We start from the raw sequence: 55701 nt of genomic DNA on the forward strand, positions 1-55701 counted from the left end.
ACCAGAGAGGTTCTGTGCTGCGAAGACCGCTATTCTACACACAATTTTGAGCACCACGCAAGTTCCGCGAAAAAACTTGCAGAAAGACTGCCAAGCCCTCTTCCAAGATCGCATAACAACAAAAAAGCGCCTGGACCGCAGTCCAGGCGCTTTTTTGTCACAACCAACCGCAGGGGCCGATCAAATCTTCCACTTCTCCATCAGACTGGCAGGGCGCAGAGTGTCGTAGCCTTCGAACGGCTGGTGGATCCAGGGGTTGGTGGCCAGGAACTCCACCGAATAGTCGGGGGTGAACTTGGAGATGCCCTTGGTCCACAGCACAGCACTGCGCAACTCGGTGATAGGTGCGTAGTTGGACTTGAGCATCTGGATGACGGCGTTCAAGGTATGACCGGAGTCAGCCAGGTCGTCCACCAGCAGCACGCGGCCTGCGATTTCGCCCTTTGGGGTGGTGATGAAACGAGCGATATCGAGATGCCCCTGCTGGGTACCAGCTTCCGCGCGGTAGGAGCTGGTGGACATGATGGCAAGCGGCTTGTCGAAGATGCGGCTCAGGATATCGCCGGGACGCATCCCTCCACGAGCCAGGCATAGGATGGTGTCGAACTCCCAGCCGGACTGGTGGATCTTGATCGCCAGTTTTTCGATCAGGCCATGGTATTCGTCGTAGCTTACGTACAGGTGCTTGCCGTCTTCAGTCAGCATAAAAAGGTCCTTCTTTCAGCAGAAAGGGTTCAAGGTGTCTATCGATCAAGCCTGGTAGGGATCCTGCATCAGGATCGTGTGATCCCGATCCGGGCTGGTCGAGATGATCGCCACCGGAACACCAGTGACTTCTGCGATACGCTCCAGATAGTTGCGTGCAGCCTGCGGCAGCTTGGCGTAGTCCACCACACCCACCGTGGAGTCGGTCCAGCCGGGCATGCTTTCATAGATGGGCGTGCAGCGGGCGATCTCGTCGGCCCCCATGGGCAACAAATCGATCGTCTCGCCATCAAGCTCATAACCGATGCACAGCTTGAGTTCCTGCAAGCCGTCCAGCACATCCAGCTTGGTGATGCACAGGCCGGATAGGCCATTGACCTGCGCAGAACGCTTGAGCAAGGCGGCATCGAACCAGCCACAACGGCGGCTGCGACCGGTGGTCACGCCCTTCTCGGCTCCCACGGTACTCATGTGGTAGCCAGGCGTACCCTCCTTCTCCCAATCCAGTTCGGTGGGGAACGGACCGCCACCCACACGGGTGCAATACGCCTTGGTGATGCCCAGGACGTAGTGCAGCATGCCGGGGCCCACGCCAGAGCCGGCAGCCGCATTGCCTGCGACACAGTTACTGGAGGTCACATAGGGATAGGTGCCATGGTCCACGTCCAGCAAAGTGCCTTGCGCGCCTTCGAACAGAAGATTGTCGCCAGCGGCATGCAGCTCATTCAGCTCCTTGGAGACATCGGCCATCATGGGCTTCAGCAGCTCCGCGTGGCGCATGGCCTCTTCATAGACCGGATCGAACTGCACTTCACCGTTCTTGATATAGGGATCGAGTGCCGCACCGAAAGCCAGCTTGTCCGATCCCAGGAAGGTCTTGAGCACATGATTGTGCAGGGCCAGCAGCTCGCGCAGCTTGGTGGCAAAGCGCTGGGGATCCTTCAGATCCTGCACGCGCAGGGCGCGACGGGCGATCTTGTCCTCGTAGGCGGGGCCGATGCCACGGCCCGTGGTGCCGATCTTCTCGACACCGCTGTTCTCGCGCGCGGCTTCGCGTGCCAGATCCAGCGCCGCATGGAAAGGCAGGATCAGCGGGCAGGCTTCGCTCACGCGCAGGCGCGAACGGACTTCGACGCCGGCCTTTTCCAGCCCCTGGATCTCCTCGAACAGCTTGGCCGCCGACAGCACCACGCCGTTGCCGATGAAGCACTTGACGCCAGCACGCATGATGCCGCTGGGAATCAGGTGCAGCGCGGTCTTGACGCCATTGATCACCAAGGTATGGCCGGCATTGTGGCCGCCCTGGAAGCGCACCACGCCTTGGGCGCGCTCGGTCAGCCAGTCCACCAGCTTGCCCTTGCCTTCGTCACCCCACTGGGTACCCACGACGACAACATTGCGACCTTTGGTAGCTTTCATCTCAATCCCAATCCAAGTACTAATTACCGTTAAATGGCTTGCACGACCCACTGGCCCGCCACTTCGGCAAGCTCACGATCACAGCTGAATTCATCGACTTCATCATCATGGCCCGGCAGTGCGCAGACCACGGTTTCGCCCGACTGGCGCAGGCCTGCGATGGCCAGGCGCAGATCGTCACGATCGAGCCAGGGCGCTCGTATGGCAGCCTTGAGCGGGCGCGGCTGTACCACCGGGACCAGTTGCTTCAGGTCCAGGCTGAAGCCCACCGCCGGACGACTGCGCCCGAACGAGGCTCCGACTTCGTCGTAGCGCCCGCCGCGCACCAGGGCGTCGGTCACGCCTTCGGCATAGACGGCAAAGCGCATGCCGCTGTAGTACGAATAGCCCCGCAAATCAGCCAGATCGAAAGTAATGGCCGAGGCATCGATGGATTGCGCCAGACGGCGCAAATCCGCGATCACCGGCGCCATGCCGGCAATGCCGGAGAAGCGCTTCTCGGCCTCGTCCAGCACGGCGATGTCGCCGTACAGATCCAGCAAGGCCAGCAAGCCATCGCGAGCAGCCGCCGGGAATCCCTGGGTCACGGCATTCAGCTCTGCCGAGTCCTTGACGGCCAGCGCCGCATGGACGCGCCGCAGCACGGGCAGATCCACCGGCACGCCGGCCAGCAGATGGCGCACGATGCGCACATCAGCAAGATCCACGCTGAAGTCTCCCAAACGCGCCACACGCAGGCATTCGGTGGCCAGCATGATGGACTCGATCTCTGCGTCGATGCCGCTATGGCCGTAGATTTCGGCGCCGAATTGCAGCTGCTCGCGCGTCGCATGCGGCCTGTCAGGGCGGGCATGCAGCACCGGGCCGCAGTAGCACAGGCGGGTGACTCCACGGCGATTGAGCAGGTGGGCGTCTATGCGCGCGACCTGCTGCGTGGTGTCGGGACGGATACCCAGGGTACGGCCGGAGAGCTGGTCCACCAGCTTGAAGGTGAGCAGGTCCAGCGCCTCACCAGAGCCGGAAAGCAGGGAGTCGAGATGCTCCACCAGGGGTGGCATGACGAGCTCGTAGCCGTAACTACATGCTGCATCCAGCAATCCTCGCCGCAATTCTTCGATGTGGCGCGCTTCGGACGGCAGCACATCGGCAATGTGATCCGGAAGGATCCAGGCAGACATGTGAAGGAATGTGAGGCTGTTAAAAACGCGATTCTACAAGCAGAGCTTGCCCCCGGCTCCCACTCGACCAAAAGCCAAGGCTGGGACACCCGTAAAAAAGCCGCATGGCTTGCACCATGCGGCCCCAGGCAAATCCTTACCTATCAAGGCTTGGAGCCCGACCCCCTATAGGCCTTGAAGAATTCGGAGGATGCGGGATCCACCACCATGATGTCGCTCTTCTTGTGGAAGCTGGCCTTGTAGGCCTCCAGGCTGCGGTAGAACTGCGCGAACTGCGGGTCCTTGCCAAAAGCCTCGGCATAGACGCGTGCCGCTTCCGCATCGCCCTGACCCTTGAGGGCCTGCGCATCGCGGTACGCATTGGCGACCGTGACTTCGCGCTGGCGGTCGGCATCGGCGCGGATCTTCTCGCCCACGGCGGCGCCCGTGGAACGCAGCTCGTTCGCAACGCGTTTGCGTTCGGCTTCCATGCGGCGGTAGACCGATTCCGTGATGGCTTCCACATAGTCGACCCGCGTGATGCGCACGTCGACGATATCGATGCCCCAGGGCTTGCTGCCCTTTACCGAATCCAGCACTTCGCGCTTCACATCGGCCATCAGCTGCTCGCGCTTGACAGAGATGAGGTCCTGCACCGTGCGGCGGTTCACCTCTTCCTGGAAGGCATTGCGCACCACGCGGTTGAGCTGGGTGGCGCCAGCGCTTTCGCTCACGCCCACGTTGCGGATGTATTCCGACGGATCGGTGATGCGCCAGCGCACATACCAGTCGATCACCACACGCTGCTTCTCGGCCGTGAGCATGGACTCGGTGTCGGTGCTGTCCAGCGTGAGCAGGCGCTTGTCGATGTACGAAACGTTCTGCAGCGGCGGCGGCAGCTTGAAGTTCAGCCCCGGCTCGGTGATGACGTCCTTGATCTGCCCCATGGCATAGACCACGCCGAACTGGCGCTGGTCCACCACGAACAGCATGGAACTCGCCAACGCCAGCAACACCAGAACGGTGGATGCGATAAAACCCAATCGATTCACAAGCAACTCCTAGCGAGACTCACGGTCACGGGAACGGGCCGTATCCCGGGCCCGGGATTCATACGAGGGTGCGGGCGCAGTGGCTGCAGCCGCCCCGTTGCCGGCGCTGGACGGGGCAGCATCGCTCCCCGCCGGGGCAGCAGTATTCCCCGACTGCTGCATGATCTTGTCCAGCGGCAGGTACAGCAGATTCGATCCCTGCTTGGAGTCCACCATGACCTTGGTGACGCTGCTGTAGACCTGCTGCATGGTCTCGATGTACATGCGATCCCGCGTGACCGTGGGTGCCTTCTGGTATTCAGCATAGACCGACGAGAAGCGCTGCGCATCACCCTGCGCCTGTGCAACGATGCGCTCCTTGTAGGCAGAGGCTTCCTCCATCAGGCGAGAAGCCGTGCCCTTGGCGCGGGGAATCACCTCGTTGGCATAGGCCTCGGCATCGTTCTTTGCTTTCTCGCGCTCCTGGCCGGCCTTGAGCACGTCGTCGAACGAAGCCTGCACTTGCTCGGGCGGACGCACGCCGCCCTGCTGCAGATTGACGCCGACGATCTCCACACCGATCTTGTAGCGGTCGAGGATGGTCTGCATCAGGGTACGCACTCGGGGCGCAATCTGGTCGCGCTCGTCGGCCAGCGCTGCATCCATCTTCATCTTGCCGACGACTTCGCGCACCGCGGTCTCGGCCACCTGGATCACTGTGTCCTCAGGACGCTTGCTCTCGAACAGCCAGGCCCGCGCGTCGCTCAGGCGGTACTGCACCGCGAGCTTGATCTCCACGATGTTTTCATCTTCGGTAAGCATGGCCGACTCGCGCAAACCAGTGCTCTTGACGATGCTGTCGCGGCCGACATCGGCAGAACGTATCTGCGACACATACACCAATTCATGGCGCTGGATCGGATACGGCAGCCGCCAGTTGATGCCCGCACCCACGGTCTTGTTGTACTTGCCGAACTGCGTGATCACCGCCTGCTGGCCTTCCTGCACGATGAACAGGCCGGTACCCAGCCAGATCAGCACCGCTACGCCGGCCACCATGGCCACGCCCAGGCCTGCGCCCTTGAAGTCCGGCGGCTGGCCACCACCCGACGGGGAGCGGCCGCCTCCGCCGCCAAACAGGCCGCCGAGCTTCTTGTTGAAGTCCTGCCACAGCTCATCCAGGTCTGGCGTATTGGCACCGCCCGGGCGGCGGGGACGCTGGTCTGCCGGAGTGGGCGACGGGGATGGCGGGCGCGGAGACTCCGCGCCAGGGCCTTGTTGCCCCTGGCCATCGTTTTTCCCTTCGTCGCCACGCCCCCAGCGCGGATCGTTCAGATTGAACATCCCGCGCATGCCTTGCCCCAGCGGAGCCCATCGAGGAAAACGAAGCTGAAATTTCATTACTGGTGTCTCAATCTACTGAGAGAAAGAAGTGATCGGTATCAAGCAGGCTATTTTGGCAAACTACAGCTGAAGACCGCGTAATTCATCCTCACCCTGAGGGGGCATGGCACGCTCGTTGGACTGCAGCACGACCTGGGTCAGGTGCGCACGCACGGCGTCCAGCCCCAGGCCCTTGCCCGCGCTGACGTAGAACCGCGGTATCTGCACCCCATCCATCTCGAAAGTATCCGCCAACAGCAGCGGCTGCCGCTCTGCTTCAATTGCATCCAGCTTGTTGAATATCAAGACCTGGTCGATGCCATCGGCGCCGATTTCGCGCAGCACCTTCTGCACCTGCTGGATCTGCTCGCGCCAGCCTTCGTTCGATGCGTCCACCACATGCAGCAGCAGATCGGCATCCACGGCCTCCTGCAGGGTCGCCTCGAAGGCGCTGACCAGGCCGTGCGGCAAGTCGCGGATGAAGCCCACGGTATCCGACAGCGAGACCGATGCGCCCGCGCCCTCCAGGTACATCTGGCGGGTGGTCGTATCGAGCGTGGCGAAGAGTTGGTCGGCCGCATAGGCCCGCGCCTTGACCAGCGCGTTGAACAGCGTGGACTTGCCGGCGTTGGTATAGCCCACGAGCGAGACATTGAAGGTGTCGCGCCGCTCGCGTTGGCGCCGCTGGGTGGCGCGCTGCTTCTTGACCTTGGACAGCCGGTCCTTGGTGCGCTTGATCGCATCGTTGATCATGCGCCGGTCCAGCTCGATCTGCGTCTCGCCCGGACCGCCACGCGTGCCGATGCCGCCGCGCTGGCGCTCCAAATGTGACCAGCGGCGCACCAGGCGCGTGCTCAGGTATTGCAGGCGCGCCAGCTCGACCTGCAGCTTGCCCTCGTGGCTGCGCGCGCGCTGGCCGAAGATTTCCAGGATGAGCAGCGTGCGATCGTTGACCGGCATCTGCAGGTGGCGCTCCAGGTTGCGCTGCTGCGCCGGGCTCAGCGCCTGGTCGAACAGCACCTCCTGGGCGCCGAAGGTCTGGGCCAGCAGGCGGATTTCATCGGCCTTGCCGCTGCCTACGAACAGCGCCGCATCGGGCACCTTGCGCTTGCAGGTGAGCCGGGCCACAGGCCGCAAACCGGCCGTTTCAGCCAGCATGCCCAGCTCTTCCAGCTCGGAATCGAAGTGCGGAAAACCAAAATCCACCCCAATCAGGATGACCGGGGTGGATTTCTTGTCGTTGTTTACTTGTTGAAGCGTCAATTTATTGCGATCCAGAGGTGCGATGCACGTCTGTTCGCACGTCTGAGCTTAGTAGGTTCAGGCCGACGCGTCGGCGTCGGAATTGTCAGCGGTGGAGAAGTTCACCGCACGTCCTGGGACGATGGTCGAGATCGCGTGCTTGTAGACCATTTGCGTCACGGTGTTGCGCAGCAGCACCACGTACTGGTCAAACGACTCGATCTGGCCTTGCAGCTTGATGCCATTGACCAAGTAAATGGACACCGGCACATGCTCGCGGCGCAGCGCGTTCAGGAAGGGATCTTGCAAAAGTTGGCCTTTGTTGCTCACGATATTTTCTCCGTGTTCTAGAGGTAGTTGTTGTAAATCGTCACCTTACCACAGGCAACTGCCATCGGATTTCCAAAGGGCTTTAATCCGGTAAATTTCTGGTGACAGGCCTGTGCCACGCAGGCCATCAGCTATCGTCTTTGTCGGCGTACGGGTTGTGCGAGGTCTTGAACTCGATGCGCAGCGGCGTGCCCACCAGGTTGAATTCCTTGCGGAAGCGCCCTTCCAGGAAGCGCTTGTACGCATCGGTCACATGCTCCAGTGAGTTGCCGTGGACCACGATGACCGGCGGGTTCATGCCGCCCTGGTGCGCATAGCGCAGCTTGGGGCGGTAGGCGCCGACCTTCTTCGGCGTCTGGTACTGCACTGCTTCGAGCAGCAGGCGCGTGAGCACCGGCGTGGGCATCTTGCAGGTGGCCGCCTTGTGGGCCTGCACGATGGAGTTCCACAGCGGGCCCAGGCCCTGGCGCTTCTTGGCGGAGATGAAGTGCAGCGGCGCGAACTTCAGGAACGACAGCCTCAGCTCGATCGAGCGCTCCAGCATCTGGCGGCCGTAGTCGTCCAGCGCATCCCACTTGTTGATGCCGATGACCACCGCGCGGCCGCTTTCCAGGATGAAGCCCGCGATGTGCGCGTCCTGGTCGGTCACGCCCTGGGTCGCATCCAGCAGCAGCACGACCACGTTCGCGGACTCGATGGCCTGCAGGGTCTTGACCACCGAGAATTTCTCGATCGCCTCGAACACCTTGCCCTTGCGCCGCAGACCGGCCGTGTCGATCAGTTCGAAGCGCTCGCCGTTCTTCTCGAACGGCACCGAGATCGCATCGCGCGTGGTGCCAGCCAGGTCGAAGGCGATCAGGCGCTCTTCGCCCAACCAGGTGTTGATCATCGTGGACTTGCCGACGTTCGGCCGCCCGGCCACCGCCAGGCGGATCGCACCGGTTTCGACCTCGGGTTCGTCGTCTTCCTCGGGGGGCGGGGGCAGCAGGCCCAGCGCCATGTCCACGATGCCGCGAACGCCCTGCCCGTGCGCCGCGGACACCGGCTGCACCTCGCCCAGGCCCAGCTCGTAGAACTCGGCCAGTTGCGCTCCGTCCTTCATGCCCTCGGCCTTGTTGGCGATGAGCAGGCAGGGCTTGCCCAGGCGGCGCAGATAGTTGGCGATGTCGTGGTCCTGGGCGGACAGGCCCAGGCGCGCATCGACGACGAACACGACCACATCGGCCTCGGCCACGGCCTGCTGCGTCTGCTTGGCCATCTCCTTGAAGATGCCGCTGCCCGCATCGGGCTCGAAGCCGCCGGTGTCGATCACGATGTACTCGCGCCGCCCTTGCCGGCCCTGGCCATAGTGGCGGTCACGCGTCAGCCCGGCATAGTCGGCCACGATCGCATCGCGCGACTTGGTCAGGCGGTTGAAGAGCGTGGATTTGCCCACGTTGGGCCGCCCCACCAGGGCAATCACAGGTTTCATCACGGGTCAGTCCTATCTATGGACTATCAAAAAATATAGCTGCTCGCGCTTGATACATAAGCGCTAGCAGCCAATTTCATTCAAAAATCTCTATTCCGGCTTGAAGCCGTATACCGCGCCGTTGTTGGTCTGTACCACCAGCGTGTTGCCGGCGACCACCGGCGCGACGGAGATGCCGGAGCTGTCGGTGCCGAAGCGGTTGAGCGGCGAGCCGTCCTTCACGGCCAGCATGTGGACCGTGCCGGTCTCGTCGCCGAAGACCACCGATCGGCCCAGCACCAGCGGCTGGCTCAGCTTGCGGTAGCGCAGCCGGTTGCTGGTCCACTGCACGCTGCCGGTATCGCGGCGCCAGGCGGTGATCACGCCGTTGGCGTCGGCACCCACCACCACGTCCGCGTTGCCGCCGATGCCGTGGATGCCTTCGGACTTGACGGTCCACTGCAGGCGCGCCGAGTCCATGTCCACGCAGCCGACAGCCATCTGGTAGGCGCGCGAGCAGAAGCTGCTGCCCACGCGCGACACGCCGCCGACCAGCTCCACCAGGCGCTCCACGTCGTTGGTGCCGCGGGCGCTGGCGATTGGCACTTCCCAGCGCACGCTGCCGCTGTTCGGGTCCACCGCCATGAAGCGGCCGGACACGCCGGCGACCAGGGTGTCCTGGTAGGCGGTCAGCACGCCGCTCTCGCGCAGCACCAGCGCATCGCCGGTCTTGGCTTGCGCCCACAGCGGCTCGCCGGAGGCGGCGTCGTAGGCGGAGATCGAGCGGTCGGCAGACAGCACGAAGACGCGCTTGCCGGCCACCAGCGGCGCGGTGTAGACACGGCTGGCCAGGCGCTTGCGCCAGGCTTCGCGGCCGCCCTTCAGCGCCACCAGGTAGCCACCGTCGGTGACCACGGCGGCCCATTCGCCGTCGCTGCCCACGCCCGCGGCCAGGCGCTGGCCCACGCTCGCGCGCCACAGCTCGGCGCCGGTGTCGGCATTGAACGCGGCGAGCTGCCCGTCGGCCGAGCCGGCGGTGACGGTGTTGCCCGTCACGTTCAGCACCAGCGTGGGGTTGGCCTTGGCCACCGGGCGCTGCCAGGCCTGCTTGACATCCAGCAGCGCCACATTGGGTTCGAGCTGCGCCGGCTTGCGGGTGTCGGACGAAAACAGCGAGCAGCCGGCCAATGCCGCCACGAGACTCGCCATGGCAGCGGCCGTCATGGTCCGCCTGAAGGCTGCCGCCGTGCGGGAAGCCTGGATTGATGTGCTGTCCATCATGTGCTCGCGCCTTTTCACTTCACGTCTTCACCCAATGCGTTCAGCTTCACACTGACCACATTGCGGTATTCCTGGCCCGGCTCCGCCTTCTGGTAGGCGGTGCGGTAGGACTCGATGGCCTTCTGCGGCTCGTTCTTCAGCAGGTAGATGTCGCCCTTGCGGTCGGCCACCAGCGCATCGAACTCGGTGGGCATCTTCTGCTCGAGCTGCTTGAGTGCCTCGTCATAGGCCTTGCCGTCCATCAGCAGCGCCGCCAGGCGCAGCCGCGCCACGGCCTTCAGGCCATCGTCGGAGGCATTCTCGGCCACCCAGGTCAGCGCGCTCTTGGCGTCGTCGGCATTGCCCTTGTCGCTGGCGGCCTTGGCGACCAGCAGGCCGGCCTGCGCGGCCTGGATGGTGCCGCCGTAGTTGCCGCGCAGGTCGGAGAAGGCCTGGTCGATGCGGGCCTTGTCGCCGGCGTTGACCGCCGACTCGACCGCCGTGACCAGCGCCGAGGACTGCCCCGCCTGGCGGTTCTGCCAGTACTGGTAGCCGTTCCACACCGCAAAGCCGCCGAGCACGATCACCAGCACCGAGGTGATCAGGTTGCCCCACTTGTTCCAGAAATGCTTGAGCTGGTCTAGCTGTTCCTGTTCTTCCAAATCGAGATGACTGGCCATAGCTTGATTTCTTCTAAGGTATTAAACGATCACGACTGCAGCTCGGCTGCCCATTGCGCCACCGCGTCGAGCGCACGCTCGGACTGCGCGCCTGCGCCGTCGCGCAGCTGCTTGACGGTGACGGCGTTGCGCGCCAGCTCGTCGGCGCCAAACACCAGAGCATACCTTGCGCCGCTGGCGTCGGCCTTTTTGAATTGTGACTTCATGCTGCCCGCACCCTCGGCGCCGCCCGCATGCTGCACCACGCGCAGCCCCCGGGCGCGCAGCGCCTCCAGCAAGGTGATGACGGGCGCCAGCGGCGTGCCCGGCGGCACCACGGCGTAGGCATCGGGTTCGGCCGACGGCATGGGCAGCTCCAGCTCCTGCGCCAGCAGCAGCAGGCGCTCGATGCCCAGGCCGAAGCCCACGGCCGGCGCGCTCTTGCCGCCGAGCTGCTCGATCAGGCCGTCGTAGCGGCCGCCGCCGCAGACCGTGCCCTGCGAGCCGAGCTGGTCCGTGACCCACTCGAACACCGTGAGGTTGTAGTAGTCCATGCCGCGCACCAGGCGCGGGTTGATGCGGTAGGCCAGGCCCACGGCGTCCAGCACCGAGCGCACCGCATCGAAGTGCGCGCGCGATTCTGCGCCGAGGAAGTCCATCAGCTGCGGCGCCTGCTCGATCAGCGCCTGCATGGCGGGGTTCTTGCTGTCGAGGATGCGCAGCGGGTTGCTGTGCAGGCGGCGGCGGGCGTCTTCGTCGAGCTGGTCGGCGTGCTGCTCGAAGTAGCGGATCAGCGCCTCGCGGTGCTCGCGGCGCTCGGCCGGCTGGCCCAGGCTGTTGAGCTCGAGCCGCACATGCTGGCCCTCGACCAGGCCCAGCTCGCGCCACAGCGCGCGCGCCACGAGGATCATCTCGGCGTCCACGTCGGGGCCGGCAAAGCCCAGCGCTTCCACGTCGAGCTGGTGGAACTGGCGGTAGCGGCCCTTCTGCGGGCGCTCGTGGCGGAACATCGGGCCGTGCGTCCACACCCGCAGCGGGCCGTTGTAGAGCGCGTTGTGCTCGACCATGGCGCGCACGATGCCGGCAGTGGCCTCGGGCCGCAGCGTGAGCCGGTCGCCGTTCATCGAGTCGGTGAAGGAGTACATCTCCTTCTCGACGATGTCGGTCACCTCGCCCAGGCCGCGCACGAACAGCGCCGTCGGCTCGACGATGGGCGTGAGCAGGTACTGGTAGCCGTAGCTGGCCAGCACCTTGCGCACCGCCGCCTCGAACCACTGCCAGCGCGCCGCGGTGGGCAGCTTCTCGGTGCGCGGCACCGATGCCGGGAGGATGTCGTTCATGCCCTTGACGGCAGTGAGCTTGGCGGGTTTGGCCGCGGAAGTCGGAGAACTGGTCACAATAGTTTTTTGAATCAAATCAGCCTCCAGCGCTTACTACACAAGCGCCAGCAGCTATGGTTTTTATCAGATCTGCTTGCCGCCGAAACGGCGCTCCACATAGTTTTCCACGATCTGGTGGAATTCCTGGGCGATGTGCTCGCCGCGCAGCGTCAGGGCCTTCTCGCCGTCGATGAACACCGGCGCCGCCGGGGATTCACCGGTGCCCGGCAGGCTGATGCCGATGTCGGCATGCTTGCTCTCGCCGGGGCCATTGACGATGCAGCCCATCACCGCGACCTTCATGCGCTCCACGCCGGGGTACTTCACGCGCCACACCGGCATCTGCGAACGCAGGTGGTCGTCGATCTGCTTGGCCAGTTCCTGGAAAGTGGTGCTGGTGGTGCGGCCGCAGCCGGGGCAGGCGGTGACACTGGGCACGAACGAGCGCATGCCCAGGGCCTGCAGGATTTCGCTGGCCACCACGACCTCTTGCGTGCGCGCCTCGCCGGGCTGCGGCGTGAGCGATACGCGGATGGTGTCGCCAATGCCCTCCTGCAGCAGCACGGCCAGCGCGGCGGCCGACGCCACCGTGCCCTTGGTGGCCATGCCGGCCTCGGTCAGCCCCAGGTGCAGCGCATAGTCGCAGCGCGCGGCCAGGCCGCGGTAGACCGAGATCAGGTCCTGCACGCCGCTGACCTTGCACGACAGGATGATCTGGTTGCCCGACAGCCCCATCTCCTCGGCACGCTGCGCAGACGACACGGCCGACGCGATCAGCGCCTCGTACATCACCTGGCGCGGGTCCCAGGGCGCGGCGCGGCGCGTGTTCTCGTCCATCAGCGCGGCCAGCAGTTCTTGGTCCAAACTGCCCCAGTTCACGCCGATGCGCACGGCCTTGTCCCAGCGGATGGCGGCCTCGATCATCTGGCCGAACTGCTTGTCCTTCTTGTCGCCCTTGCCCACGTTGCCGGGGTTGATGCGGTACTTGGACAGCGCCTGCGCGCAGTCGGGAAACTCGGTCAGCAGGCGGTGGCCGTTGTAGTGAAAGTCGCCCACCAGCGGCACGTTCTCGCCCATGCGGTCGAGCTGCTCACGGATGTAGGGCACGGCCTGCGCGGCCTCGGGCGTGTTGACGGTGATGCGCACCATCTCCGAGCCCGCCTGGGCCAGCTCCCGCACCTGGATCGCCGTCTCGATGGCATCGACGGTGTCGGTGTTGGTCATCGACTGGATGCGCACCGGCGCATCGCCGCCCACCGTGACGACGCGGTCGCCCCAGACCACCCGCGCCTGGCGGGTCGTGTGCGGCGCGGGGGCGGCCATCGCCACCGGAGCCTGATTGCTGCTTGCTTGCTGCACTGCTACTTCACCTCGAAACGTGCAATGGTGCCCTTGCCGACGATGGCAGCCAGATCCAGCGGCTCGCCATGCACCTGCACCTCGACACCACCCTTGGCATTGCCGATCACAACGCGCCAGGGCGGCGTACCAGTGATTTCCTGCTCCTGCCCGGCCTTCAGGGTCTTCTCGAAGACCACCTTGCCCTTGATTTCCTTGACCTGCACCCAGGTGTCCTGCGTGACGCGAACCTTGAGCGGGGCCGCCGCCGGCGCCGGGGCCAGCGCCGTGGTCAGCGCCAGATCCTGGGGCGCTGCGGTAGCAGCGGGCGTGGCCGCGCCATCGGCCGGCACGACCGCCACCGGGGCAGGCGCCACAGGCGCCGTAGCCTCGGGCGCTACCGGCTCGGATGCAGCCGCTACGGTGTGCGCGCTCCACCAATCCTGCAACTGGGGATAGAAAAGCGCCAGCACGGCAGCCAGCAACAGCACGCCGACCAGACCCAGCCAGTACCAGGTGGGCCGCGATGCCGAGGTATCGAGCCGGGCCACACGAGACTGCGGCATCTTGGCCTGCAGCGGCTGCTTGGCCGCCATCAGCGACTGGACCCGGCTTTGTGGCAGCTTGGCCAGGATGGGCGCGGCCTCGAGTCCCAGTGCGCGGCAGGCGGCAGACGCCAGGCCGCGGGCGAACACGATATCGGGCAAGGCCGCCCAGTCGTCGCGCTCCAGCGCCTCCAGCTTGGCAGGAGCCACTTTCAGGCTCGCAGCCAGCGCCGCGAGCTGCACGCCGTAGGCCTCGCGCGCCGCGCGCAGCATGGCGCCCGCCGAACTGCCCTGGTCCACCGCTGCCTCGGCAGCATCGCTGCCGGCATTTTCAACGCCATCGGGTTGAATCAAGTCTCGCCTCCGTTTGCATACCGTGCCCACTCCTTGGAGTCGGGAAAGCGCTTCTGCAGCTGGCCGGCCAGCTGGCGCATGGCCATCCGGTCGCCCAGCGCGCGTTCCACCTGGATGCCCAGGTACAGGGACTCCGAGTTGGCCAATTCGCTGTTATTAAGGCGCCGAATGTAGAACTGCGCCCGTTTTTGATCGCCGCGCTGGTGCAGCAGCTTGGCCAGGTTGTACGACACGACCGGATTGCCCGCGTCGTATTCGTAGGATTTGAACAAGGCCGTCTCGGCCTGCTGCGGCTTGCCCGCCGCCGCATAGCACAGGCCCTGGGCCATCAGGGTCTTGCCCTGCTGGTAGTAATGCCGTTGCACCAAGGCCTGGCCGAACTGCTGGTCGGCCGCATCGAACTTCTTTTCCTGGCACAGCAGCCAGCCGTAGTTGTGCATGACGTTGGCGTCGGCGGGCTTGAGCGCCAGTGCCCGGCGGAAGCTCTCGTCGGCGCTGTCGGCATCGCCCAGCTGCATGTAGATCAGCCCGCGCATATTGTGCGCATCGCCGTTCGACGGATCGATGAGCAGCACCTGCTTGATCTCATCGAGCGCAATGGTGGGCTTGCCGGACTGGAAATAGCTCGCGGCCAGTTCCAGGCGGATGCGTGCGCGGCGGTGCAGATCGGTTTCGTCGGCAGAGACCCCCGCGGTCTCGGCATCGTCCCGCCTGGCAGGTGCGGCGCAGCCGGCGAGCTGGGTGGCCAGCACGGCGGCCAATGCCACGGCATATGCCATGCCGCGCCCCGCTCGCGAGTATGTGCCCGATACCCGTGCCATGCTGCCTCCCCTCATCGGTGTGTGGACCCGCGCCGTCAGGGCAACTGGGCCAGGGGGATCACGCGCGCACGCGCCATCCGCTCGGCGACGCGGGTGCGATCCTTGACATCGCCCGCCAGTTGCCCGCATGCCGCATCGATGTCATCGCCGCGCGTCTTGCGCACGGTCGTGACGATGCCCGCGTCGGACAAGATGCGCGCGAACTCCGTCACGCGCGCCGCGGGGGATCGTAACAGACCGGAGGCCGGGAAAGGGTTGAACGGAATCAGGTTGAACTTGCACCAGGCGCCGTCGCGGCCTGCGTGCGCGCGCACCAGCGCTATCAATTCCTGGGCATGCGCGGGCTGGTCGTTCACGCCGTCGAGCATGCAGTACTCGAAGGTGATGAAGTCGCGCGGCGCAAATTCCAGGTAGCGCTTGCAGGCCTGCATCAGCTCATCGAGCGGGTATTTCTTGTTCAGCGGCACCAGGCCGTCGCGCAGGGCATCGTTGGGCGCATGCAGCGACACCGCCAGCGCCACGGGGCTGTCCTGCGACAGGCGGTCCATCATCGGCACCACGCCGGAGGTGGACACCGTGAGCCGGCGCCGCGACAGGCCGTAGCCATGGTCGTCCAGCATGGTGCGCAGCGCGGGCACCAGGGCCGAGTAGTTCTGCAGCGGCTCGCCCATGCCCATCATCACCACGTTGGTGATCACGCGCTGGTCGGTGCCGAGGCGCTTGCGCAGCGCATGCTCGGCATACCAGAGCTGGGCGATGATCTCGCCGGTGGACAGGTTGCGGCTGAAACCCTGGTGGCCGGTGGAGCAGAAACGGCAGCCCACCGCGCAGCCCGCCTGGGACGACACGCACAGCGTGCCCCGGTCGGACTCGGGAATGAATACGGTTTCGACGGCATTGCCGTCACCCACGTCGAACAGCCATTTGACGGTGCCGTCGGAAGACACATGCTCCGAGACCACCGGCAGGGCCGTGACATGGCAATCGTGTTTGAGTTTTTCGCGCAGCGACTTGGCCAGATCGCTCATCTGGTCGAAGTCCGAAGCGCCGCGCTGGTGGATCCAGCGGAAAAGCTGTGTGGCCCGGAAACGCTTCTCCCCCAGCCGCTCGCAGAAAGCGGTCAAACCAGCCAAGTCCAGGTCGAGCAAGTTGGTGGTCATGGGAGTCGTCGGGCCTTTGAAACAGGTTCCCCACGGCACGCGCCGCGGGGAACGGAGGGGATTAACGCGAGTAGACGTTCATGCCGGGGAAGAAGAAAGCCACTTCCACAGCTGCGGTTTCAGCGGCGTCGGAGCCGTGCACGGCGTTGGCGTCGATGCTGTCGGCGAAGTCGGCGCGGATGGTGCCCTTGTCAGCCTTCTTCGGGTCGGTGGCGCCCATCAGTTCGCGGTTCTTCAGAATGGCGTTCTCGCCTTCCAGGGCCTGGATCATCACGGGGCCGGAGATCATGAAGTCCACCAGGTCCTTGAAGAAGGGGCGGGCAGCGTGCACAGCGTAGAACTGCTCGGCTTCCAGGCGCGACAGGTGGGCCATCTTGGCAGCCACGACCTTCAGGCCGGCAGCTTCAAAACGGGCGTAGATCTGGCCGATCACATTCTTGGCGACTGCGTCGGGCTTGATGATGGAGAGGGTGCGTTCGATAGCCATTTTTGATTTCCTTTTCAGTGAATTTTGCGAATCAAGCAAACCTTTGATTGTACTTTGCCTGGGTGACCCCGGCGTGAAGCCGGGACTTAGCGGCTGCCGAGGTTAACGGCCACCGCGGCGAAAGCCACCGCCTCCGCCACCACCCTTGCGCTGCCCTTGGCGTTGCGCCTGGCGCTGGCGCGTCAGGCTGTCCTGGCCGATGTAGCCCAGCGAGGTCTTCATCGGATCGGGCTGGCTGCTGCCCGGCTCGGCGCGCGAACGCCCGCCGGATGCGCCACGGCCCTTGCCGCCGCCACCGGCATTGCCGCCCATGTTGCGCGCCGGCCGGCCAAAGTTGTTGCCCCCGCCACCGCCGCGGCGGTCCTGCGGACCACGCGGCTGGCGCGGATTCATGCCGGCGGCCGCCGACAGCGCCTCGATGTCGCGCTGGTCCAGCTCCAGCCAGGCTCCGCGCTTGAGGCCGCGCGGCAGCACCATGGCGCCATAGCGGATGCGGATCAATCGGCTCACGGCATGGCCCACCGACTCGAACATGCGGCGCACTTCGCGGTTGCGGCCTTCCGAGATGGTGACGCGGTACCAGCAGTTGGCGCCTTCGCCACCGCCATCGTCGATGGAGCCGAAGCTCGCCACGCCGTCCTCGAGGTTGACGCCGGACAGCAGCAATTGCTTTTCCTCGGTGCTCAGCGCGCCCAGCACGCGCACCGCATATTCGCGCTCCAGACCGAAGCGCGGGTGCATCAGGTTGTTGGCCAGCTCGCCCGAGCTGGTGAACAGCAGCAGGCCTTCGGTGTTCAGGTCCAGGCGGCCGATGGACTGCCACTTGCCATGGGCCAGGCGCGGCAGCTTGCGGAACACCGTGGGCCGGTTCTGCGGATCGTCGTGCGTCACCACTTCGCCCACGGGCTTGTGGTAGGCAATGACGCGCGCCGGCGGCGGATCGATGCGGAAATGGATGGGCTTGCCATTGACGCGGATCTTGTCGCCGTACTGGATGCGCTGGCCGATGTGCGCGGGCTCGTTGTTGACCGAGATGCGCCCTTCCAGGATCAGCTGCTCCATCTCCAGGCGCGAGCCCATGCCGGCCTGCGCCAGCACCTTGTGCAGCTTGGGCGTCTCCACCTGCGGCAGCAGCACGCGCTTCTTCGGCAGGGCCAGGTCCTGCTCTTCGGCCGCATCGAGCACGCCGGATACCACATCCTCGAAGCCGTAGCCATCCTGGTCGTCGGCGCGACGGCGTCCGCCACGCTCGCGCTGGGGCTCCTGCCCCGGTGCAGCGGCAGCCTCCCCATCCATACCCTCGGCATCGCGCGGGCGGGCCGGATCGCGGTCGCGGAAGCGCCGGGCACGCGCCGGGTAGCGGCTCACGCGCTGCTCGCCATCGCGGCGGGGGCGTGCGGGCTGCTCGGCAGTCTCGCCTGCCTCACTTGCTTCGAATTCGGAAACCGCGGGCATGGCCTCGGACTGCGCAGCCTCGACCTCGGGCGCTGGCATCGGCTCGGCCGGTGCCGCATCGCCCTCGGGCGGCTGCGTTTCGGCGCGCACGCGCTTGCGGGCAGGCGCACGCTTGGCGGGCTTCTTGGCGGCCGGCGCATCGGCGGGGCTGGCGGCGTTCGCAACGCCTTCTGGCGAGGCCTCTTGCATGTCTTGGTCGTTCATGTTGGATCTGTGGTGTTTTCTGTCTCGGCCAGGTCGGACGCCTCTGCGCCGCCCTGCTCCAGCGGGAGGGCCAGCGGCCCCCCTTCGTTCATGTCATTTTGGCCTTCAGCGCTTACTGCATCAGCGCCAGCAGCTATGTTTTTTGCATCCTCTGGCGCAGCGCCATCGAGTTGCAGCGTTTCGAAGATATCGGACTGCTGCGCGTCGCCGCCCATCTCGGGCAACTGGTCCAGCGACTGCAGGCCCAGGTCATCCAGGAACTGGCGCGTGGTGGCCAGCAGCGCCGGACGCCCCACCGTCTCGCGGTAGCCGATCACCTCGACCCAGCCCCGGTCCTCCAGCTGCTTGATGGTCAGGCTGTTGACCGTGACGCCACGGATATCCTCGATGTCCCCCCGCGTCACCGGCTGGCGGTAGGCGATGATGGCCAGCGTCTCCAGCGTTGCCCGCGTGTACTTGGGCGGCTTCTCGGGGTGCAGGCGGTCGAGGAACTCGCGCATCTCCGGCCGGCTCTGAAAGCGCCAGCCCGAGGCCACCTGCACCAGCTCCACGCCCCGGTGCGTCCACTCCAGCTGCAGCTCCTGCAACAGAACCTTCACGGTATCCGAGCCCAACTCGTCCGCGAACAGCGTGCGCAACTCACGCACCGTCACGGGCTGCGACGCACAGATCAATGCGGTTTCCAAAACCCTTTTGGCTTCTATCGTCTGCATGGTTCAAATCCCACCGAGCCCCTGTCCGCAAAAGGCGCAGGAGCTGCAGTGCAAGGATTTCAGTCTAGTGGGCAGCCGCTATCGGGCTTGCGGAGAATGGAGGCCGCGCCAAGAAAGCTGGACACGCGGCCGGCTCGGGGGCCAATGGCTACGGATTATAGCTGATGCCCCATTCGCGCAGGGCTGCGGCTATGTCCGGCGGCAGCGGCGCGTGGAACTCCATGTCGCGGCCCGTCACCGGGTGCACGAAGGCCAGCCGGGTCGCATGCAACGCCTGGCGCCGCATGCCGGCCGCCGGTGCGCCGCCGTAGAGTTCGTCGGCCACCAGCGGGTGGCGCAGCGCCGCCATGTGCACGCGGATCTGGTGGGTGCGCCCGGTGTGCAGGCTGCAATGCACCAGGCAGCCCTTCGCGTCGCCCTGCCCGCCGTTCACCAGCAGGCGGATGTCGGTGCGCGCGGGCTTGCCGGGGTTCAGGTTCAGATCGACCGCCGCCATGCGCAGGCGGTTCTTCGGGTCGCGCCCTATAGGCAGCTCCACTGTGCGCGGACTCGCGCCATGCCAGGCGCCGTGGGCCAGCGCTAGGTAGTTGCGGTGCACCTCGCGGGCGGCGATCAGCTTGACCAGCGCGTCCATGGTGCCGCGCTGGCGCGCCACCACCATCAGGCCGCTGGTGTCCTTGTCGAGCCGATGCACGATGCCCGCGCGCGGCAGCGTTGCGGCCTGCGGGTCGTGAGCCAGCAGGCCGTTGAGCAGCGTGCCGCTCCAGTTGCCGGGCGCCGGGTGCACTACCAGGCCGGCCGGCTTGTTCACGACCAGCAGGTGCTCGTCCTGGTAGACGATATCGAGCGCCATGGCCTGCGGCAGAAAGGCCTGGCTCTGCTGGGTGGGCACCAGCTCCACCAGCACCGCGTCGCCCGCGCGCACCTTGGTGCTGGCCTTGAGCTTGCGGGCGCCGTTGACGGCGACCGCGCCCTGCTCCAGCAACTGCTGCAGGTAGCTGCGCGAGAACTCCGGCACCCACAGCGCCAGCGCCTTGTCCAGCCGCAGGCCATGCGCCTCGGCCGCGGCCACCACCTGCCGCGTCTCGATGTCCTGCGCGCTCAGGTCCGCCTGGGTGTCCTCGGCGTCCTCAGAAACGACAAGGCCGATGCAGCCAGGCTGCATCGGCTCAGGGGTTGGGGATGGCATCAGCGCGAAGGCAGGTAGCGTGCCGGGTCCACCGGCTTGCCCTGGCGGCGGATCTCGAAGTGCAGTTTCACGCGGTCGGCGTCGGAGCTGCCCATCTCGGCGATCTTCTGGCCCTTGCGCACCACCTGGTCGTCCTTGACCAGCAGCGCCTGGTTGTGGGCGTAGGCCGTCAGGAAGGTGTTGTTGTGCTTGATCAGGATCAGGTTGCCGTAGCCGCGCAGGCCCGCGCCGGCATAGATCACCCGGCCGTCGGCCGCCGCGACCACCGGATCGCCCGCCTTGCCGGCGATGTCCAGGCCCTTGTTGCGCGACTCGTCGAAGCCGGCGATCAGGCTGCCGGGCGAAGGCCAGATGAAGCCCAGGTTGTCCGATGCGGACGCCGGTGTCTCGGGCGCACTCGGCGCCGGGGTGCTGGGCGCCGGCGCGGTGGCGGCCGAGCCGGTCACGGCAGGCGCTGCCGGCGCGGTTGCCACCGCGGCAGGCGGCGGGGCCGAGCCAGCCGGCGGCACCACGCGCAGCACCTGGCCCACCTCGATCACGTTCGGGTTCTCGAGGTTGCTCCAGCGGGCGATGTCGCGCCAGTTCTGGCCATGGTCGGTGGCGATGCGCATCAGCGTCTCGCCGGGTTTGACGGTGTAGTAGCCGGGCTTGCCGGCGTTCTCGGCGCCCGGCAGCGTGGCCGGGTCCACCTTCGGCGGCGTGGTGGGGGCAGTCGCTGTGCTGCCGTTCTGCCCCACGGACGACCCACGGTCTTCCACGGGAGCGCGGTTGAGCGACGTGCTGCCACAGCCGGCCAGCACCGCAGCCACCAACACACCAGCTCCCCAGGTTAAAAGACCTCGCGAATCCAACATAACTCCATCCTTTTTCAGGGTCCCCCGCACTGTTTCGCCAGTACGGGTAAACCTCAACCAATCCCCGATTTTAGAGGCACAAAGTGAACCTGCTCCAGCACGGTCTGCTGCAGACCTTGCGCCGTGCGGTCCACCACCACCAGCACCTGCCTCCCGTGGGAGCCCAGCACCGGCGCCACGAGGCGGCCGCCTATGGACAATTGTTCACACCAGGCCTGGGGGATGGCATCCCCGCCGGCCGCGGCGATGATGCCCGCATACGGTGCGCCCTGCGCAAAGCCCTGCATCCCGTCGCCCAGGATCAGGTGCACATTCGACAGGCGCAGCGGCCTCAAGTTCACGCGCGCCTTTTCGTGCAACGCGCGAAGGCGCTCGATGGTGTACACCTCCTTGGCCAGCAGGCTCAGCACCGCGGCCTGGTAGCCGCAGCCGGTGCCCACCTCGAGGATGCGGCCCAGGCCCGCCTTGCCGGCCGGCGAATCGAGCAGCAGCTCGCACATGCGCGCCACGATGCTGGGCTTGGAGATAGTCTGGCCCAGGCCGATCGGCAGGCTGGTGTCCTCGTAGGCCTGGTTGCCCAGCGCGCTGTCCACGAAGTGGTGGCGGTTGACCGAATTCATGGCCTGCAGCACGCGCACATGCTCGATGCCGGCCGCGGCCAGGCGCTGCACCATGCGCTGGCGCATAGCCGACAGGTCGACCTGGCCGGCCGCGCCCACGGTGCTCTTGATCGCCATCGGCACCGGCGCCAGCTCGGCCGGCACCCGCGCCCATTCGCGGTGCACTGCGGATGATGCCGCCCGCATGCTGGGTGGCAGCGCGCCCTGGGCAGGAAAGCCCGGCTTGCGCACGCTCACGCCCCGGCCTCCTGCGCATCCACCTGGCGCAGCAGGGCGGCCGTCTGGCTCCAGTAGGCCAGGTTCTGGTGGTCGGTCAGGTCCACCTGCAGCGGGGTGATCGATACATGGCCCTGCGCGGTGGCGTGGAAGTCCGTGCCCTCGGCGTCGTCCTTCACGCCGCCGGCGTTGCCGATCCAGTACATGGTTTCGCCGCGCGGGCTGAGCTGCGTGATGACCTTCTCGGCCGAATGCCGGCGCCCCAGGCGGCACAGCTTGAACGGCTTGATCTGCGCCAGCGGCAGGTTGGGGATGTTCACGTTGAGCAGCCACGGCGCCTCACCCACCAGGCCGCCCTGGGCGAACTGGCGCACCAGCGTGGCGGCGTACTGCGCGGCCGATTCGATCTCGGCCCAGCCCTTGTCGATCTGCGAGAACGCGATGGCCGGCACGCCGAACAGGTAGCCCTCCATCGCGGCGCCCACGGTGCCCGAATAGATGGTGTCATCCCCCATGTTAGCGCCGTTGTTGATGCCCGAGATCACCAGGTCGGGCCGGTAGCCCAGCAGGCCGGTGAGCGCGATGTGCACGCAGTCCGCCGGGGTGCCGTTGACGTAGCGAAAGCCATTCGCCGCCTGGTGCACATACAGCGGTGCATTCAGCGTCAGCGCGTTGGACTTGGCGCTGTTGTTGTGCTCGGGCGCAACAACCTCCACATCGGCCACCGCCTGCAACGCTTTGTGCAGCGCCACGATGCCGGAGGCCTGGTAGCCATCGTCGTTACTGAGAAGTATCTTCATGAAAGGAGGGAGGTTTGCCCGCATTGTAGGGGGGCTTTGCGGCAGGCCCGGTGCGGCTGTGGCAGCCGCACCACCAATTCTTCGAGGCAGCGCGCCATGGTAAGCCATTGATCGCCAAGCCATCTTTTGCGGCGCCGCAGGAGGCGCCCCGGCACGCGCAGACACCGACGTTTACATCTCGCTGCACCGGCCACCCGCGTACCATGCCAGCCCATGCACGCTGATTTATGGAACCTCCGCCGCCGCCAGTGGCTGCAATGGACCGGCGGCGCGGCCGCCCTGCTCGCGGCGCGCGGCAGCCTCGGCCAGCCCCTGCCCGCCACCCCGTGGCCGGTGACCGAGCAGCTGTTCGGCCTGGGCGTGGCCAGCGGCGATCCCGCACCCGACGGCATGGTGCTGTGGACACGGCTGATGCCCGGCCCGCGCCGCCCGCTGCTGGGCCCGCAGGCCGTGCGCTGGGAGCTGGCCGACGACGCGCAGTTCCGCCGCATCGTGCAAAGCGGCGAGACCGTGGCCGATCCGGGCTGGGGCCACAGCGTGCATGTGGAGCTGCACGGCCTGCCGCCGGGGCGCTGGTACCACTACCGCTTTCTGGCCGATGGCGAGACCAGCGCGGTGGGCCGCACCTGCACCGCGCCAGCGCCCGGCAGCCGGCCCGAGCGGCTGCGGCTGGTGTTCGCCTCGTGCCAGCGCTGGGAGCACGGCTACTACACCGCCTGGCAGCACGCGCTGCGCGAAGACCCCGAGCTGGTGCTCTTCCTGGGCGACTACATCTACGAATACGCCACGCCGCCCAAGCCGGACGGCCTGGCCCGCACCCAGCCCCTGCCCTACCCGCACACGCTGCAGGACTACCGCGACCGCTATGCGCTGCACAAGAGCGATGCGCATCTGCAGGCCATGCATGCCCACTGCCCGTGGATCGTCACCTGGGACGACCACGAGGTCGAGAACGACTATGCGGGCGAGGCCGGCGTGGGCAATGGCGAGGCTTTCCTGCGCAAGCGGCTCGCGGCCTGGCAGGCCTTCTACGAGAACATGCCGCTGCGCGCCAGCACGCTGGCCCGCGGCCTGGCCGCGCCGCAGGTCTACCGCCGCCAGCCCTGGGGCCAGTTGGCCGACCTGCTGGTGCTGGATGCGCGCCAGTACCGCGACATCCAGGCCTGCCGCAGCGCCGGCGAGAAAAGCAACGGCTCGGTGCTGCCGGCCGACTGCGCCGACCTGGCACAGGGCAAGCGCAGCTTCCTGGGCCTGGAGCAGGAGCGCTGGCTGCACGAATGCTTCCATAACAATAGCACCTCGCGCAATCCAGATCTGCGCTGGAACGTGATTTGCCAACAAACCCTGTTCGCGCCGCGCCGCTTTGCCAACGGCAAGCAGTCCACCGACAGCTGGGACGGCTACCCCGCCGCGCGCAGCCGGCTGCTGCAGGCGCTGCAGCAGGCGGCGCCGCGCAACACCGTGCTGCTGGGCGGCGACATCCACCAGAACTATGTCTGCCGCGTCCACGCGCCCGATGCCTCGGGCCAGATCGGCAACGACACGCCGGTGCTGGCCAGCGAGTTCTGCGGCACCTCGATCACCTCGCGCTCGGGCACCACGCAGGCCCGGGTGGACGCCATCGTGCGCCACAACCCGCAGGTGCTGTTCGCGCGCTGCGAAGAGCGCGGCTACGGCCTGTGCGACATCACGCCGCAGCAATGGACCACGCACCTGCGCGCCGTCGACGACCCGCTGAACCCGCACAGCGGCATCCACACCCAGGCCAGCTTCGCCGTGGCCGACCGCCAGGCCGGACCGGTGCGCCTTTGAAGACCATCCCCAGGAGATTCCCCATGCCCCTTCGCCCACCCACCACCAACGCTTGCGGCCGCTGGCAAGCCGGCCTGCTGGCGCTGGCCTCGGCCGCGCTGCTGGCGGCCTGCGGCACTTCGTCGCAGCTGGCCTACACCGTGCCGCCGCAGCCCGACCAGCCCGAAGGCGCCTCGGGCTATACCGAAAAACCCGGCTGGGCCACCGAGAAGTTTGCCGTGGCCGCCGCCAACCCGCTGGCCACCGATGCCGGCTACCAGGTGCTGAAGGCCGGCGGCAGCGCGGTCGATGCGGCCATCGCCGTGCAGCTGGTGCTGGGGCTGGTGGAGCCGCAGTCCAGCGGCATCGGCGGCGGCGCCTTCCTGCTGCATGCCAGCGGCGCCAAGGTCGAGGCCTACGACGGCCGCGAGACCGCGCCCGCGGCGGCCGACGAGAACCTGTTTCTCAAGCCCGACGGCAAGCCCATGGCCTTCCACGACGCGGTGGTGGGCGGGCGTTCGGTCGGCGTGCCCGGCGCCATCCGCATGCTGGAGCTGGCGCACCGCGAGCACGGCAAGCTGCCCTGGGCCGCGCTGTTCGAGCCCGCGATCCGGCTGGCCAGCGATGGCTTCAAGGTCAGCCCGCGCCTGCACGCGCTCACCGCGCAGGAGAAGTTCCTGGCGCAGGACCCGGTGGCCAGCGGCTACTTCCTCGATGCCGGCGGCAAGCCCTGGCCCGTGGGCCATGTGCTGAAGAACCCCGAGTACGCCGCCATCCTGCGCCAGATCGCGCAGCACGGCTCCAAGGCCCTGCTCGAAGGCCCGGTGGCCGAGGCCATCGCACGCAAGGTGCAGCAGCACGCCAGCAACCCCGGCAGGCTCACCACGGCCGACCTCGCCGCCTACCAGCCCAAGAAGCGCGAGGCGCTGTGCACCGACTACGAGCCCGGCCGCAAGGGCCACGTGGCGCCGGCCCATCCGGCGGCCAGCCGCAGCTACGTGGTCTGCGGCTTTCCGCCGCCCAGCTCGGGCGGGATCGCGGTGGCGCAGATCCTCGGCATCCTGGACCACACCGACGCCCAGCGCATGCCGCTGGGCCTGGACGGCCTGCCCACCGCCGACTGGCTCTACCTGTACAACGAGGCTTCGCGCCTGGCCTTTGCCGACCGCAACCAGTATGTGGCCGACCCCGACTTCGTGCAGCCGCCCGCCGGCGACTGGATGCGCCTGCTCGACACCGGCTACCTCGCGCAGCGCGCCGCGCTGATCCGCAACCAGAGCATGCAGACTGCCACGCCCGGCCAGCCCGGCGCGGCCCGGCTCAGCTACGCGCCGCAGCCCGACCAGCCCGAGTACGGCACCAGCCACATCAGCATCGTGGACGGCCAGGGCAACGCGCTGGCGATGACGACCACCATCGAGGACCAGTTCGGCTCGCGCCAGATGGTCAACACCGGCCGGGGCCTGGCCGGCGGCTTCCTGCTGAACAACGAGCTGACCGACTTCAGCCTGGCGCCGCGCGACGCGCAGGGCCGGCCCATCGCCAACCGCGTGCAGCCCGGCAAGCGGCCGCGCTCGTCGATGGCGCCGACCCTGGTGTTCGACAAGGACAGCCGCCGCCTGGTGATGAGCGCCGGCAGCCCCGGCGGCGCATGGATCATCCACTACACCGCGAAGACGCTGTACGGCACGCTGAACTGGGGGCTGATGCCGCAGCAGGCCATCAACCTGCCGAACTTCGGCAACCTCAACGGCCCCACGGTGCTGGAGGAAAAGCGCTTTGCGCCCGCCACCATCGAGCAGCTGCGCGCCCGTGGCGCCGAGGTGAAGGAGCAGAACCTGACCAGCGGCCTGCAGGCCATCACCCGGGGCGAGGCCCACGGCAAACCGCTGTGGTTCGGCGGCGCCGACCCGCGCCGCGAAGGCGTGGTGATGGGGGATTGACGCGCCTTCAATTGGATAGCTGCTCGCGCTTGCCATTCGGCCCATTCAAAGCCATTTGGCATTGAATTGCTTGGTAGACAAGCGCCAGCAGCTATGATTTTGCAGATCAAACGTCGATCGCCGCTGCCGACCCGGCCTGCTTGCGCAGCTCGAACTTCTGGATCTTGCCCGTGCTGGTCTTGGGCAGCTCGCCGAAGACCACGGCGCGCGGCACCTTGAAGCCGGCGAGGTGCTTCTTGCAGTGGGCCACGATGTCCTGCGCGGTGGCGGCGGAGCCGGGTTTCAGCTCGACGAAGGCGCAGGGCGTCTCGCCCCAGCGCGCGTCGGGCTTGGCCACCACGGCGGCGGCCAGCACGTCGGGGTGGCGGTAGAGCACGTCCTCCACCTCGATGGACGAGATGTTCTCGCCGCCCGAGATGATGATGTCCTTGCTGCGGTCCTTGATCTTGATGTAGCCGTCCGGGTACTGCACCGCGAGGTCGCCGGTGTGGAACCACCCGCCGCGGAAGGCCTCGTCCGTGGCCGCCGGGTTCTTCAGGTAGCCCTTCATCGCGATATTGCCGCGCAGCATGATCTCGCCCATGGTCTCGCCGTCCCAGGGCACGGGCGCCATGGTCTCGGCGTCGAGCACGCGCGCGTCGGCCTGCAGGTGGTAGCGCACGCCCTGGCGCGCATTCAGGCGCGCGCGCTCGCCCACGTCGAGCTGCTCCCAGTCCGCGTGCTTGGCGCAGACCGTCACCGGGCCGTAGACCTCGGTCAGGCCGTAGACATGCGTCAGGTCGATGCCCAGGCGCTCCATGCCCTCGATCATCGAGGCCGGCGGCGCGGCGCCCGCCACCATGGCCTTGACGCCCCCTTGCTTCAGGTTCTGTATGCCCGCCTTCATCTCGTCGGGCGCATTCACCAGCATGCCGTGCACGATGGGCGCGCCGCAGTAGTGCGTCACGCCATGCTGCTTGATCGCCTCGAAGATGGCGCCCGCCTCGACCCGCCGCAGGCAGACGTTGACGCCGGTGCGCGCCGCCACCGTCCACGGAAAGCACCAGCCGTTGCAGTGGAACATGGGCAGCGTCCACAGGTAGACGGCGAACTTGGGCATGTCCCACTCCAGCACGTTGCTGATGGCGTTGATCGCCGCGCCGCGGTGGTGGTAGACCACGCCCTTGGGGTTGCCGGTGGTGCCGCTGGTGTAGTTCAGCGCGATCGCGTTCCACTCGTCGGACGGCATGGCCCAGGCGTACTGCGGGTCGCCTTCGAGCAGGAACTCCTCGTAGCTGGTCTCGCCCAGGCGCTTCTCGGCCAGGCCGTAGAGCACGTCCTCCACGTCGATCACCAGCAGCGGCGTCTGGGCCTTGCGCAGCGGCAGCGCACGGGCCACGACGCCGGAGAACTCCGGGTCCACGATCAGCGCCTTGGCCTCGCCGTGGTCGAGCATGAACGCGATGGTCTCGGCGTCGAGCCGGGTGTTCAGCGCATTGAGCACCGCGCCGGCCATGGGCACGCCGAAGTGCGCCTCGACCATCGGCGGGGTGTTGGGCAGCATCACCGCCACGGTGTCGTTCAGGCCGATGCCGCGCTGGTTCAGCGCGCTGGCCAGGCGCTTGGCGCGCTCGTAGGTCTGCAGCCAGGTCTGGCGCAGCTCGCCGTAGACGATGGCCGGGCGCTGCGGGTAGACCTCGGCCGCGCGGCGGATGAAGGCCAGCGGCGTGAGCGGCTCGTGGTTGGCGGGGTTGCGGTCCAGGTGCGTGTCGTACAGGGCGGTCATGCGGGTCTCCGGGGGACGGGCTCCCCGCACTGTGCCATATTGGTGGCTTTTTGCCATGCGGCGCGTCAAATACGAGTCAAATCGGTCTCTATCTCTTATCCATCAAGCGCTAACAGCTATTGTTTTTGAATGCCTTTGAATAGTTGAGCGCGCCCGGCATCCGTCACAATAGCGCCGTGTCCATCCCCCAGTCTTTCATCCAGGAGCTGCTGTCCCGCGTCGACGTGGTCGACGTGGTCGGCCGCTACGTGCAGCTCAAGAAAGCTGGCGCCAACTTCATGGGGCTGTGCCCCTTCCACGGCGAGAAGTCGCCGTCGTTCAGCGTCAGCCCCTCCAAGCAGTTCTTCCACTGCTTCGGCTGCGGCAAGAACGGCAACGCCATCGGCTTTCTGATGGACCACGCCGGCCTGGGCTTCCGCGAGGCGGTGCAGGAGCTGGCCCAGCAGACCGGCATGCAGGTGCCCGAGGACGAGAACGTCTCGCCCCAGCAGCGCGAACGCGCCGCCGCGCAGCGCAAGCAGCAGGCCACGCTGACCGAGGTGCTCGAGAAGGCCGGCGACGCCTACCGCAAGCACCTGGCGCAGTCGCGCCGCGCGATCGACTACCTCAAGGGCCGGGGCGTCTCGGGCCAGATCGCCAAGCGCTACGGGCTGGGCTACGCGCCCGAGGGCTGGCGCGCGCTGGCCAGCGTCTTCGCCGAGTACGACAACCCGCTGCTCACCGAATCGGGCCTGGTGATCGAGTCCGACGACGGCCAGGGCAAGCGCTACGACCGCTTCCGCGACCGGGTGATGTTCCCCATCCGCAACGCCAAGGGCGAATGCATTGGCTTTGGCGGCCGCGTGCTGGGCGACGAGAAGCCCAAGTACCTGAACTCGCCCGAGACGCCGGTGTTCCACAAGGGCCGCGAGCTGTACGGCCTGTTCGAGTCGCGCACCAGCATCCGCGAGATGGGCTACGTGCTGGTCACCGAGGGCTACATGGACGTGGTGGCGCTGGCGCAGCTCGGCTTTCCGAACGCCGTGGCCACGCTGGGCACGGCCTGCACGCCCGACCACGTGCACAAGCTGTTCCGCTTCACCGACACCGTGGTCTTCAGCTTCGACGGCGACAACGCCGGCCGGCGCGCCGCGCGCAAGGCGCTGGAAGGCGCCCTGCCCTATGCCAGCGACACGCGCAGCATCAAGTTCCTGTTCCTGCCGGCCGAGCACGACCCCGACAGCTTCATCCGCGAGCACGGCGCCGACGCCTTTGCCCGCCACGTGGGCAGCGCCACGCCGCTGTCGCGCTTCCTGCTCGAGGCCGCGGCCGAGGGCTGCGACCTGGGCCAGGCCGAGGGCCGCGCCCACATGTCGAGCAATGCCCGCCCGCTGTGGAACCTGCTGCCCGAGGGCGCGCTCAAGCGCCAGTTGCTGGCCGACTTCGCCCAATCCGCACAGCTGCCCAGCTCCGACCTGGACGCCATCTGGCAGCAGGCCACGCAGCAGGAGCTGCAGCGCCAGCCGCATGCGCGCGCCAATGCGCCCCGCCCCGGCGCCCAGCCGGCGGCGGATGCACCGCCCTCCTGGGCCGGCGACGACGCCCCGCCCTCGTGGGAGCCGGCCGACGCCGGCGCGGGCATGCCCGGCTACCCGGGCGAATATACGGGGCGCGGCGGCTATGCCGGCCCTTCGGGCCAGCCGCAGGGAGACTGGGGCTCGCGCCCGCGCCGCGACTTTGGCGGCGGCAAAGGCGGCCGCTCGCGCTGGGCACCCGCGCCGCCGGCCCAGCCGCCCATGCCCAGCGTGGCCGTGTCGCGCGAGGACCAGGCCGTGCGGCTGCTGCTGTCGCACACCGACTTCCTGGAGAACTTCTCGCCCGAGGACATGGCGACCCTGGCCCACCTCGACGCGCCCTACGGCCCGCTGTTCGGCTGGATCGAGCAGCAGTTCCTCGCCCACGGCGCGCAGCCCTGGGCCGTGCTGCGCGAGCGGCTGCTGGGCCACGCCAGCGCCGGCTTCGCCACGCGGCTGATGGACAGCCACCACGCCCAGGCCGAGGGCCCGCTCACCGAAATCCGCCAGGAGCTGCGCGACGTGCTCGGCCGCATCGTGCAGGCGCAGCTCAAGCGCGAGAACACCCTGCTGGCCCAGCAGGCGGCCAGCGACCCGCGCATTTTCGACACCTACCGGCGCAACCTGGAGCGCATCCGGGTGCTGAGCACCCAGTTGCAGCACTGACATGACCATGGCGCACGCAGGCGGCACCCGCCCCATCCCTGGAGCCTTCGATGCGCGGCAACCTTGATTTCGGCTCCTGGTCGGGCCTGCTGACCACCTTGCTCAGCCTGGTGCTGGTATCGCTGGTCGCGGTCGGCGTCCGCCTGGTTTTCATGCAGACGCTGCAGCGCCGCCGCGAGCGCGAGAACCGGCAGATCAACGAGCGCCTCAAGACCTTGATCGCCGCCTACAAGACGCTGGGCGGCGCGTTCACCGGCAACCTCGACGTCGACCCGACCCACCGGCGCGACCTGCGCCGCCGCGCCAGCGAGGCCGCGCCGGCGGACGGCGAGCGCCCCGGCCCGACCGAAGCCGGCCTCGAGCGCCGGCGCCTCATCCGGGACGCGGTGGAGGCCGCGCTGTCCGACGTGCTGCTGCTCGGCACGCAGGAACAGGTGCGCCTGGCCACCCAGGTGGCGCAGGACATGGTGGCGGGGCGGACGGTGCAGGTCGGCGAGCTGGTCACGTCGCTGCGCACCTTCATCCGCCAGGCGCTGGACCTGGAACCCATCCCCGCCGATCTGGCGATCCCCAGCCAGGGCCCGCTGCGCAGTGCGCCGGGCGCGGGGGCCCGGCGCGGCGGCAGCTCGGGCGGTGGGGGAGGCGGTGGTGGGGGCATGGGCGCAGCCGGCATGGGCGCGGGGCTGGGCGGCGGGACCGGGCTGGGCATGCACCCGGCCGCGGGAGAGCCGGCCGGCAGGGATTCCCCCTAAGCATTGTGCTCTTGACATTCCACAAACCGCTATAATATAAGGCTCATCGGCAAGAGCGACAGCAGCACCTCCGGGCCGGGCCAGCGTACAGATACGCCATTTGCCACCAGCGCAAGCGCCCAAATATCCGCAAGGACTGCATCCCAAATGATCGCCCAGACATCTTGCCCTGGAGGATAGCTCCTCGTGCATCTGCCGCCGCCATGGCGATGCGAGCGGGCGCCGTGCTTTGTTGCGTGGCGCCGCGCCGGTTTCATTTGTGTTTGTTTGTGTGTCTTCTTTGATTCTTGAGGGTTTTCATGCCTGCCACCAAGTCCGCGAAGCCAGCCAAGCCGTCCAAAGCCGGGGCTCCCTCCCTTAAAACCTCATCCACGGGCACAGCCGCCGCGCAGGCTGCTGCGTCCCCGGTTGCATCCGTGTCCAAGAAAGAGCCTGTGTCCTCTACCAAAAACCTCTCCAAGGCCGAGCTGCTGAAGGCAGCCGATGCGCTGCTGGAAGCAGCGGAACCGAAGAAGCGTGGCAAGAAGGCCGCCACCGACGAAGCGGCGGAAGCCAAGCCTGCCAAGAAGGCCGCCGCCAAGGCCCCGGCCGCCAAGAAGGCGGCTGCGCCCAAGAAGACGGCTGCCGCCAAGGGCCGCAAGCCCAAGGCCGAGGAAGAGTCCGACGACGCCGATTTCTCCGACATCGAGGAGGATCTGGAAGGCGAAGTCGAGGTGGAGGCCGAAGTCGAGGTCGAGGCCACGGTCAGCAGCGAGCCTGCCGAGAAGGTCAAGCCGCTGCGCATGAAGCTCAGCAAGGCCAAGGAACGCGCGCTGATGAAGGAATTCGGCCTGGACGAGACCGTCCTGACCGAAGAGGAAATGTCCACCCGCCGCCAGCGCCTGAAGGCGCTGATCAAGCTGGGCAAGACCCGCGGCTACCTGACCAACGCCGAAATCTCCGATCACCTGCCCGACAAGCTGGTCGACGCCGAGACGCTGGAAGTCGTGATCTCCATGCTCAACGACATGGGCGTGGCGGTCTACGAGCAGACGCCGGATGCGGAAACCCTGCTGCTGAACAACACCGGCCAGTCCGCGACGACCGAAGAGGAAGCCGAGGAAGAAGCCGAGGCGGCCCTGTCCACCGTGGACTCCGAATTCGGCCGCACCACCGACCCGGTGCGCATGTACATGCGCGAGATGGGCACGGTGGAGCTGCTCACGCGTGAGGGCGAGATCGAGATCGCCAAGCGCATCGAGGGCGGCCTGCAGGACATGATGCTGGCCATCAGCACCTCGCCCGCGACCATCGCCGAGATCCTGGCCATGGGCGAGGAGATCCGTGAGGGCAAGGTCGTCATCTCCACCGTGGTGGACGGCTTCGCCGACGCCGACGAGAACGACGACTACGTGGCCGAGGAAGACTTCGACGAGTACGACGAAGAGGACGACGACGACGGCAAGGGCGGCTCCAAGGCGCTGACCAAGAAGCTCGAAGAGCTGAAGAACGAGGCCCTGCGCCGCTTCGACAAGCTGCGCGAGCTGTTCGAGCAGCTGCACCAGCAGTACGACCAGAAGGGCTACGGCTCGGCCGGCTACGCCCAGGTGCAGAAGAGCCTGTCGCACGAGCTGATGACCATCCGCTTCACCGCCAAGACCATCGAGAAGCTCTGCGACATGGTGCGCGAGCAGGTCGACGGCGTGCGCCAGAAGGAACGCAACCTGCGCCGCATCATCGTCGACAAGTGCGGCATCTCGCAGGACAAGTTCATCACCGACTTCCCGGCCAACCTGCTGAACCTGCAGTGGGTCGAGAAGGAAGCCCAGGCCGGCCAGCCGTGGAGCGCCATCATCGGCCGCAACATCCCGCCGATCCAGGAGCTGCAGCAGAACCTGATCGACCTGCAGGCCCGCGTGGTCGTGCCGCTGGACGAGCTCAAGCTCATCAACAAGCGCATGAACGACGGCGAGCGCGCCTCGCGCAACGCCAAGAAGGAGATGATCGAGGCCAACCTGCGCCTGGTGATCTCGATCGCGAAGAAGTACACCAACCGCGGCCTGCAGTTCCTCGATCTGATCCAGGAAGGCAACATCGGCCTGATGAAGGCGGTGGACAAGTTCGAATACCGCCGCGGCTACAAGTTCTCGACCTACGCCACATGGTGGATCCGCCAGGCCATCACGCGCTCGATCGCCGACCAGGCGCGCACCATCCGCATCCCGGTGCACATGATCGAGACCATCAACAAGATGAACCGCATCTCGCGCCAGCATTTGCAGGAGTTCGGCTACGAGCCCGATGCGTCCATCCTGGCCGAGAAGATGGAGATCCCTGAGGACAAGATCCGCAAGATCATGAAGATCGCCAAGGAGCCGATCTCGATGGAAACCCCCATCGGCGACGACGACGACAGCCACCTGGGCGACTTCATCGAGGACAGCGCCAACACCGCGCCGGTGGACGCTGCGATGCAGGCCGGCCTGCGCGACGTGGTCAAGGACATCCTCGACGGCCTGACGCCGCGCGAAGCCAAGGTGCTGCGCATGCGCTTCGGCATCGAGATGTCCACCGACCACACGCTGGAGGAAGTGGGCAAGCAGTTCGACGTGACGCGCGAGCGCATCCGCCAGATCGAGGCCAAGGCGCTGCGCAAGCTCAAGCACCCCAGCCGCTCGGACAAGCTGCGCAGCTTCATCTGAGCTTCACCCGACGGCCAGCGGCATCCTTGCCGCTGCACCATAATCAAAGCCCCGCCAGAGCCCCGCTCCGGCGGGGCTTTTTCCTTGGAGACCCCATGCAATCGCCCGCCCCCTCCGCCTCCCTGCACCTGCAAGACGACGGCACGCCGGCCGCGCCCTCCTTGCGCGCCGGCCCGGTGGAGGTACTGACGGCGGATGGTGTCGAGCGCCGCGACGACTGGATCGCCGCCGAGGTGCCGGTGGCCCTGGTGTTCAACGGCCTGTCGCACGCGGTGATGATGGCCACGCCGCAGGACCTGGCCGCGTTCGCGCTGGGCTTTGCGCTCAGCGAAGGCATCCTCGACAGCCCCGCCGACTGCTACGGCATCGAGGTGCAGCCAGGCTGCGACGACGCCGTCGAGGTGCACCTGGAGATCGCCAGCCAGCATTTCGCGCGGCTCAAGGACCGGCGCCGCAGCCTGGCCGGGCGCACCGGCTGCGGTGTCTGCGGCATCGACAGCCTGCAGGCGCTGGACCTGGAGCCCCAGCCGCTCACGCCACCGGCCTGGGTGCAGAAGATCACGCTTGCCACGCTGGCGCAGGCCTTCGCCGAGCTGCCGGCGCACCAGCCGCTGAACCGCCAGGCCGGCGCCATCCATGCCGCCGCCTGGGCGCGGCTCGACGGCAGCATCGCCGTGGCCATGGAAGACGTGGGCCGCCACAACGCGCTCGACAAGCTGCTGGGCCACATGGCGCAGCAGCAGCTGCTGGGCACCCCGGGCCTCGTGGCGATGACCAGCCGCGCCAGCTACGAGCTGGTGCGCAAGTGCGCCCGGCTCGGCCTGCCGGTGCTGGCCACGATCTCGGCGCCCACCACGCTGGCGATCCAGATCGCGCAGCAGGCCCACCTGCAGCTTTATGGCCTGTGCCGCGGCAGCCGGGCGATCCGGTATGCGGGCTAGCCGGCCACTTCAAAAAACAGAGCTGCTGGCGCTTTCCAGTCCATGGTTTCCAATAGTTTTCCTACTGAATCCATTGACCATCAAGCGCTAGCAGCTCACTTTTTCATCAGCGCTCGTACTGCTCGCGCAGCTCGCGCTTGAGCACCTTGCCGATCTCGCTGCGCGGCAGCTGCGGCACCAGCAGCAGCTCGGCCACACGCTGCGTCTTGCCGACGCGGCTGTTCAGCCAGGCCTGCAGCTCGGCCGCGCCGGCACTCTCGCCCGGCCGCAGCACCGCGTAGGCTACCGGTGTCTCACCCCACTGCTCCGAGGCCACGCCCACCACCGCGCACTCCTGCACCTGCGGGTGCTGCAGCAGCACCTGCTCGATGTCGCTGGGGTAGATGTTGAAGCCGCCCGAGATGATCATGTCCTTCTTGCGGTCGCCCAGCACCAGGAAGCCGTCCTCGTCGAGCCGCCCCACGTCGCCGGTGCGGATGAAGCGCACGCCCGCGGCGTCGAACCACTCGGCCTCGCGCGTCTTCTCGGGCAGGCGGTAGTAGCCCGTCATCATGGCCGACGAGCGGCCGACGATCTCGCCCGTCTCGCCTTGCGGCAGCTCGCGGCCCTCCTCGTCGATGAAGCGCACGTCCACGCCGTCGCGCGGCCGGCCCACGGTGTGCAGCTTGTCCGGGTGCCGGTGGCAGTGCAGCTCGCAGCCCACGCCGCCCTCGGTCATGCCGTAGTACTCGATCAGCTGGCCCGGCCAGCGCCGCAGCACCTCGGCCTTCAGCGCCGCCTTGAAGGGCGCGCTGGTGCAGAACTTGGTCGTCAGCCGGCCCAGGTCGGCCGCGTCGAAGCCGGCAAAGTTCATCAGCCGCTGGTACTGCACCGGCACCAGCATGGTGTGCGTGGCGCCCTCGCGCTGCGCCAGGCGCAGGTACTCGGCGGTGTCGAACTTGCGCATCAGCACCAGCGTGCCGCCCATGCCCAGCGTGGGCAGGGCCGCCACCAGCGTGGTGTTGGAGTACAGCGGCGTCGCCGCCAGCGAGACGGTGTTCGGCCCGTAGCCGTTGAACTCGGCCCGCTTCACATGCGCCCAGCGCATGCCCCAGGACTGGATGATGCCCTTGGGCACGCCGGTGGTGCCCGACGAATAGATCAGGTTGAACGGCCAATCCGGCTGCGGCGCTATGGGATGCGCTGTGGCGCCGTTCGCCTGGGCCAGCCAGCGCGACCAGGGCTCGCCGGCCGCCGAATCGTCCAGCGCGACACAGGGGATGGAGGCGTCCGCCAGCGTCCATTCCGCCGCCACCTCCGCATCGCGGAACAGCAGGCGCGCCTGGGCGTTGGCCAGCATGGCATCGAGGTTCGCGGCCGTGGACGAAGGCGCCAGCGGCGCCACCACCACGCCGGCCCGCAGCGCGCCCAGGTACACCAGCAGGTATTCCACCGAACTGCCGGCGCAGACGCCGATCACATCGCCAGGCACCAGGCCCGCCTGCTGCAGCCGCGCGGCCACCCGCTCCATCGCCGGCGCCAGCTCCGCGTAGGTGAGCGCGCGCTCACCCAGAACCACTGCACGGTGCTGCGGCCGGTGCCGGGCCTGCAGTTCCACCAGGGCTGGCAGCGAGCCGAAGGGCTCGGCCAGTGCCGTCTCCAGATATTCGGGTTTCGTATCCATCTTCCATCCACGGTGCAAGCAAGCCGCCAGCGTAGCGGAAGCCCCGCGCTCCCGGGCGCCCCACTGGGGCAAGCCCGGTTTTCCATGCATCAACCCCCTATTAGCATGCGTAGAAGTGGTGCGCCGTACCCTTGGAACGGCAGGCTGGCGCTTGTACAGGCGCTCATACAAACGTAGCAAGCTCGCAACACTTTTCCCAGCTTTGGCACAGAATAGATGTATATGCCTATACACACGGCCGCAGGAGCTACTAAACTTGTAGCAAAATCCGTGCTGTCCGACTATAGTGGGACCTGCGGCGAAACAAACTTTGAACGCATGCCGGCATGGCCATGCTCTTCAACACTGCGCAAGGAGAACCATAGATGAGCGCCAAAGAAAATACCGCGATCAACCAGCTGTTCGAACGGCTGGAATGCCGTTACGCTTTGCGCGTACTGTGGGCACTGCGGGACGGGCACCCGCAGACCTTCCGGCTGCTGCAGGACAGTGTGGGCGGCATCACCCCCAACACCCTGAACACCCGCATCAAGGAGCTGCGCGAAGCCGGCTTCCTGGACCACAACAGCGACGGCTACACCGTGACGCCGTCCGGCCAGGACCTGCTCAAGCGCCTGTCCGACGTGCAGGCTTTTGCCACCCGCTGGGTGGCCGCGCAAGTCAAGAAATAAATCCGCCTGCGCCGGAGACAACCCGCCCGCCGCGGGTTTTTCTTTGGCCAGACGCTGTAACATAGAGAGGGAGGTTTCGATATGACTTTTACAACTACCGCCAGCGGGCTCCAGTACGAAGACCATGTGGTCGGTTCTGGCGCCGAGGCTGTCAAGGGCAAGCAGGTCACCGTGCACTACACCGGCTGGCTGTACAACAATGGAGAGCAAGGCTCGAAGTTCGACTCCAGCAAGGACCGCAACGACCCCTTCGTGTTCCCGCTGGGCGCCGGCATGGTCATCAAGGGCTGGGACGAAGGCGTGCAGGGCATGAAGGTGGGCGGCAAGCGCACCCTGGTCATCCCCGCCAGCCTGGGCTACGGTGCCCGTGGTGCCGGCGGCGTGATCCCGCCGAACGCCACGCTGAAGTTCGAGGTCGAGCTGCTCAACGTCTGAGCCCCTCTGCCAAACTGCATCCAGGGCTGCCTTCGGGCAGCCCTTGTCATTTCTAGCGGCCCCGCTGCAGCCGACCCTGCAGCCAGGGGCTGCAGCGGCTGACCGCCACGGTCACCAGAAAGCCGACCGGCACGCCGAACACCCCCGCCTGCGTGGGCTGGATGCCCCACCACAGATGCGCCCCGCTGCCGCGCGCGGCCGACAGGCTGGGCAGGTTAAGCAGCATGTACAGCAGCGTCACCAGCAGCCCGGCCGCCATGCCGCAGCTCGCGCCCAGGCGCGTGGCCCCCTTCCAGTACAGCCCCAGCAGCATGGCCGGCACGAAGGCCGAGGCCGCGAGCGAGAACGAGGCCGACACCAGCACCAGGATCTCCGAGGTCTTGACCGACGCCACGGCCGCGGCCACCAGCGCCACCATCAGCAACGTGAACTTGCTCAGGATCACGCGCTGCTCCGGCGTCACCGGCTGCTGGCGCTGCTGCAGGTACAGGTCGCGCACCAGCGCATTGCTGATGGTCAGCAGCAGGCCGTCGGCCGTGGACAGCGCGGCCGCCAGCCCGCCGGCCGCGACCAGGCCCGACATCACGTACGGCAGCCCGCCCAGCTCCGGCGTGGCCAGCATGATGAGGTCGGCACCCAGTCGCACCTCGGCCCATTGCACGATGCCGTCGCCATTCACGTCCTCGATGGACAGCAGCGAGCTGTCGACCCGCGCCCATTGCGCGATCCAGTTCGGCAACTGGTCGAACGAGCTGCCGACCAGGTTCTGCATCACCTCCAGCTTGACCATGGCCGCCAGCGCCGGCGCGCTGGCATACAGCAGCGTGACGAAGAACAGCGTCCAGGCCACCGAGTGCCGGGCGCCCGCGACCGTGGGCGCGGTGTAGTAGCGGGTCAGCAGGTGCGGCAGTCCGGCCGTGCCCAGCATCAGGCAGAAGATCAGCGCCAGAAAATTGCGCCGCGATAGCTCGAACTGCTGCTGCTCGGCGGAGCTGCCCTTCGGATCGCCGGCAAAGGCCAGCGCATACGGCGGCACGCCGCCCAGCGGCCGGGCTCGGGCATGGTTCTCCTTCATCTGCGCCGTCCACAGCTCGCGCGCCGTGGCTTCATCCTTGGGCAGGGCCGCCAGGGCCCGGCTGGCGGCCAGCACCTGGCCCAGCTCGGCATTGCTGATGCGCAGCTGGTGCACCTGCTCGCGCAGCCGCTCGCGCTCGGCCTCCAGCGCTGCCGGTATGTTGCGCAGGCGCGATTCGTAGACCAGCGCGCGCTCCAGGTAGATGGACTCCACCTGCCGCTCGGCCGGATCGTGCAGCAGGGCCTGCTCCTTCGTGCTGATCTTGCCGAGCTGGCTGGCATAGACCAGCGGCGCGGCCGGGTTGCCCAGGTGCTGGTAGGCCAGCCACGACACCGGGATAAGGAAGGCCAGCAGCAGGATCACGTACTGGGCCACCTGCGTCCAGGTGATGGCCCGCATGCCGCCGAGAAAGGAGCACAGCAGCACACCGCCCAGCCCCAGCATGATGCCGATCTCGAACTGCACACCGGTCAGCCGCGACGCGATCAGGCCCACCGCGTAGATCTGCGCCACCACATACGAGAACGAGCACAGCACCGCGGCCCAGGCCGCCATCACACGCGGCCAGCGCCCGCCGTAGCGCAGCTGGAAGAAGTCCGGCAGCGTATACAGCCGCAGGGCCCGCAGCTGCGGCGCGATGAGCAGCGCCACCAGCACGAACCCGCCCGTCCAGCCCAGCAGGTAGGCCAGTCCGCCTGCTTGCTCGAAGGTGCCCGAAAAACCCTGCAGGTACAGCGCGCCCGGCAGGCTGATGAACGAGGCCGCGCTCATCCAGTCGGCCGCCGCCGCCATGCCGTTGTAGAACGGCGGGATGCTGCGCCCCGCCACGTAGTACTGCTCGGGATCGGCCGTGCGCCCCCAGACGCCGATGGCGGCATACATCATCACCGGCAGGAACAGGAAGATCGGACCTATCCACTGCTTGGGCAGGCCTTCGCGCTCGGCCCAGACCATGCCGGCGATGAACAGGCACACGGCCAGCAGATAGATGAGGAAGCGGCGGTGGTGCTGCGGCATGGCGGCTAGCGGATATCCCGCTCTGGGTGGCGCCACAGGTACAGCGCATAGCCCACCACCAGCAGCAGGTACAGCACCGGCAGGCCGGCTGCGTAGCGGTAGGCAGCGGCCTCACCCCACAAGCGGTCGATGTCGCGCGCGAAATACAGGCCCGCAAAGGTGGAGGCCAGCAGTGCCAGCAGCACCAGCAGCTTCACCCGGTTCAGGCGAAACACTACAAAGCCTTGGTCCTCGTTGCGCATATTGCTATGGTTTTTTACATACAGCCATCGAAGGACTATAGCGAGATTCCTTCCGCCGGCGCAGTGCACGCCAGCCTGTGGTTAACCCTGATGGAGCCAGGGCCCTCGGTTGCCGCCGCTTACAACTTGCACGCCGGCGCCTGACCCCGTTCCAGCGCGTGGCGCGTTTCAGTGGCTGTCATCCACTTTGCACAGGACGCCTCCATGCCTTCCCTCTCCTTCACCATCCGTGCCGGCGCAAGCTGCCTGCTTGCCGCCTGCCTGGCCTGGGCCGGCACAGGCCATGCCGCCACGCTGGCCGATGTGCAGCTCATCGACCGCGCCAGCGGCCAGAGCCTGCCGCTGTACCGACACCGCGGCGAGTACTGGGTCGCCGGCCGGCCGGGTGCGAGCTACGCCATCCAGGTCGGCAACCGTACCGGGCAGCGCATTCTCGCGGTCATCAGCGTCGACGGGGTGAACGTCATCACCGGCCGCACGGCCTCGGCCACGCCGGACGACGGCTATGTGTTCTCGCCGTGGGAAAGCACGGCCATCACCGGCTGGCGCAAGAACGAGCAGCAGGTGGCGGCCTTCTATTTCTCGGACCACAGTGCCTCGTATGCCAGCCGCACCGGCCGGCCGGATGATGTGGGCGTGATCGGCGTGGCGCTGTTCAGCGAGCGCCGGCAGCCGCCCCGCCCCCTGCCCCGTTCCGCCCCCTATTCCGGCGAAGCCGATGCGGCCGCCAAGTCCCGCAGTGCAGCCCCGTCCGCCGAGATGGCGGCCCCCGCCCCGTCGCTGGGCACCGGCCACGGCGCCATCGAGAATTCGTACAGCGGCACCACCGAGTTCACCAGCGCCACGGCGCGGCCGGTGCAGCTGCTGCGCATCCGCTACGACAGCCATGCCAACCTGGTGGCCCAGGGCGTGATCCCGCAGCCCCGCCCCCACCAGCGCCCCAACCCCTTTCCGGCCACCGGCAACGGCTATGTGCCCGATCCACCCCGCTGGTGAGCAGCCGGGCCGGCATAATCGCCGGCATGGCCGCGCCCGAGCCCCTGCCCACCGACGAAGACCTGATGCTGGCCTATGCCGCCGGCCAGGCCGATGCATTCGTGCCGCTGTACGACCGCAACCGCCAGCGGCTGTGGCGCTACCTCTTCCGGAACACGGGCAGCGCTGCGCTGGCCGAGGACCTGAGCCAGGACGTGTGGTTCGCCGTGGTCGATAGCGCGCCACGCTACCAGGTGCGCAGCAAGTTCAGCACCTGGCTCTTCACGCTGGCGCACCACCGGCTCATCGACCACTGGCGCCGGCATCGCGTGGAGATCAGCCTGTCGGACGACAGCGAGGAAAGCCAACGCCTGGCCGAGAGCCTGTTCGCCGCCTCCGGCTTCGAGCCCGATCGCCAGCTCGACCGCCGCACCGCGGGCCGGCTGCTGCTGCAGGCCCTGGCCGAGCTGCCCGCCGAGCAGCGCGCCACCTTTCTGCTGCAGGCCGAAGCCGACATGCCGCTGGCCGACATCGCCCGCGCCACGCAGGTGCCCGTCGAAACCGCCAAGAGCCGGCTGCGCTATGCACGCGCCAAGCTGCGCGAAGCCCTCCAGGTGATGGCATGAACCCGAATCCACCACCCCCTCCCGCACCGGCCGACCCGCTGGTGCAGCTCTACCGCGAAGCCACGGCCGAGGACCGCGGCCCGGCCGAGGCCGCCCGCGAGCGCGTGCTGGAATATGCTGCCGCGCAGGCCCGCCAGCGCCATACGCCGCCCCCGGCCGCCAACGATGGCCGCTGGCTGCGGCAGGCGGTGGCTGGCATTGCCGCCATCGGCGTGGTGGGTGTGCTGGTGCTGCAGCACGGGCAGCAGGCCGATACCGAATCCGGCAGCGCCGGGCCGGCCGCGGAGCTGGCAGCGCCGCCCGCCGACGTGCCGGCACCGGCCGCGGCACCTGCCCGCTCGTCTGCCGCAGGAGCGCCTGCCGCAGGGCCGCCTGCCGCAACCTCGGCGCCTGCGGCGAAGGAGCGCGCCCGGGCGGTTGCACCGGTGGCTCAGCCCCAGGCCGCAGCGCCAGCAGAGGCCACGCGCGATTGCGCCGCTGCCGATGCCCAGCAAGCAAAACGGGCGGATGCCCATGGCCCCCGCCCGTCTGCAGAGCAGGATTGCACGCCGCCGGAAGACGGCACGCAAACCCCGCAGAAGAAAGATCAGTAGATTTCCGGTACGAACATCTGCGCCGGCACCGGCTGGCGGATGTAGTCGGGGTGGCGCACGCGATCGGGCAGCACCACGTGATCGTGGTCGATATCGGTATAGGGCATCTGGCCCAGCAGGTGCGCGATGCAGTTGAGGCGGGCTTTCTGCTTGTCCACCGCCTGCACCACCCACCAGGGCGCCTCGGCGATGTGGGTGCGCTCCAGCATCGCCTCCTTGGCCTTGGTGTACTCCTCCCAGCGCACCCGGCTCTGCAGGTCCATGGGCGAGAGCTTCCACTGCTTGAGCGGGTCGTGGATGCGGCCCAGGAAGCGTAGGTGCTGCTCTTCGTCGGTGATCGAGAACCAGTACTTGATCAGGCGTATGCCCGAGCGCACCAGCATCTTCTCGAACTCGGGCACCGAGCGGAAGAACTCCTCGTACTCATCCTCGGTGCAGAAGCCCATCACCTTCTCGACGCCGGCGCGGTTGTACCAGCTGCGGTCGAACAGCACGATCTCGCCGGCCGCGGGCAGGTGCGCCACATAGCGCTGGAAGTACCACTGGGTGCGCTCGCGGTCGTTGGGCGCCGGCAGCGCGGCCACGCGCACCACCCGGGGGTTCAGGCGCTGCGTGATGCGCTTGATGACGCCGCCCTTGCCGGCCGCGTCGCGTCCCTCGAACAGGATGACGACCTTCTCGCCGGTGTGCTGCACCCAGTCCTGCAGCTTGACCAGTTCCCCCTGCAGCCGTACCAGCTCGCGGAAATACTTGTAGTCGGGATCGGAGAGCCCGGCGGCCGCGAATGGCACGCCGCTGAGCAGCCCGTCCTCCATCTCCAGTTCCAGCGATTCGTCGTAGCTGTCCATCACATCGCGCGCGATGCGCTGCATGATGTCTTCAGGCATGAGCCGTAATTTGTCTTTCATGGCGAACACTTCCACAGTCAAGGAAATGATCCAACAAATCTATGACAACTTCATGACAATGGGATGTCATTCACCCGAAGTTTGTTACATCTTCTGCAACAAGTCCAGCCGGTGGCGGATTTCCGGCGCGTCGCTGGCGCCTTCGGCATGCGCCAGGTACTCGCCCAGGTCCACCAGGGCCCGGTCCTTCACCCCCAGCTCCACGTAGGCCAGCCCACGGTCGCGCACCTCGGTCCACTGGTCGGGCTCGAGCACGATGCGCCGGTTCTGCGCCTCGATCAGCCGGGGCCAGTTGCGTTCGGAGCGGTAGATTTCCTTGAGGTTGCCCAGCATGCGGGCGATGATGTCGCGCGGCGTGGCCGCCTGCAGGTACAGGCCGAGTGGCACCTCGTCGTCCAGCGGGCGCAACTGCTGCGGCCGCACGGACTCCAGCATCTCCGCCAGCATGCTGCTCGAGAAGGACTGGCCCGTCAGCGGGTCCAGCACCACCTGCCCCTCGGGCAGGCTCACCTTCAGCAGGAAGTGCCCCGGAAAGCCCACGCCATGCACTTGCAGCCTCAACTCGGCCGCCAGCTCCAGCCAGATCACGGCCAGCGACACCGGTATGCCCCGGCGCTTGTGCAGCACCACGTTCAGGCAGCTGTTGTCCGGCGCGTAGTAGTCGTTGGCATTGCCCTGGAAGCCCCACTCGCCATAGAACATGTGGTTCAGGAACTTGAGCCGCGTGAGCTGGCTGTGGCTCTCGCAGTCGCGATGGCGCCGCATCTGCCCGATCAGCTGGTCGACCTCGTTGAGCACCTGCTGCACGTCGAGCTGCGGGTACTCGATGCAGGCCAGCGACGCCGCGGCCTCGAGCAGCGGAAATTCGCTGTCGCTTTGCACCAGCGACGAAAAATGCTCCAGAGGAGTCGGCAACGAAAAGCTCAGATCCATATCTGTCCCATGCCCCTACTATCTTCGCAGCAGCTCCCTCAGCCGCATGCCCGTCAGCGCCAGCGCCCCGAAGTACAGCAGCACCGACGCCGCCAGCCAGCCGGCCATCAGGCCAAAGCGCTGCAGGCGATGCGCGCCCAGCGCCACCCAGTCGAAGTGCCGCGCACCGAATACCAAAAATATAGCAAGCAATGCGGAGGCAAAAAGCACACGGGCTGCAAATACCCCCCAACCGGGCAGTGGCTGGAAACTGCCGCGCCGCACCAGGCCGATCAGCAGCCACAGCGCATTGACCAGCGCCCCCAGGCCGATGGACAGCGCCAGCCCCGCGTGCGCGAGCCAGGGCACCAGCACCAGGTTCAGCAACTGCGTCGCCACCAGCACGCAGATAGCGATCTTGACCGGCGTGCGGATGTCCTGGCTGGCATAGAAGCCCGGCGCCAGCACCTTGATCGCCACCATGCCGATCAGCCCGGCGCCGTAGCCCATCAGCGCGACCGCGATGCGGTCCACGTCCGTGCCGGTGAGCGCGCCGTAGTGGAACAGCGTGGCCACCAGCGGCGTGGCAAAGGCCAGCAGCGCCACGGCGCAGGGCATGGCCAGCAGCACCGCCATGCGCAGGCCCCAGTCCAGCATCGCGCCGTAGCGCGTGGAGTCGCCCGCGGCCTTGGCGGCCGAGAGCTGCGGCGTCAGCACCACGCCCAGCGCCACGCCCAGCAGCGCGGTTGGAAACTCCATCAGCCGGTCGGCATAGAACAGCCAGGTCACGCTGCCCACCGCCAGGTAGGACGCGATCTGCGTGTTGATCATCAGCGAGATCTGCGCCACGCCCACACCCAGCAGGGCCGGCGCCATCAGCCCGAGGATGCGGCGCACGCCGGCATCGCGCCAGGCCTCGCGCACCACCGCGGGGCTGCAGGCGATGCGCGGCAGCATGTGGATGCGGCGCAGCGCCGGAAACTGCACCGCCAGCTGCAAGATGCCGCCCAGCATCACGCCGGCCGCCATCGCGTAGATGGGCTCCTGCCCCGCGCGCTCCAGCCAGGGCGCCAGCAGCAGCGCGGCCACGATCATGCTGAGGTTGAGCAGCACCGGCGTGGCCGCCGGCACCACGAAGCGCCGCCAGGTGTTGAGCACGCCCGCCGCCAGCGCCACCAGCGACATGAAGCCGATGTAAGGGAACATCCAGCGCGTCATCAGCACCGCCGCGTCATAACTGTGCGGCGTCTGCCGCAGGCCGCTGGCCAGCAGCCACACCAGCACCGGCGCGCCCACCACGCCGAGCACGCAGGTCGCCACCAGGATCCAGAACAGCACCGTGGCCACGCTGTGCACCAGCGCGCGCGTGCGCTCGTCGCCCTCGGTGGCGCGCGTGGACGCCAGCACCGGCACGAAGGCCTGGCTGAACGCGCCTTCGGCGAACAGGCGGCGGAACAGGTTGGGAATGCGGAAGGCGACGTTGAACGCGTCGGTCAGCGCGCTGGCCCCGAAGAGCGAGGCCATCAGCAGATCGCGGGCCAGCCCCGTGATGCGCGACAGCAGCGTGAACAGGGAGACGGTGGAGGCGGCTTTGAACAGTGACACCCGGCGAGTGTAGCGCCGGCGATGGCGCCCCAGCGGCTGCCGCCGGGGCCCTGCATGGCAAATGTTGGTAAACGCGCTATAATCGCAGGTTCGCCGACATCATCCTCAGACTTTTAAGGAAAACATCATGGCAGGAAAGCCAGTCAAGAAGAACCCCCGTTTGGCATCGGGCCGCAAGCGCGCACGCCAGAACGTCAAGCTGAACGCCGCGAACACCTCGCTGCGTTCGAAGTACCGCACCGCCGTCAAGAACGTGGAAAAGGCCGTTGCCGCTGGCGACAAGACCAAGGCGACCGAACTGTTCGCCAAGGCACAATCGGTGCTCGACACCATCGCCGACAAGGGCATCTTCCACAAGAACAAGGCTGCTCGCGACAAGAGCCGCATCGCCGCCAAGGTCAAGGCCCTGGCACTGGCCGCCTGATACCAGGCCGCCGCACCAAGACAACAACAGCACGGGCAGCCATCGCGCCGCCCGCCGTTTGAATCGGGTGCGCTGTCAGCGACTGAAAAGCCGTCCCTCGGGACGGCTTTTTTGCGCTCAGGGTATTAAAAAGAATAGCTGCTGGCGCTTTTCCTCTTTGGATTTCAGATGGTTTTCATACTGAAATCAGCCAGAGGCAAGCGCTAGCAGCTATTCTTTTTGAGAGCGGGAATCAGGCCCGGCGGGCGGAAGGCTGGTCGTCCAGCAGCGAGCAGGCCTCGGAGGTCTGCAGGTGGTTGTCGCGGGCGAAGCCCATCACGAAGTCCCAGGCCATGGGGTTGAAGCTGCGCAGCTCGGAGTGCACGATCACGCACTTCACGCTGCCCACCATCGTCGGGATGCACCATGGCGAGTAGCCCAGGTGGCTGCCGGGGCGCGCGCCGCCGGGGCGGAACTGGCTCATCACGCCCGCCAGCCGCTCGGCCCAGTCGCTGGGGCGAAACGTCTTTCCGTCCTCGGTGATGCCTTGGATGAAAATCTCTTGAGCTATTGGCGATACCATGGGTTTGATAGTCTGTTGCATTGCGCGCGGCCAGGATCACTGTGCCGGAGCAAAGCACGTATTTTAACTCTTATATAAGAGATAGGGTTTTCATCCACAAAACTTCCATGCATGACTTTATGCATGATGTGCATGAATGCAAAGCAACCCATCGCAATGCAGTGATGCGGATTCTTCAATAGTCCCGCCAGCAACACACCCTAGAATGGCTGTGCCCATCGATGCGATTCCTGCATCGATAGGGTGAGGAACCCCTCCTTTTTCTTTTCATTTCTTTGCCTGGAGATTTTCCATGAACGCCATTGCCCAGCCCACCGAGCCCCATGTGATGACGACCTATGGCCGCGTGCCGGTCGCCCTCGCTCGAGGCCAGGGCGTGCGCGTGTGGGACGTCAACGGCAAGGAGTACCTGGACTCGCTGGCCGGCATCGCCGTCAACACGCTGGGCCACAACCACGCGCGTTTCGTGGCCGCGCTGCAGGAGCAGGTGGCCACGCTGATCCACTGCTCCAACTACTACTACGTGCCCGGCCAGGAAAAGCTCGCCGCACTGCTGACCGAGCGCGCGCAGATGACCAACGCCTTCTTCTGCAACACTGGCCTCGAAGCCAACGAAGCCGCCATCAAGGTGGCGCGCAAGTTCGGCGTGGACAAGGGCATCGCGAACCCCACGATCATCGTGTTCGAGCACGCCTTCCACGGCCGCTCCATCGCCACGATGAGCGCCACGGCCAACCCCAAGGTGCGCAATGGCTTCGGCCCGCTGCTCGACGGCTTCGTGCGCGTGCCGACGAATGACTTCGCGGCGCTGAAGGCCGCGGCCGAAGGCAACGGCAACATCGTCGCGGTGATGATGGAGCCCATCCAGGGCGAAGGCGGCCTGCACCCGATGCGCGCCGAGTTCATGCAGCAGGTGCGCCAGCTGTGCGACGAGCGCGACTGGCTGTTCATCGTCGACGAGGTGCAAAGCGGCATGGGCCGCACCGGCAAGTGGTTCGCGCACCAGTGGGCCGGCATCGTGCCCGACGTGATGAGCCTGGCCAAGGGCCTGGGCTCGGGCGTGCCGGTGGGCGCGCTGCTGGCCGGCCCTCGCGCGGCCAGGATTTTGCAGCCGGGCAACCACGGCACCACGTTCGGCGGCAACCCGCTGGCCATGCGCGCCGGCGCCGAGACCATCGAGATCATCGAGGCCGACGGCCTGCTGGCCAACGCCACCGAAGTGGGCGCGCACCTGAAGGCCGCGCTGCAGAAGGAATTGGCCGGCGAGAGCGGCGTGGTCGAGGTGCGCGGCCAGGGCCTGATGATCGGCGTGGAGCTGGACCGCCCCTGCGGCGCGCTGGTGAACCTGGGCGCCGAGGCCGGCCTGCTGTTCAGCGTGACGGCCGACACTGTGATCCGCCTGGTGCCCGCGCTGATCCTGACGAAGGCCGAGGCCGACGAGATCGCGGCCCGGCTGGCACAGCTCGTCAAGAGCTTCCTGGCGAAGAAGGACTGAGACCCGCCATGACCGACAAGACCATCAAGCACTACCTGCAGTTCCAGGACTTCAGCGCCGACGAGTACGCCTACGTGCTGGCGCGCGCCGCGCTGATCAAGCAGAAGTTCAAGAAGTACGAGAAGCACTACACGCTGGTGGACCGCACGCTGGCGATGATCTTCGAGAAGGCCAGCACGCGCACACGCGTGAGCTTCGAGGCCGGCATGTACCAGCTCGGCGGCTCGGTGGTGCACCTGACCACCGGAGACAGCCAGCTCGGCCGCGCCGAGCCCATCGAGGACAGCGCGCGCGTCATCAGCCGCATGACCGACCTGGTGATGATCCGCACCTTCGGCCAGGACAAGATCGAGCGCTTCGCCGAGTACTCGCGCGTGCCGGTCATCAACGGCCTGACCAACGAGTTCCATCCCTGCCAGATCCTGGCCGACATCTTCACCTTCATCGAGCACCGCGGCAGCATTGCTGGCAAGGTCGTGGCCTGGGTGGGCGACGGCAACAACATGGCCAACACCTGGCTGCAGGCGGCCAACCTGCTGGGCTTCAAGGTGCACCTGAGCACGCCCAGCGGCTACGGCGTCGACACCCAGCTGGCCTTCGGCGGCCAGGCCTTCGATGCCGGCTGCTACCAGGTGTTCGACAACCCGATGGACGCCTGCCGCGGCGCCGACCTGGTGACCACCGACGTGTGGACCAGCATGGGCTACGAGCAGGAGAACGAGGCCCGCCGCAAGGCCTTTGCCGACTGGTGCGTGGACGCCGAGATGATGGGCGTGGCCAAGGCCGATGCCCTGTTCATGCACTGCCTGCCCGCGCACCGCGGCGAGGAAGTGCAGGCCGATGTCATCGACGGGCCGCAGTCCGTGGTCTGGGATGAGGCAGAAAACAGGATGCACGTGCAAAAGGCACTCATGGAGTACCTTTTGCTCGGCCGACTTGCATGAAATGCAAGTCGGTGGCGCGCAGCGCCAGCAGCCTGTTTCGGTGCAGGCTCATATCCGCGCAGCGGATGTGAAGCAGCCGCAGGCTGCGGGCCGGAACCACAACAGGATGCACGTGCAAAAGGCACTCATGGAGTACCTGCTGCTGGGTCGCCTGGACTGACGCTTAATACTTAAAACCCATAGCGGCTGGCGCTTGCTGCAAGCCGACTTCAAAGCAAAATATATTTGAAGTCGACCTGTGACGAGCGCCAGCCGCTATCTTTTTAGACTCTTTCAGACCTTGCGCTTGCCGCCCGTATCCGAGCAGCTGTCGCCGCCGCAGGCGCTGCAGCCGCCGCAGCCGGACGACGACTTGGGCGCCAGCGACGGGTGCAGTCGCCCGGCCTTGCTGCGCCAGCGCGCCGGCAGGTAGCGCCACACCAGCGACACGGCGGCCGCGGCCACGATCACGCCAACGATCAGCTCTTGCATTAGCCCGCTCCCAGCGCCAGGGCGACGCGGTAGGTGATGAAACTGGCGAGGTACGCCAGGCCGAAAAGGTATCCCAGCATCAGCAGCGGATAGCGCCAGCCGTTGGTCTCGCGCCGCACCGCCGCGATGGTCGAGATGCACTGCGGCGCAAAGATGAACCATACCAGCAGCGACAGCGCCGTGGCCAGCGACCAGCTCTGCGCGATCAGCGGCCCGAGCTGCTCGGCCATGGCCTCGTCGCTCGCCGCCGACAGCGCATAGACCGTGCCCATGGCGCCGACAGCGACCTCGCGCGCCGCCATGCCGGGCACCAGCGCGATGGAGATCTGCCAGTTGAAGCCTATGGGCGCCAGCAGCACCTCGAGCCAGCCGCCGATGCGGCCCGCCAGGCTGTAGCGGATGGCCGCGCCCGCGGCACCTTCCGGCGCCGCCGGGTAGCTGGCCAGGAACCACAGCACGATGCTGACCGTAAGGATGATGCCGCCCACGCGGCGCAGGAAAATCATCGCGCGCTCGTACAGGCCCAGCGCCAGGCTGCGCACGCTGGGCCAGCGGTAGGCGGGCAGCTCCATCAGCAGCGGCGTGGGGCCGGCGCTCTTGCCGATCAGCCGAGCGACGGCGGCCACGCCCATGGCGCTCACGATGCCGCCCACGTAGAGCGCGAACAGCACCAGGCCCTGCAGGTTGAAGACGCCGGCCACGCTGCGCGCGGGGATGAAGGCCCCGATCAACAGCGTGTAGACGGGCAGGCGCGCCGAGCAGGTCATCAGCGGCGCGATCATGATGGTCACCAGCCGGTCGCGCCAGCTGGTGATGGAGCGCGTGGCCATGATGCCGGGCACGGCGCAGGCAAAGCTCGACAGCAGCGGGATGAACGAGCGCCCCGACAGCCCGACCTTGCCCATGACGCGGTCGAGCAGAAAGGCCGCGCGCGGCAGGTAGCCCGAGTCCTCGAGCACGAGGATGAAGAAGAACAGGATCAGGATCTGCGGCAGGAACACCAGCACGCTGCCGGTGCCGGCGATGATGCCGTCCGTGAGCAGGCTGCGCAGCACGCCGTCGGGCAACTGCGTGCTCACGAGCCCGGCCAGCGCCGCCATGCCGCCCTTGATGCCGTCCATCAGCGGCTCGGCCCAGCTGAACACGGCCTGGAACATCAAAAACAGCGTGGCCGCGAGCAGCAGCATGCCCCACAGCGGGTGCAGCACCACGGCGTCGATGCGGTCGTCACGATGCGTATCCACCACGGGCTCGCGCACGCTGTCCGCCATGATGAGCGCCACCTGCTGGTGCAGCGCCAGCACCTGCTCGCGCGCATCGCCGGCGATGGCCTGCGCAGCCGGCGCGGCCAGGGCGCGCGCCTCGGCACTGTCCAGCCAGTCGAGCAGTTCGCGCGCGCCGTCCTGGCGCACGCCCACCGAGGCAATCACCGGCATGCCGAGCGCGCGCGCCAGCGCATCGCGGTCGATGGCGATGCCCTGGCGCTCGGCCATGTCGCTCATGTTCAGCACCAACACCATGGGCAGGCCCAGGCGCCGCGCCTCCAGCACCAGACGCAGGTTCAGGCGCAGGTGGGTGGCGTCGGTCACGCAGACCAGCAGCTCGGGCGGCGCCTCGCTGGCATGCAGGCCCGAGACGATGTCGTGCGTGATGCGCTCGTCCTCGCTGTGGGCGTGCAGGCTGTAGGCGCCGGGCAGGTCGAGCACGCGCACGCGGCGGCCGGCGGCGGTGCTCAGCCAGCCCTCCTTGCGCTCCACCGTCACGCCGGCGTAGTTGGCCACCTTCTGGCGCGCGCCAGTCAGCAGGTTGAACAGCGCGGTCTTGCCGCAGTTGGGATTGCCCAGCAGGGCCAGGCGCAGCGGCGCAGCGGCCGCGCCGCCGGTGGCCTTGCCCAAGGGCTGCAGGGGCTGCAGCGGTGGACGCGCCGTCATGCCCCGCCCTCCACCACGCTCACCCGCACCAGCGATGCCTCGTGGCGACGCAGCGCAAACGTGGCCTGGCCCACGCGCACCGCCAGCGGATCGCCGCCGGGAAAGCCCGCCGCCACGATGCGCACCGGCTCGCCCGGCAGGAAGCCGATCTCCATCAGCCGCAGCAGCAGGGTCTGGTCGCTGCTGGGCGCCAGATCGACCACGCGCGCCGGCGTGTGGCGGGGCAACGCATCAAGAGGGATCAGGCCGGGGGCAGGAGCGCCGGGCACGGGGGCAGGCCCCGGCGGCAGGATGTCGGCAGTCATGGCTGGCAATAGGTATTAGTAATAATTCTCATTTTCATCGAAATCACCCTGGCTGCACCATATCTGCTTGGTAAACAGAGCTGCCCTGGGGGTCTTGCGGCGCGGCACAATACGGCCCTGCCGCCATCCGTCCCCAGCCCCACGCCCTGCCATGAACCACCCCTGCCTGTCCTGCGGCGCCTGCTGCGCCTCGTTCCGCGTGGATTTTTCCGTGCACGAATCGCAGGAGCATGGCGGGCGCGTGCCCGCCGGGCTGATCGAGGAAGTCACCGAATACACCTGCCGCATGCGCGGCACCGACTGGGCGCGGCCGCGCTGCGCGGCCCTGGTGGGCAAGGTGGGCGAGAAGGCGCACTGCGGCATCTACGAATGGCGCCCCTCGCCCTGCCGCGAGTTCGCCGCCGGCAGCGATGCCTGCAACCGCGTGCGCCAGCGCCATGGCATGCCGCCGCTGGAAAGCGGCCTGCTGTAACGCGCCACTGCCCTATACCGGCAGCCCGGCCAGCTGCCCCTTGAACTCCTGCAGCGAGAAATGCGTGTGCACCTGGCGCACGCCCGGCAGGCGGTGCAGCTTGCGCTGCAGCAGGTTGGAATAATCGTCGAGGTCGCGCGCGACGACGACCAGCAGAAAGTCCTCCGGCCCCGAGATGCCGTGGAACATCACCACCTCGGGGATGGCGCACACGGCCTCCTCGAAGCTCAGCGACGATTCCTCGTTCTGGTGGTCGATCGCCACCATCACGAAAGCCAGCACGCCGAAGCCCAGCGCGCGCCGGTCCAGCGCCGCGTGGTAGCCGGTGATGACGCCCTCGTCCTCCAGGCGCTTGATGCGCCGCCACGACGGCGACTGCGACAGGTTCACCCGCTGGGCCAGGTCGCCGGAGGTGAGGCGCGCGTTCTCCTGCAGCGCCCGGATCAGCAAACGGTCGGTCTTGTCGACTTCAATTGGCATAAAAACAATCTCATTTCACTAATAATTGGATTGATTATCCAATTTTTCCACATTTCATGGATAACCATTAATCCTGCCGCCAGCCCTGCACCTAGCATGCGCGCATCCCCAAACCACGGAGACAAGGCATGCAGGCCTTCGACGACATCGTCCAGCGCGAAGCCGGACTGAAACAACAACTGAGCGCCGGCCAGATGGCGATGATCGCCATCGGCGGCGCCATCGGCACCGGCCTCTTCCTGGGCAGCGGCTTTGCGATCAGCTTCGCCGGGCCCAGCGTGCTCATCAGCTACGCCGTGGGCGCGGTGATCTCGCTGCTGCTGATGGGGTGCCTGGCCGAGATGACGGTGGCCCACCCCACCTCGGGCTCGTTCGGCGCCTATGCCGAGCACTACATCGCGCCCATCGCCGGCTTTCTCGTGCGCTACGCCTACTGGGCCGCCGTGGTGCTGGCCGTGGGCACCGAGGTGACGGCCATCGGCCTGTACATGGGCTACTGGTTCCCCGAGGTGCCGCGCTGGACCTGGGTGCTGCTGTTCTCGGCCGTGCTGGTCGGCGTGAACATGATGAGCGTCAAGGCCTTCGGCGCCGTGGAGTACAGCTTCTCGCTGGTCAAGATCATCGCCATCGTGGCCTTCATCGTGATTGGCGCCTGGGTGGTCTTCGGCACCCGGCCCGAGGGCGTGGGCTTTGGCAACTACGTGAGCCACGGCGGCTTCTTCCCCAAGGGCGGCTGGGGCACCTGGGTGGGCGTGATCATCGCCATCTTCAGCTACCTGAGCATCGAGATGATCGCCGTCGCCGCCGGCGAGGCCAAAGACCCGCAGCGCGCCATCACCAGCGCCTTCCGCTCGACCATGGTGCGCCTCGTGGTGTTCTACCTGGCCACCATCGCGCTGATGCTGGCCATCGTGCCCTGGGCCGATGCCGGCAAGGAAGGCAGCCCCTTCGTGAAGGTGATGGAGATCATCGGCCTGCCCGGCGGCGCCGGCGTGGTCAACTTCGTGGTGCTGGTGGCCGCGCTGTCGGCGATGAACAGCCAGCTCTACATCACCACGCGCATGATGTTCAGCCTCTCGCGCGCCGGCCATGCGCCGGCCGTGCTGGGCCGCGTCAACGCACGCGGCGTTCCGCTGCCGGCGCTGCTGCTGTCGTGCCTGGGCATTGCCGTGGCCACGGTGTTCAACATCGTCAACCCCGAGCAGTCCTTCATGCTGATGATGTCGGTATCGATGTTCGGCGCCATGTTCACCTGGTTCATGATCTTCGTGACGCACTGGTTCTTCCGCCGCCGCTGGGTGGGCCAGGGCAATGCCCCGCTGGCCTTCCGCATGTGGGGCTTCCCGTGGCTGACGCTGCTGGGCGCGGGGCTGATGCTGGCCGCGCTGCTGTCCACGCTGTTCATCGATGTGTTCCACCTCACGCTGCTCACCGGCGTGCCCTTCCTGCTGCTGCTCGCCGCCGCCTATGCACTGTGGTACCGCAAGCCCGCCAAATCCCTGGCCGCGGCGCAGGCGCAGTAAGCTTTTCTTCTGACTTTTCTCCGTTGTTCACCATGACCACACCTTCCCTCTTCGCCCATGTCCCGCCCTACGCCGGCGACCCCATCCTCTCGCTGATGGAGGCCTTCCAGCAGGACAGCCACCCGTCCAAGGTCAGCCTGAGCATCGGCCTGTACTTCGACGAACAAGGCCGCCTGCCGGTGCTGGACTGCGTGCGCCAGGCCGCCCAGGCGCTGAGCCAGAACGTCACGCCCTGCGGCTACCTGCCCATCGAGGGCATCGCGCCCTACCGCCAGCTGGTGCAGAACCTGGTGTTCGGCGCCGACCACGAGGCCGTGCGCAGCCAGCGCATCGCCACCATCCAGTCGCTGGGCGGCTCGGGCGCGCTCAAGGTGGGCGCCGACTTCATCAAGCGCTACTTCCCCGACGCCGAGATCTGGCTCAGCGACCCGACCTGGGAGAACCACCTCGCCATCTTCGAAGGCGCGGGCCTGCGCACGCACAGCTACCCCTACTACGACGCGGCCACCGGCGGCCTGCGCTTCGAGGCCATGCTGGACACGCTGCGCAGCATTCCCTCGGGCAGCGTGGTGCTGCTGCATGCCAGCTGCCACAACCCCACGGGCGTGGACCTGTCGCGCGAGCAGTGGCAGCAGCTGATTCCGGTGATCGTCGAGCGCGGGCTGATCCCGTTTGTCGACATGGCCTACCAGGGCTTCGGCGACGGCCTGGATGACGATGCCTGGTCCGTGCGCGCGCTGGCCGCGGCCGGCGCCCAGGCCTTCGTCGCCAACTCGTTCTCGAAGAACTTCTCGCTGTACGGCGAGCGCGCCGGCGGCCTCAGCGTGGTCTGCAGCGACGCGGCCACGGCCGCCAACGTGCTGGGCCAGCTCAAGGCCACGGTGCGCCGCAACTACTCGTCGCCGCCCACGCAGGGCGCGCGCCTGGTGCAGCAGGTGCTGCAGTCGCCCGAACTGAGCGCACAGTGGGCCGGCGAGCTGGCCGAGATGCGCGGCCGCATCAAGGACATGCGCGCCAGCCTGCACCAGGCGCTGCACGGGCACTTCGGCGAGCGCCGCGACTTCGGCTTCCTGCTGACCCAGCGCGGCATGTTCAGCTACACCGGCATCACCGAGCCGCAGGTCAACCGCCTGCGCGACGAGCACGGCGTCTACCTGATCCGCTCGGGCCGCATGTGCATGTCGGGCCTGTCGCAGGCCAACGTGCAGTATGTGGCCGACGCCATCGCCACCGTGCTGGGGGATGCATGACGGCCCCGCAGCCCGCCACCGAGCGCATCGTCGCCGAAGAGAAGGCGCAGCTCGACTTCAGCCAGTCGATGAGCTACGGCGACTACCTGCACCTCGACGAGGTGCTGAACGCCCAGCACCCGCTGTCGCCCGCGCACGACGAGATGCTGTTCATCATCCAGCACCAGACCAGCGAGCTGTGGATGAAGCTGATGCTGCACGAGCTGCGCGCGGCCATCGCCGCGATCGCCAACCCCTCGGATGCCACCAAGCCGGACGC

52 protein-coding genes (1 of these 52 only partly in view) are annotated in these 55701 nt (G+C 67.2%); 18 read left to right on the forward strand and 34 right to left on the reverse strand.

Going from position 1 to position 55701, the window contains the following annotated elements; translation table 11 throughout:
* Window positions 1–180: 180 nt before the first annotated feature.
* From ACYVKR_RS14105 to surE, 22 genes are all read right to left on the reverse strand, one after another.
* Complete coding sequence (locus ACYVKR_RS14105; RefSeq protein ID WP_460481552.1) at window positions 181–705, reverse strand: phosphoribosyltransferase; 525 nt, start codon at window positions 703–705, stop codon at window positions 181–183.
* 45 nt (window positions 706–750) lie between these two features.
* Window positions 751–2124, reverse strand: coding sequence for an adenylosuccinate synthetase (locus ACYVKR_RS14110; RefSeq protein WP_460481553.1), 1374 nt, complete (start codon window positions 2122–2124; stop codon window positions 751–753).
* Between the two features lie 29 nt (window positions 2125–2153).
* Window positions 2154–3302 carry an ATP phosphoribosyltransferase regulatory subunit gene (locus tag ACYVKR_RS14115; RefSeq protein WP_460481554.1) on the reverse strand — a complete coding sequence of 383 codons (1149 nt, stop codon included), beginning with the start codon at window positions 3300–3302 and terminating at the stop codon, window positions 2154–2156.
* A gap of 143 nt (window positions 3303–3445) precedes the next feature.
* Window positions 3446–4333 carry a protease modulator HflC gene (gene hflC, locus ACYVKR_RS14120; RefSeq protein WP_460481555.1) on the reverse strand — a complete coding sequence of 296 codons (888 nt, stop codon included), beginning with the start codon at window positions 4331–4333 and terminating at the stop codon, window positions 3446–3448.
* Between the two features lie 9 nt (window positions 4334–4342).
* A complete protein-coding gene (gene hflK, locus ACYVKR_RS14125; RefSeq protein ID WP_460481556.1) occupies window positions 4343–5713 on the reverse strand; it encodes an FtsH protease activity modulator HflK in 1371 nt (456 codons plus the stop codon).
* A gap of 63 nt (window positions 5714–5776) precedes the next feature.
* On the reverse strand, window positions 5777–6958 hold the full coding sequence (gene hflX / locus ACYVKR_RS14130) for a GTPase HflX (protein WP_460481557.1): 1182 nt from the start codon (window positions 6956–6958) through the stop codon (window positions 5777–5779).
* Window positions 6959–7015: 57 nt separating this feature from the next.
* Window positions 7016–7267 (reverse strand): RNA chaperone Hfq, encoded by a 252-nt coding sequence (gene hfq, locus ACYVKR_RS14135; RefSeq protein ID WP_460481558.1) that lies wholly within the window; start codon window positions 7265–7267, stop codon window positions 7016–7018.
* Window positions 7268–7394: 127 nt separating this feature from the next.
* The gene (gene der, locus ACYVKR_RS14140; protein ID WP_460481559.1) at window positions 7395–8738 is read right to left on the reverse strand and encodes a ribosome biogenesis GTPase Der; all 1344 of its coding nucleotides are present in this window, start codon (window positions 8736–8738) and stop codon (window positions 7395–7397) included.
* A 90-nt stretch (window positions 8739–8828) separates the two neighbouring features.
* Window positions 8829–9941: a PQQ-binding-like beta-propeller repeat protein gene (gene bamB / locus ACYVKR_RS14145; RefSeq protein WP_460481560.1), complete on the reverse strand. Its 1113-nt coding sequence runs from the start codon at window positions 9939–9941 to the stop codon at window positions 8829–8831.
* Window positions 9942–10012: 71 nt separating this feature from the next.
* A complete protein-coding gene (locus ACYVKR_RS14150; RefSeq protein ID WP_460481561.1) occupies window positions 10013–10657 on the reverse strand; it encodes a YfgM family protein in 645 nt (214 codons plus the stop codon).
* Window positions 10658–10686: 29 nt separating this feature from the next.
* Window positions 10687–11976 carry a histidine--tRNA ligase gene (gene hisS, locus ACYVKR_RS14155; RefSeq protein WP_460481810.1) on the reverse strand — a complete coding sequence of 430 codons (1290 nt, stop codon included), beginning with the start codon at window positions 11974–11976 and terminating at the stop codon, window positions 10687–10689.
* A 123-nt stretch (window positions 11977–12099) separates the two neighbouring features.
* The gene (ispG, locus tag ACYVKR_RS14160) at window positions 12100–13338 is read right to left on the reverse strand and encodes a flavodoxin/ferredoxin-dependent (E)-4-hydroxy-3-methylbut-2-enyl-diphosphate synthase (protein WP_460481811.1); all 1239 of its coding nucleotides are present in this window, start codon (window positions 13336–13338) and stop codon (window positions 12100–12102) included.
* 38 nt (window positions 13339–13376) lie between these two features.
* On the reverse strand, window positions 13377–14252 hold the full coding sequence (locus ACYVKR_RS14165; RefSeq protein ID WP_460481562.1) for a helix-turn-helix domain-containing protein: 876 nt from the start codon (window positions 14250–14252) through the stop codon (window positions 13377–13379).
* Window positions 14249–15031, reverse strand: a complete 783-nt coding sequence (gene pilW, locus ACYVKR_RS14170) for a type IV pilus biogenesis/stability protein PilW (protein WP_460481563.1) — start codon at window positions 15029–15031, stop codon at window positions 14249–14251. Before pilW ends, ACYVKR_RS14165 begins: the two co-directional genes overlap by 4 nt.
* Window positions 15032–15108: 77 nt before the next feature.
* Window positions 15109–16233: a 23S rRNA (adenine(2503)-C(2))-methyltransferase RlmN gene (gene rlmN / locus ACYVKR_RS14175; RefSeq protein WP_460481564.1), complete on the reverse strand. Its 1125-nt coding sequence runs from the start codon at window positions 16231–16233 to the stop codon at window positions 15109–15111.
* 61 nt (window positions 16234–16294) lie between these two features.
* On the reverse strand, window positions 16295–16720 hold the full coding sequence (gene ndk, locus ACYVKR_RS14180) for a nucleoside-diphosphate kinase (protein ID WP_460481565.1): 426 nt from the start codon (window positions 16718–16720) through the stop codon (window positions 16295–16297).
* Between the two features lie 102 nt (window positions 16721–16822).
* The gene (locus ACYVKR_RS14185; RefSeq protein WP_460481566.1) at window positions 16823–18379 is read right to left on the reverse strand and encodes a pseudouridine synthase; all 1557 of its coding nucleotides are present in this window, start codon (window positions 18377–18379) and stop codon (window positions 16823–16825) included.
* Window positions 18376–19092 (reverse strand): SMC-Scp complex subunit ScpB, encoded by a 717-nt coding sequence (gene scpB, locus ACYVKR_RS14190; protein ID WP_460481567.1) that lies wholly within the window; start codon window positions 19090–19092, stop codon window positions 18376–18378. The genes ACYVKR_RS14185 and scpB overlap by 4 nt, the downstream gene beginning before the upstream one ends.
* Window positions 19093–19240: 148 nt before the next feature.
* A complete protein-coding gene (locus ACYVKR_RS14195) occupies window positions 19241–20281 on the reverse strand; it encodes an RluA family pseudouridine synthase (RefSeq protein WP_460481568.1) in 1041 nt (346 codons plus the stop codon).
* Window positions 20281–21135 (reverse strand): peptidoglycan DD-metalloendopeptidase family protein, encoded by an 855-nt coding sequence (locus ACYVKR_RS14200; protein WP_460481569.1) that lies wholly within the window; start codon window positions 21133–21135, stop codon window positions 20281–20283. The genes ACYVKR_RS14195 and ACYVKR_RS14200 overlap by 1 nt, the downstream gene beginning before the upstream one ends.
* A gap of 53 nt (window positions 21136–21188) precedes the next feature.
* Entirely contained in the window at window positions 21189–21941 is a 753-nt protein-coding gene (locus ACYVKR_RS14205) for a protein-L-isoaspartate(D-aspartate) O-methyltransferase (RefSeq protein WP_460481812.1), read from the reverse strand.
* A gap of 47 nt (window positions 21942–21988) precedes the next feature.
* The gene (gene surE / locus ACYVKR_RS14210; protein ID WP_460481570.1) at window positions 21989–22771 is read right to left on the reverse strand and encodes a 5'/3'-nucleotidase SurE; all 783 of its coding nucleotides are present in this window, start codon (window positions 22769–22771) and stop codon (window positions 21989–21991) included.
* 213 nt (window positions 22772–22984) lie between these two features.
* Here surE and ACYVKR_RS14215 point away from each other — a divergent pair, with 213 nt between their 5' ends.
* Together ACYVKR_RS14215 and ggt are read left to right on the forward strand one after the other, a co-directional pair.
* The gene (locus tag ACYVKR_RS14215; RefSeq protein WP_460481571.1) at window positions 22985–24583 is read left to right on the forward strand and encodes an alkaline phosphatase D family protein; all 1599 of its coding nucleotides are present in this window, start codon (window positions 22985–22987) and stop codon (window positions 24581–24583) included.
* A 23-nt stretch (window positions 24584–24606) separates the two neighbouring features.
* A complete protein-coding gene (ggt, locus tag ACYVKR_RS14220; RefSeq protein ID WP_460481572.1) occupies window positions 24607–26505 on the forward strand; it encodes a gamma-glutamyltransferase family protein in 1899 nt (632 codons plus the stop codon).
* A gap of 106 nt (window positions 26506–26611) precedes the next feature.
* Here ggt and ACYVKR_RS14225 read toward each other — a convergent pair whose 3' ends face one another.
* Complete coding sequence (locus tag ACYVKR_RS14225) at window positions 26612–28270, reverse strand: acyl-CoA synthetase (RefSeq protein WP_460481573.1); 1659 nt, start codon at window positions 28268–28270, stop codon at window positions 26612–26614.
* Between the two features lie 176 nt (window positions 28271–28446).
* Here ACYVKR_RS14225 and dnaG point away from each other — a divergent pair, with 176 nt between their 5' ends.
* From dnaG to fdhD, 4 genes are all read left to right on the forward strand, one after another.
* Complete coding sequence (gene dnaG / locus ACYVKR_RS14230; RefSeq protein WP_460481574.1) at window positions 28447–30489, forward strand: DNA primase; 2043 nt, start codon at window positions 28447–28449, stop codon at window positions 30487–30489.
* A gap of 50 nt (window positions 30490–30539) precedes the next feature.
* Complete coding sequence (locus ACYVKR_RS14235) at window positions 30540–31241, forward strand: hypothetical protein (protein WP_460481575.1); 702 nt, start codon at window positions 30540–30542, stop codon at window positions 31239–31241.
* Between the two features lie 299 nt (window positions 31242–31540).
* Window positions 31541–33922 (forward strand): RNA polymerase sigma factor RpoD, encoded by a 2382-nt coding sequence (gene rpoD, locus ACYVKR_RS14240; protein WP_460481576.1) that lies wholly within the window; start codon window positions 31541–31543, stop codon window positions 33920–33922.
* A gap of 95 nt (window positions 33923–34017) precedes the next feature.
* Window positions 34018–34863 (forward strand): formate dehydrogenase accessory sulfurtransferase FdhD, encoded by an 846-nt coding sequence (fdhD, locus tag ACYVKR_RS14245; protein ID WP_460481577.1) that lies wholly within the window; start codon window positions 34018–34020, stop codon window positions 34861–34863.
* A 106-nt stretch (window positions 34864–34969) separates the two neighbouring features.
* Here the strand turns inward: fdhD and ACYVKR_RS14250 are convergent, their stop codons facing one another.
* Window positions 34970–36526 (reverse strand): class I adenylate-forming enzyme family protein, encoded by a 1557-nt coding sequence (locus ACYVKR_RS14250; RefSeq protein WP_460481578.1) that lies wholly within the window; start codon window positions 36524–36526, stop codon window positions 34970–34972.
* Between the two features lie 365 nt (window positions 36527–36891).
* Here ACYVKR_RS14250 and ACYVKR_RS14255 point away from each other — a divergent pair, with 365 nt between their 5' ends.
* On the forward strand, window positions 36892–37197 hold the full coding sequence (locus ACYVKR_RS14255; RefSeq protein WP_393944160.1) for a winged helix-turn-helix transcriptional regulator: 306 nt from the start codon (window positions 36892–36894) through the stop codon (window positions 37195–37197).
* An 81-nt stretch (window positions 37198–37278) separates the two neighbouring features.
* Window positions 37279–37632, forward strand: a complete 354-nt coding sequence (locus ACYVKR_RS14260) for an FKBP-type peptidyl-prolyl cis-trans isomerase (RefSeq protein WP_460481579.1) — start codon at window positions 37279–37281, stop codon at window positions 37630–37632.
* Window positions 37633–37684: 52 nt separating this feature from the next.
* Here the strand turns inward: ACYVKR_RS14260 and ACYVKR_RS14265 are convergent, their stop codons facing one another.
* Both ACYVKR_RS14265 and ACYVKR_RS14270 read right to left on the reverse strand, forming a co-directional pair.
* Window positions 37685–39724, reverse strand: coding sequence for an SLC5/6 family protein (locus tag ACYVKR_RS14265; protein WP_460481580.1), 2040 nt, complete (start codon window positions 39722–39724; stop codon window positions 37685–37687).
* A 5-nt stretch (window positions 39725–39729) separates the two neighbouring features.
* Window positions 39730–39966, reverse strand: a complete 237-nt coding sequence (locus tag ACYVKR_RS14270; protein WP_460481581.1) for a hypothetical protein — start codon at window positions 39964–39966, stop codon at window positions 39730–39732.
* Between the two features lie 204 nt (window positions 39967–40170).
* Between ACYVKR_RS14270 and ACYVKR_RS14275 the strand changes: the two genes are divergently transcribed.
* Genes ACYVKR_RS14275 through ACYVKR_RS14285 form a run of 3 tightly spaced genes read left to right on the forward strand, consistent with a single transcriptional unit; the run spans window position 40171 to window position 42160 of the window.
* The gene (locus ACYVKR_RS14275) at window positions 40171–40962 is read left to right on the forward strand and encodes a hypothetical protein (protein ID WP_460481582.1); all 792 of its coding nucleotides are present in this window, start codon (window positions 40171–40173) and stop codon (window positions 40960–40962) included.
* Window positions 40959–41567, forward strand: coding sequence for a sigma-70 family RNA polymerase sigma factor (locus ACYVKR_RS14280; protein WP_460481583.1), 609 nt, complete (start codon window positions 40959–40961; stop codon window positions 41565–41567). The genes ACYVKR_RS14275 and ACYVKR_RS14280 overlap by 4 nt, the downstream gene beginning before the upstream one ends.
* Window positions 41564–42160, forward strand: coding sequence for a hypothetical protein (locus tag ACYVKR_RS14285; protein ID WP_460481584.1), 597 nt, complete (start codon window positions 41564–41566; stop codon window positions 42158–42160). The genes ACYVKR_RS14280 and ACYVKR_RS14285 overlap by 4 nt, the downstream gene beginning before the upstream one ends.
* On the opposite strand, the gene ppk2 is transcribed toward ACYVKR_RS14285, so the two are convergent.
* The 3 genes from ppk2 to murJ all read right to left on the reverse strand — a co-directional run bounded on the left by ppk2 (window position 42154) and on the right by murJ (window position 45585).
* Window positions 42154–43068: a polyphosphate kinase 2 gene (gene ppk2, locus ACYVKR_RS14290; RefSeq protein WP_460481585.1), complete on the reverse strand. Its 915-nt coding sequence runs from the start codon at window positions 43066–43068 to the stop codon at window positions 42154–42156. The two genes, ACYVKR_RS14285 and ppk2, sit on opposite strands and share 7 nt — an antisense overlap.
* 84 nt (window positions 43069–43152) lie before the next feature.
* Window positions 43153–44001 (reverse strand): SirB1 family protein, encoded by an 849-nt coding sequence (locus tag ACYVKR_RS14295; RefSeq protein ID WP_460481586.1) that lies wholly within the window; start codon window positions 43999–44001, stop codon window positions 43153–43155.
* Window positions 44002–44019: 18 nt separating this feature from the next.
* Window positions 44020–45585, reverse strand: a complete 1566-nt coding sequence (gene murJ, locus ACYVKR_RS14300; RefSeq protein WP_460481587.1) for a murein biosynthesis integral membrane protein MurJ — start codon at window positions 45583–45585, stop codon at window positions 44020–44022.
* Between the two features lie 127 nt (window positions 45586–45712).
* Here murJ and rpsT point away from each other — a divergent pair, with 127 nt between their 5' ends.
* Window positions 45713–46009 (forward strand): 30S ribosomal protein S20, encoded by a 297-nt coding sequence (rpsT, locus tag ACYVKR_RS14305; RefSeq protein ID WP_460481588.1) that lies wholly within the window; start codon window positions 45713–45715, stop codon window positions 46007–46009.
* A gap of 232 nt (window positions 46010–46241) precedes the next feature.
* Here rpsT and ACYVKR_RS14310 read toward each other — a convergent pair whose 3' ends face one another.
* Window positions 46242–46571 carry a DUF3579 domain-containing protein gene (locus ACYVKR_RS14310; protein ID WP_460481589.1) on the reverse strand — a complete coding sequence of 110 codons (330 nt, stop codon included), beginning with the start codon at window positions 46569–46571 and terminating at the stop codon, window positions 46242–46244.
* 292 nt (window positions 46572–46863) lie between these two features.
* On the opposite strand from ACYVKR_RS14310, the gene ACYVKR_RS14315 reads away from it, so the two are divergent.
* Both ACYVKR_RS14315 and argF read left to right on the forward strand, forming a co-directional pair.
* Entirely contained in the window at window positions 46864–48066 is a 1203-nt protein-coding gene (locus ACYVKR_RS14315) for an aspartate aminotransferase family protein (RefSeq protein WP_460481590.1), read from the forward strand.
* A gap of 23 nt (window positions 48067–48089) precedes the next feature.
* Entirely contained in the window at window positions 48090–49010 is a 921-nt protein-coding gene (gene argF, locus ACYVKR_RS14320) for an ornithine carbamoyltransferase (protein ID WP_460481813.1), read from the forward strand.
* Between the two features lie 273 nt (window positions 49011–49283).
* Here argF and ACYVKR_RS14325 read toward each other — a convergent pair whose 3' ends face one another.
* From ACYVKR_RS14325 to ACYVKR_RS14335, 3 genes are read right to left on the reverse strand one after another with little or no spacing between them, the layout of a single operon-like run.
* On the reverse strand, window positions 49284–49481 hold the full coding sequence (locus ACYVKR_RS14325; protein ID WP_460481591.1) for a hypothetical protein: 198 nt from the start codon (window positions 49479–49481) through the stop codon (window positions 49284–49286).
* Window positions 49481–51412: a ferrous iron transporter B gene (gene feoB, locus ACYVKR_RS14330; protein ID WP_460481592.1), complete on the reverse strand. Its 1932-nt coding sequence runs from the start codon at window positions 51410–51412 to the stop codon at window positions 49481–49483. Before feoB ends, ACYVKR_RS14325 begins: the two co-directional genes overlap by 1 nt.
* A complete protein-coding gene (locus ACYVKR_RS14335) occupies window positions 51409–51717 on the reverse strand; it encodes a FeoA family protein (protein ID WP_460481593.1) in 309 nt (102 codons plus the stop codon). Before ACYVKR_RS14335 ends, feoB begins: the two co-directional genes overlap by 4 nt.
* Window positions 51718–51868: 151 nt before the next feature.
* On the opposite strand from ACYVKR_RS14335, the gene ACYVKR_RS14340 reads away from it, so the two are divergent.
* Window positions 51869–52189 (forward strand): YkgJ family cysteine cluster protein, encoded by a 321-nt coding sequence (locus tag ACYVKR_RS14340; RefSeq protein ID WP_460481594.1) that lies wholly within the window; start codon window positions 51869–51871, stop codon window positions 52187–52189.
* A gap of 12 nt (window positions 52190–52201) precedes the next feature.
* On the opposite strand, the gene ACYVKR_RS14345 is transcribed toward ACYVKR_RS14340, so the two are convergent.
* Window positions 52202–52669, reverse strand: coding sequence for an Lrp/AsnC family transcriptional regulator (locus ACYVKR_RS14345; RefSeq protein ID WP_460481595.1), 468 nt, complete (start codon window positions 52667–52669; stop codon window positions 52202–52204).
* Window positions 52670–52797: 128 nt separating this feature from the next.
* Here ACYVKR_RS14345 and ACYVKR_RS14350 point away from each other — a divergent pair, with 128 nt between their 5' ends.
* The 3 genes in view from ACYVKR_RS14350 to kynA are tightly spaced (at most 32 nt apart) and all read left to right on the forward strand, a layout consistent with a single transcriptional unit that may run on beyond the window.
* Entirely contained in the window at window positions 52798–54192 is a 1395-nt protein-coding gene (locus tag ACYVKR_RS14350) for an amino acid permease (RefSeq protein ID WP_460481596.1), read from the forward strand.
* Window positions 54193–54224: 32 nt separating this feature from the next.
* Complete coding sequence (locus ACYVKR_RS14355) at window positions 54225–55442, forward strand: amino acid aminotransferase (protein ID WP_460481597.1); 1218 nt, start codon at window positions 54225–54227, stop codon at window positions 55440–55442.
* On the forward strand, window positions 55439–55701 hold the beginning of the coding sequence (kynA, locus tag ACYVKR_RS14360; protein ID WP_460481598.1) for a tryptophan 2,3-dioxygenase. It continues 598 nt past the right edge of the window; 263 of the gene's 861 nt are visible here — the first part of the coding sequence; the start codon lies at window positions 55439–55441; the stop codon falls past the right edge of the window. Before ACYVKR_RS14355 ends, kynA begins: the two co-directional genes overlap by 4 nt.

The organism is Comamonas humi (assembly GCF_054782535.1).

Excerpts from the sequence above, each read along its gene's own strand:
- ACYVKR_RS14345 (WP_460481595.1), bottom strand. The coding sequence starts at position 52,669 with ATGCCAATTGAAGTCGACAAGACCGACCGTTTGCTGATCCGGGCGCTG.
- ACYVKR_RS14315 (WP_460481590.1), top strand. The coding sequence starts at position 46,864 with ATGAACGCCATTGCCCAGCCCACCGAGCCCCATGTGATGACGACCTAT.
- der (WP_460481559.1), bottom strand. The coding sequence starts at position 8,738 with ATGAAACCTGTGATTGCCCTGGTGGGGCGGCCCAACGTGGGCAAATCC.
- ACYVKR_RS14215 (WP_460481571.1), top strand. The coding sequence starts at position 22,985 with ATGCACGCTGATTTATGGAACCTCCGCCGCCGCCAGTGGCTGCAATGG.
- ppk2 (WP_460481585.1), bottom strand. The coding sequence starts at position 43,068 with ATGAAAGACAAATTACGGCTCATGCCTGAAGACATCATGCAGCGCATC.
- pilW (WP_460481563.1), bottom strand. The coding sequence starts at position 15,031 with ATGGCATATGCCGTGGCATTGGCCGCCGTGCTGGCCACCCAGCTCGCC.
- ndk (WP_460481565.1), bottom strand. The coding sequence starts at position 16,720 with ATGGCTATCGAACGCACCCTCTCCATCATCAAGCCCGACGCAGTCGCC.
- surE (WP_460481570.1), bottom strand. The coding sequence starts at position 22,771 with ATGAAGATACTTCTCAGTAACGACGATGGCTACCAGGCCTCCGGCATC.
- ACYVKR_RS14235 (WP_460481575.1), top strand. The coding sequence starts at position 30,540 with ATGCGCGGCAACCTTGATTTCGGCTCCTGGTCGGGCCTGCTGACCACC.
- rpsT (WP_460481588.1), top strand. The coding sequence starts at position 45,713 with ATGGCAGGAAAGCCAGTCAAGAAGAACCCCCGTTTGGCATCGGGCCGC.
- fdhD (WP_460481577.1), top strand. The coding sequence starts at position 34,018 with ATGCAATCGCCCGCCCCCTCCGCCTCCCTGCACCTGCAAGACGACGGC.
- scpB (WP_460481567.1), bottom strand. The coding sequence starts at position 19,092 with ATGCAGACGATAGAAGCCAAAAGGGTTTTGGAAACCGCATTGATCTGT.
- ACYVKR_RS14265 (WP_460481580.1), bottom strand. The coding sequence starts at position 39,724 with ATGCCGCAGCACCACCGCCGCTTCCTCATCTATCTGCTGGCCGTGTGC.
- ACYVKR_RS14205 (WP_460481812.1), bottom strand. The coding sequence starts at position 21,941 with ATGCGGGCGGCATCATCCGCAGTGCACCGCGAATGGGCGCGGGTGCCG.
- ACYVKR_RS14195 (WP_460481568.1), bottom strand. The coding sequence starts at position 20,281 with ATGCCATCCCCAACCCCTGAGCCGATGCAGCCTGGCTGCATCGGCCTT.
- ACYVKR_RS14350 (WP_460481596.1), top strand. The coding sequence starts at position 52,798 with ATGCAGGCCTTCGACGACATCGTCCAGCGCGAAGCCGGACTGAAACAA.
- ACYVKR_RS14110 (WP_460481553.1), bottom strand. The coding sequence starts at position 2,124 with ATGAAAGCTACCAAAGGTCGCAATGTTGTCGTCGTGGGTACCCAGTGG.
- bamB (WP_460481560.1), bottom strand. The coding sequence starts at position 9,941 with ATGACGGCCGCTGCCATGGCGAGTCTCGTGGCGGCATTGGCCGGCTGC.
- ispG (WP_460481811.1), bottom strand. The coding sequence starts at position 13,338 with ATGGCCGCCCCCGCGCCGCACACGACCCGCCAGGCGCGGGTGGTCTGG.
- ACYVKR_RS14250 (WP_460481578.1), bottom strand. The coding sequence starts at position 36,526 with ATGGATACGAAACCCGAATATCTGGAGACGGCACTGGCCGAGCCCTTC.
- ACYVKR_RS14335 (WP_460481593.1), bottom strand. The coding sequence starts at position 51,717 with ATGACTGCCGACATCCTGCCGCCGGGGCCTGCCCCCGTGCCCGGCGCT.
- ACYVKR_RS14255 (WP_393944160.1), top strand. The coding sequence starts at position 36,892 with ATGAGCGCCAAAGAAAATACCGCGATCAACCAGCTGTTCGAACGGCTG.
- ACYVKR_RS14340 (WP_460481594.1), top strand. The coding sequence starts at position 51,869 with ATGAACCACCCCTGCCTGTCCTGCGGCGCCTGCTGCGCCTCGTTCCGC.
- ACYVKR_RS14105 (WP_460481552.1), bottom strand. The coding sequence starts at position 705 with ATGCTGACTGAAGACGGCAAGCACCTGTACGTAAGCTACGACGAATAC.
- ACYVKR_RS14225 (WP_460481573.1), bottom strand. The coding sequence starts at position 28,270 with ATGACCGCCCTGTACGACACGCACCTGGACCGCAACCCCGCCAACCAC.
- ACYVKR_RS14260 (WP_460481579.1), top strand. The coding sequence starts at position 37,279 with ATGACTTTTACAACTACCGCCAGCGGGCTCCAGTACGAAGACCATGTG.
- ACYVKR_RS14285 (WP_460481584.1), top strand. The coding sequence starts at position 41,564 with ATGAACCCGAATCCACCACCCCCTCCCGCACCGGCCGACCCGCTGGTG.
- ACYVKR_RS14275 (WP_460481582.1), top strand. The coding sequence starts at position 40,171 with ATGCCTTCCCTCTCCTTCACCATCCGTGCCGGCGCAAGCTGCCTGCTT.
- ACYVKR_RS14355 (WP_460481597.1), top strand. The coding sequence starts at position 54,225 with ATGACCACACCTTCCCTCTTCGCCCATGTCCCGCCCTACGCCGGCGAC.
- ACYVKR_RS14270 (WP_460481581.1), bottom strand. The coding sequence starts at position 39,966 with ATGCGCAACGAGGACCAAGGCTTTGTAGTGTTTCGCCTGAACCGGGTG.
- hisS (WP_460481810.1), bottom strand. The coding sequence starts at position 11,976 with ATGAACGACATCCTCCCGGCATCGGTGCCGCGCACCGAGAAGCTGCCC.
- rlmN (WP_460481564.1), bottom strand. The coding sequence starts at position 16,233 with ATGACCACCAACTTGCTCGACCTGGACTTGGCTGGTTTGACCGCTTTC.
- hflK (WP_460481556.1), bottom strand. The coding sequence starts at position 5,713 with ATGAAATTTCAGCTTCGTTTTCCTCGATGGGCTCCGCTGGGGCAAGGC.
- ACYVKR_RS14185 (WP_460481566.1), bottom strand. The coding sequence starts at position 18,379 with ATGAACGACCAAGACATGCAAGAGGCCTCGCCAGAAGGCGTTGCGAAC.
- ACYVKR_RS14310 (WP_460481589.1), bottom strand. The coding sequence starts at position 46,571 with ATGGTATCGCCAATAGCTCAAGAGATTTTCATCCAAGGCATCACCGAG.
- ACYVKR_RS14295 (WP_460481586.1), bottom strand. The coding sequence starts at position 44,001 with ATGGATCTGAGCTTTTCGTTGCCGACTCCTCTGGAGCATTTTTCGTCG.
- ACYVKR_RS14115 (WP_460481554.1), bottom strand. The coding sequence starts at position 3,302 with ATGTCTGCCTGGATCCTTCCGGATCACATTGCCGATGTGCTGCCGTCC.
- rpoD (WP_460481576.1), top strand. The coding sequence starts at position 31,541 with ATGCCTGCCACCAAGTCCGCGAAGCCAGCCAAGCCGTCCAAAGCCGGG.
- feoB (WP_460481592.1), bottom strand. The coding sequence starts at position 51,412 with ATGACGGCGCGTCCACCGCTGCAGCCCCTGCAGCCCTTGGGCAAGGCC.
- ACYVKR_RS14150 (WP_460481561.1), bottom strand. The coding sequence starts at position 10,657 with ATGGCCAGTCATCTCGATTTGGAAGAACAGGAACAGCTAGACCAGCTC.
- ggt (WP_460481572.1), top strand. The coding sequence starts at position 24,607 with ATGCCCCTTCGCCCACCCACCACCAACGCTTGCGGCCGCTGGCAAGCC.
- ACYVKR_RS14325 (WP_460481591.1), bottom strand. The coding sequence starts at position 49,481 with ATGCAAGAGCTGATCGTTGGCGTGATCGTGGCCGCGGCCGCCGTGTCG.
- ACYVKR_RS14200 (WP_460481569.1), bottom strand. The coding sequence starts at position 21,135 with ATGTTGGATTCGCGAGGTCTTTTAACCTGGGGAGCTGGTGTGTTGGTG.